The sequence below is a fragment of the Mycobacterium rhizamassiliense genome, from assembly GCF_900157375.1.
In the GTDB taxonomy this organism is placed as follows: domain Bacteria; phylum Actinomycetota; class Actinomycetes; order Mycobacteriales; family Mycobacteriaceae; genus Mycobacterium; species Mycobacterium rhizamassiliense.
In genome coordinates this window covers 1,839,169-1,895,175 of record NZ_LT721901.1, presented here as the reverse complement: position 1 = coordinate 1,895,175, position 56,007 = coordinate 1,839,169, and the positions used below count along the sequence as shown (strand labels likewise).

Sequence of the window (56,007 nt, the reverse complement as noted above, 5' to 3'; positions counted from 1 at the left end):
CCGCGGTGGCGTCGCACCCCGTCGGCATCGATCCAGCCCAGCGGCACGCCGTCGTCGTCGACCACGAGCGTCCAGCCGTCCACAGCAGGTGCACCCGAGCCATCGCCTAAGGCGCCCGCGGCAATTCGGTCGATGTCGCGCAGCGGCAACCCGGCCGCGTCGATGAGTTGAAGCCAGCGGTAGCCGCGGCCGAGGCCGATGAACCTGGCCACGAACTCGTTGGCCGGTCGCGACAGCAGCTGCGCGGGCTCGTCGTACTGCTGCAGCACCCCGCCGCGACCGAACACCGCCACCCGGTCGGCGAGCTTGAGCGCCTCGTCGATATCGTGCGTGACGAAGACGATGGTTTTGTGCAATTCGCTTTGCAGGCGCAGTATTTCGTTCTGCAGCTCGTGGCGGACCACCGGGTCGATCGCCGAAAACGGCTCGTCCATCAACAGAATCGGGGGGTCGGCGGCCAGTGCCCGCGCGACGCCGATGCGCTGTTGTTCGCCGCCGGACAGTTGGGCGGGATACCGGTTGGCGAGTTTGGCGTCCAGGCCGACGCGTTCGAGCACCTCGTAGGCGGCCTTGCGGGCGGCCCGCCGCGGCTGGCCCTTGAGTACCGGCACGGTCGCGACGTTGTCGATCACCCGCTGATGCGGCATCAGCCCGGCATTCTGGATGACGTAACCGATTCCGAGACGCAGCTTTACCGGATCGACGGCGGAAACGTCGGCCCGGTCCACCCGGATGATGCCCGACGTCGGCTCGACCATGCGGTTGATCATGCGCAGCGCCGTGCTCTTGCCGCTGCCCGACGAACCGACGAAGACCGTCAGCTTGCCGTCGGAAACCTCGAGGCTCAGATCGTCGACGGCGGTGTTGCCGCCGGGAAATACCTTACTGACTCGCTCGAAGCTGATCATGGCGCGATGGCGTGATCGAAGCCGTTATCCCGCAACCAGTTCCGTGCTACCTGGCCTGGGTCTTTACCAGAGTTGCCCGCCACCTGAGCGTTGAGCGCCGCCACACCGACAGACGTCAGCTTCGCAGATATCGCGTCCAGCACATCCTTGAGTCGGTCGGACTTCTTCTGCGAATTCACCAGCGGCACAATGTTGCCCGCCAAGAAGTTGTGCTCGGGATCCTCTAATACCACCAAGTGGTTTTGCGGGATGGCCGGCGACGTGCTGAAGACGTTGGCGGCGTTGACCCTTCGCTCCAGCAGCGCGCGCACGGTCACCGCCCCACCACCGTCTTCGATGGCGACGTAGTTGCCCGGGCTGATGGTCAGGCCGTACTTCTGCTTCAGGCCCGGCAGCCCCGACGGGCGGGCCTGGAAGTCCGACGGTGCGCCGAGCTTGATCTCCGCCGAGTGTGCCGCCAGGTCACCGATGGTCTTCAGGTGCCACGCCGCGGCGGTTTCCGCGGTGACGGTGATCGTGTCGGTGTCGGATGCCGGCGACGGCGTCAGGATGGACAGGTCGCCGGGCAGGCGCTTGTAGAGCTCCAGCTCGACGGCATCCAGCATGGTCACTGTCGATTTGGGCTCGAAGTATTGCAGGAGGTTTCCGATGTACTCCGGCACCAAGTCCACGGAATGATCTTTCAACGCGGGGATATACGTCTCGCGGCTGCCTATTCCCATGCGCCGCCCGACGTCAAACCCGTTCACCTCCAATGCCTGTGCGTAGATCTCGGACAGGATCTGCGATTCCGGGAAGTCGCCGGAGCCCACCACGATGGATGTCGTGCTACGGACCTGCTGACCCAGCGGATCGGCGTTGCTGCACGACGCGACCAAGCAGACCGTTGCCACGCACACCGCCGCGGCGACGATCGTGCCGTGCACGCGCCGCGGCATCGTCATATCGCAGACCCTAGTGTCAGAAGCATCCGGACGCCGCGCGATTGCGCAGGCAGAACCGGGTTTACGGCGTTGTTGGTTTCATTCTCTGACGGATGGGGAGAAGATGGAACTATGAGCGGCAAATCCCCTGCCTCACCCACTCCGCCTCCCCCCGTCGGTCCGACAACGAAAGAACCGGCGATCGGGTTCACCCGCGCCGGCGCGTTGTGGTCGGCGTTGATCGCGGGTTTCCTGATCCTGATCCTGTTACTGGTCTTCATTACCCAGAACACGGCCTCGACATCGTTCCAGTTTTTGGGCTGGCGCTGGAGCCTGCCACTGGGCGTGGCCATCCTGCTGGCGGCTGTAGTCGGCGGCCTGCTGACGGTGGCGGTCGGCACCGCGCGAATCATTCAGTTGCGCCGGGTCGCCAAGAGGCAGCACGCGGCGGCGACGTCGATCGACACCGGGATGACCGGGACCGTTTAACCGGGCAGCTTCGCGAGCTCCGCCAGGCCGCGGGAGATCAGCGGCGCCACGACTTCGGGCATGTGTTCGGAGTCTTTGCCCTTGGCCTGATCCGACATCCTCCGGCGGAAATCGATGCCCGCCGCGATGATGGCGAGCTTGAAGTACGCCAGCGCCATGTAGAACTCCCAATGCTCCAGCGACACCCCGGCGGCCAGCGAATAACGATCCGCAAGCTCGTCGGCGGTCGGCAGCAGCGGCGAGGTCCAGGCGGCCTGCGCGTTCACGATCAGGTCCAGCGCGGGGTCGCGGTACACGCACATCAGGGCCGCATCCGACAGCGGGTCCCCCAGCGTCGAGAGCTCCCAGTCGACGACCGCACGCACCCGAGTCGGATCGTCGGCGTCCAGGATCGTGTTGTCGATCCGGTAGTCACCGTGCACGATCGAGACCTTGCTCTGCTGCGGAATCGCTTGGTGCAGACCGGAATGCAGCCGTTCGACGTCGTCGTCGCGGTGGTCGTCGGGCAGCCGCACCAACTCCCATTGCGAACCCCACCGGCGCACCTGGCGTTCCAGATAACCGGTGGGCTTGCCGAAGTCACCCAAGCCGACCGCCTGCGGATCGACGTGGTGCAGATCCACGAGCACCCGGACCAACGAGTTGACGCATTTGTCGATGACGGTGTGGTTGAACGCTTCGAGCTGGGCGCGGCGGCGCACCACCTGCCCGGCAACGAATTCGACGATCTGGAACGGCGCGCCGAGCACCGCGTCGTCCTCGCACAGGGCGATCGCGCGTGCCACCGGGACGGCCGTGTCGTGCAGCGCGGCCACCACCCGGTACTCGCGGGCCATGTCGTGGGCCGACGGGGTCAGCCCGTGCAGCGGCGGGCGGCGCACCAGCCAGTTGGTCTTGTCGTCGTAGACCCGGAACGTCAGATTGGATCGGCCACCGGAAATGAAGTCCCCACGCAATTCGCCGTCGCGCTCGATCCCGAACGAACGCAGATACCGGTCCAGGGCGGGCAGGTCCAGCCCGTCGAGTTGGTCAGCCGAAGTCACCGCACTTGTTTACCATCGCTGGTTGCGCGGTAACAGGTCCCACACGTGTTCGACCCCGTTGACCCCCGAAACGGTTGCCTGACCCGAGCGCGAGTACAGCAGCCGGGTCACCGAGGCGTAGTCGATGGGAAACGACAACAGCCGCTTCGTCCCCAGGATCTCGTGCAGCAGCAGGTTGATCACCCCGCCGTGGCTGAACACCGCGACGGTGTCGTCCGCATCGGCCGAGGCGACGAGATCGTTCAGCGCCGCCAGCACCCGCGCCCGGAACGCGTCTTCGTCGACCGCGCTGGGCAGATGGCCCTGGGCCATCCGCTCCCACTCCTTGGGGTTCTCCGCACGGATCTGCTCGACCGGGATGTACGCCGGCAGGTCGCGGTCGTATTCGGCGAACCGCTCGTCTACCTCCACGGCCAGCTCGCGAGCCGCGGCGACCGGCTGCGCGGTTTGCATCGCGCGCCGCTGCGGGCTGCTGATCACCCGGGAGATCGGAAACCTGGCGAGCGCCTCGGGCAGGCGCGCGATCTGCGCGTTCCCTTCCTCGGAGAGCTCCGGATCCGAACCCTGGCCGTGCTCGGTGCGCATTGGCAACGCGTGGCGGACCAGCAGGACTTGCATGTGTCTCCCAGTGTCTCGGTCGTGAGTGGCGTCGTCGGGCGCGCCGGTTGGCAGTTTCTCATCGCCCACTGCCGCGGCGCGCGGCCGTCTCCTAATCTGCAATGGGGTCTCGACATCAAGGAGGAGGGATGAGCGAGCCGAACCGGGATTGGGACGCCGCCTATCGGGAGGAAGCGCCGCCGCCGTGGAGCATCGGCCGGCCGCAGCCCGAGCTGGCGGAACTGATCGATCAGGGCACGGTCCGTAGCGACGTGCTGGATTCTGGCTGCGGCCATGCCGCGCTGGCGCTGGTTCTCGCCGAGCGTGGCCACACCGTCGTCGGCCTGGACGCCAGCCCCACCGCGATCGAGGCCGCCACCGCGGAAGCCGCCGAACGCGGGCTGACGACGGCGACTTTCGCGCAGGCCGACGTCACCGACTTCGACGGCTATGACGGCCGCTTCTCGACGATCCTGGACAGCGGCCTGTTCCACGCGCTGCCGCCCGAGCGACGACAGGACTATCTTCGGTCGATCTTTCGCGCCGCCGCTCCAGGTGCGTCACTTCACATCCTGGCCTTCGCCGCCGGCGCCCTGGGCGACGGCGGGCCGAGGGGCTTCACCGAAAACGAGTTACGCCAAGAGGTTTCGACGCTGTGGGAAATCGACGAGCTGCGCCCCGCCAAGGTCTACGGCAACTCGAGCGCGCTCGATGCCGACGTGCCGGGCGTCGAACGCGACGACGAGGGCCACTTCATGGCGCCGGGGTTTCTGCTCACCGCACACAAGCCGGAGTTGGCGGCCAAGGTGTTCGACGACGAGAAGGCGCGGCGGCCTGACCCGGCGCCGAGGCGAACCCTGACCATCGTCGCGTGCATCATCTTTGCGATCGCCTCGCTGGGGTTGGCCTTCATGGCGTCGATAGATCTGTATCTGACCGGCTTTCCCGACTCCCACTTCACCGACTACGACAGGGCGGCCAAGGCGCCCAAACGGCTCCTCATGTGGGCGGAGTGGGGCTTCGTCCTGGTCTTCCTGGGCCTGGCCTTCGCGCCGATGCGCACCCGGACGCGCGCGATCCGGTTGATCATCGCCGTGGTCGTCCTGGTCACCGTCGTGGTCGTGCAACGGGTCGGCGTCCCGTGGTATTTCATGACGCATCTCGGTCTCGACAACGGGATCGGCGGCTGAGCGGGCATTCCCGCCGGGCGTGGAGAATGCTATTCTCCGTACGGAGATTGGGGTGTGCGGACAATGACGACTGCTGGCGAAACCCAGCTGGACCAGGGCGTTCTTGGTCGGTGGCTGGATGCGAACGACACTCCGGGTAGCGGGGAAGAACCGAGCCTGGAGCTGCTCAAGGGCGGCTCGCAGAACACGCTGTATCTGATCCAGCGCGGGCCCGAGCGCATGGTGCTGCGAATGCCGGGCGCCCGCGCCGATGCCGCGCGCATCGACGGGCTGCTGCGCGAGATCCGGTTGGTGCGCGCCTTGTCGGGCACCGACGTGCCGCACGCCGAGCTGATCGCCGCCGACGACACCGGCACGGTGCTGGGCCTGCCGTTCTACGTGATGCGGGCGATCGACGGGTGGAGCCCGATGGAGGGCGGCTGGCACGCGCCGTTCGACACCGACCTGGAGGCACGCCGCGGGCTGGCGTTCGAACTCGTCGACGGCGCCGCCAAGCTGGGCCGCGTCGACTGGCGCGGCCAGGGGCTCGAGGGGTTCGGGCGCCCGGACGGATTCCACGAGCGGCAGGTCGATCGCTGGCTGACCTTCCTCGACGCCCACAAGGTCCGCGAACTTCCCGGCCTGGACGAGGCGTCGGAGTGGCTGCGCCGCAATCGGCCCGCGCAGTACCGGCCGGGCATCATGCACGGCGACTACCAGTTCGCCAATGTGATGTTCGCGCACGGTGGTCCGGCCCGGCTGGCCGCGATCGTGGACTGGGAGATGACCACGGTCGGCGATCCGCTACTGGACCTGGCCTGGTGCCTGCTCGGCTACGACGGCGAAAACCCCAGCGAGGATGGGTTTTATCTGGACATGTTGGGTATGCCGACGCGCAGCGAGCTGCTGGAGCACTACGAGAAGGTCAGCGGCCTGTCCACCGAAAACATCGACTACTACCTGGTTTTGGCGAACTGGAAGCTCGGCATCGTGCTGGAGAAGACCTACGCGGCCGGGGTGCGCACCGGCAAGGTCGACCCGCAGATCCAAGACGCCTTCGGGGCGATGATCCCGCGGCTGATCGCCACCGCGGCCGAGCTGGCGCGATCGCTACCTTCCGGACCGCGAGGGGGCCGCTGAAATGGGTTATGCGGATGGTCTTTTCGACCTGACCGACCATGTCATCCTGATCACCGGCGGCAGCCGCGGCCTGGGCCGCGAGATGGCGTTCGCCGCCGCCCGCTGCGGCGCCGACGTGGTGATCGCCAGCCGTAACCTGGACAACTGCGTGTCGACGGCCAACGAGATCGAAGCGCAGACGGGCCGTGCGGCCCTGCCCTATCAGGTGCATGTGGGGCGCTGGGATCAGCTCGACGGCTTGGTCGACGCGACCTACGAACGGTTCGGCAAGATCGACACGTTGATCAACAACGCCGGCATGTCGCCGCTCTACGACAAGCTCAGCAACGTCACCGAGAAGTTGTTCGACGCCGTGCTGAACCTGAACCTCAAGGGGCCCTTCCGGTTATCGGCGTTGGTGGGCGAGCGCATGGTGGCCGCAGGCAGCGGGTCCATCATCAACGTCAGCTCCACCGGGTCGCTGCGCCCCAACGGCGGCATCATTCCCTATGCCGCCGCCAAGGCCGGGCTCAACGCGATGACCGAGGGGCTGGCGCAGGCGTTCGGGCCGACCGTGCGGGTCAACACGCTGATGGCCGGGCCCTTCCTGACCGACGTCAGCAAGGCGTGGGATCTCGGTAACGGCAATAACTTCGGTCACCTGGCGCTGAAGCGCGCCGGCGATCCGCACGAAATCGTCGGCGCCGCACTGTTTTTGGCCTCCAACGCATCCAGCTTTACCACCGGCTCGATCGTGCGCGCCGATGGCGGGATCCCCTGACGAATAGGAGTATCGAATGTCCTGGGACTTCTCCACCGAACCGGAATTCGAAAAGAAGCTCGACTGGATCCGGGGATTCGTGCGCGAGGAAGTGGAACCGCTCGAGGTGCTGTTCCCGGGCTGCGAGTTCCTGCCGCTGAACGACGAGCGACGGCGCATCGTCGATCCGCTCAAGCAGCAGGTTCGCGACAATGGCCTGTGGGCACCGCATTTGGGTCCGGAGCTCGGCGGGCAGGGCTTCGGCGCGGTCAAGCTGACGCTGATCAACGAGATCCTGGGCCGCAGCCCGTGGGCACCGATCGTCTTCGGGACGCAGGCGCCCGACACCGGCAACGCGGAAATCATCGCGCGGTTCGGCACCCAGGACCAAAAGGACCGCTACCTGGCCGGGCTGCTGTCCGGGGAGATCTTCTCCTGCTTCTCGATGACCGAGCCGCAGGGCGGGGCCGACCCGCGGGTCTTCACCACCCGCGCAGTCCGCGACGGTGACGACTGGGTCATCACCGGCCGAAAGTACTTCTCCTCCAATGCTTCCGTCGCATCGTTCTTCATCGTCGTCGCCATCACCGACCCGGACGTCCCGGTCCACACCGGCGCGTCGACATTCCTGATCCCCGCCGGCACCGAGGGCCTGGTCCTGGAGGCCAACCATCACCTGGTGGGCGCGGACCCGCACGAGCCGGGGCACTCGCTGGTGCACTACAACGACGTGCGGGTGCCGGCCGATGCGCTGCTCGGCGAGCCGGGTCAGGGCTTTTTGATCCTGCAGACGCGGCTCGCGGGCGGTCGCCTGCACCACGCGATGCGCGCGATCGGCATGGCGCAGCGCGCGGTCGACATGATGTCGCGGCGCGCGAAAAGCCGGTTCACCCAGGGCAGTCTGCTGGCCGACAAGCAGCTGGTCCAGGAATTCGTCGCCGACTCCTACACCGAGCTGACCCCATTTCGGCTGACGGTGCTGCACGCGGCGTGGCTGATCGACAACGGCGACGAGCGCGCGGCCCGCGCCGAGATCGGCGTCTGCAAGATCCTGGCGTCACAGGTCCTCAAATCCATTGCCCTGCGTGCGATTCAGGTGCACGGCGCGCTGGGGCTCACCGACCAGCTGCCGCTGGTCAACGTGCTGCTCGGCGGGATCGCGCTCGGCCTGGCGGACGGCCCGACCGAGGCGCACAAGGTCAACCTGGCCCGGATGTTGCTCAAGGGTTACGACGCCGAGGACGGCGACTGGCCCAGCGAGATGCTCGACGTGCGCCGCGATGCCGCCCGGGAGAAGTACGGCACGCTGGTGGGTCGCGTTCCGGCGCTTCCTGATTCGCCGTGAGCAATCGAGTCACCGCGGCCGTCGAGCGCGCGCTCGACGATCGCCAGCGGGAGGCCACCGAGGAGGTGGAACGCATTCTGGCGGCGGCGGTGCGGGTGATGGAACGCGTCGCCCCCGAGCCGCCCCGGGTCAGCGACATCGTCGCCGAGGCCGGCTCGTCGAACAAGGCGTTCTACCGGTACTTCGCCGGCAAGGACGAGCTGATCCTGGCCGTGATGGAACGCGGTGTGGCGATCGTCGTGTCCTACCTGCAGCACCAGATGGCCAAGGAGTCCGCGCCGCGGGACAAGATCGCGCGCTGGATCGAGGGCACGCTGGCGCAGGTCGCCGAGCCCGACCTGATCCGGAAGAGCCGCGCCGCGGCCGGTCAGATGTCGGCCGGCACCAATTGGCGTACGGTCGACCAGGAGATGATGTGGCCGCTACGGGATCTGTTAATGGAACCCGTTGCGGCGCTGGGTAGTAGCGATGTGGAGCGCGACGTCGAGGCGGTGTTCTGCTGCACGGCGGCGACGATGCGGCGCTACATGGGTTCGGCGAGCCGACCCGGCTCCGGCGATATCGCACACGTGGTTCGGTTCTGTCTCAACGGTCTGGGAGTCAATTGATGCGCGCTGCTGTCTGTCATGCCTACGGCACTCCGGAAGATCTGGTGATCGAGGACGTCGACCCGCCGGTTCCCGCACCGGGCCAGGTGCTGGTGCGGGTGCACGCCGCGGCGGTCAATTTCCCCGACGTGCTGTTCATTGCGGGCAAGTATCAGGTCAAGATCCCGCCGCCGTTCATACCGGGCAACGAGATCGCCGGCGAGGTGATCGCCGCGGGCGAGGGCGCGCGATTCAGCCCCGGACAGCGCGTCGCCGGTACCACGTTCGGTGCGTTCGCCGAGCAGGCGCTGCTGGACGCGAGCCAGGCCGTGCTCGTGCCCGACGACGCCGACTTCGCCTCGGCCGCGGCCTTCGGCGTGACCTACCGCACCGCGTATTACGCGCTGCGCTCGACCGCCGCTGTCCGAGAAGGTGATTGGGTCGTGGTGCTGGGCGCCGCGGGCGGCGTGGGGCTGGCCGCGGTCGATCTGGCGGTCGCGATGAAGGCCCGGGTCCTGGCGGCGGCGTCGAGCCCGGAGAAGCTCGAGCTGTGCCGGCAGCGGGGCGCCGAGGCCACCGTCGACTACGACCAAGAGGACCTGAAGACCCGCATCCGCGAACTGACCGGCGACGCTGCCCGCGTGGTCCTGGACCCGGTTGGTGGGTCCTACTCGGAGCCCGCCCTGCGCGGGCTCGCGCGCGGTGGAACCTTCGTCACCCTGGGCTATGCGGCGGGCACCATCCCGAAGATCCCGCTCAATCTCGTGATGCTGAAAGATATTCGCGTGCGCGGCATGGAGATCCGCACCTTCGCGACTGACTACCCCGACGAGGCCGTCCGCGACGATGTAGAACTGGCGCGGATGTTCGCCGACGGCATCGTCCGGCCCTACATCGGCGCGCGGTTCCCGTTGGCGGAAACCGCGGCGGCGCTGCGCTATGTGGCCGACCGCAAGGTGCTGGGCAAAGTGGTGATCGACGTCGCGTGATGGCTTACGGCGTCTCGCGTCTCGGCGCCTCGGCAATCTCGGTGCGCCCCGAAACCTACGGCGTGACGATGTCGAAGTCCGGCTTCGGCCGGTCCAGCGCGCCGATCAGCGACTGAAGGGCCGACTCGTCGCCGGAGAGCTCGAGCCCGGGCGAGCTGAAGTCGCCAAAAGCCGCCTGCAGCAGCCGAACCTTGTTGGCCAGCTTGAGCGTAACGCTCGCCGAGGCGAAGTCCGGCGGGAGCTCGCGGTAGACCAGCACGCCGTTGCGCAGGGTGAGCCGGTAGTTCGCGCCCGAATCTTCGAATGAAAAATCGAAGGCAAGGTCGAGGTCCCAGCTGCGGGGCCCGTTGACCGCGATCGCGAGGCTGTCGAAGATCTGCTCCGGTGACAGCTGAGAGATCATGGTCGACGACGTGACCTGCCCCGCGGTGCCGAAGTTGCCCTCGCGCAGTTCGGTCGCCCCGCTCATGAAGAAGTTTCGCCACGTCGCGTTTTCGGCGCCATACGACAGCTGCTCCAGGGTGTCGGCGTAGAGCGCGCGCGCCACCGCATGGTCGCTGTCGGTGAACATCGCGTGATCCAATAGTGTCGCCGCCCAACGGAAATCGCCGGAGTCGAACGCCGACTGGGCCAGCTCGACGACGCGGTCGATGCCGCCCATCGCCTCGACATAGCGGGGGGCCAGGGCCTCTGGGGGATGCGGCCACAGCCGGCCCGGGTTGCCGTCAAACCAGCCCATGTAACGCTGGTAGACGGCCTTGACGTTGTGGCTGACCGAACCGTAATAGCCGCGCGCGTGCCACGCCTGGTCCAGGGCAGGCGGCAGCTGGAACATCTCGGCAATTTCCACACCGGTGTGCCCCTGGTTGAGCAGCCGCAGCGTCTGGTCGTGCAGGTAGGCGTACAGATCCCGTTGCAAACCAAGGAATTCGGCGATGCTGTCGCGGCCCCAGGTCGGCCAGTGGTGGGAGGCGAACACGACGTCGGCGTGTTGGCCGAAGCGGTCGATGGCCTCGGTGAGATAGCCCGACCAGGCGTGCGGGTCGCGAACGAGCGCGCCGCGCAACGTCAGCAGGTTGTGCAGGTTGTGGGTGGCGTTTTCGGCCATGCACAGCGCACGGAAACTCGGGAAATAGAAATGCATTTCGGCGGGCGCTTCGGTTCCCGGCGCCATCTGGAACTCGATCTCCACGCCGTCGATGGTGTGCTTTTCACCGGTTGCCCGGATGTCGATGGTCGGCACGATGATCGCGACCTCGCCGTTGGATGCGGCCTGGCCGAGCCCGCAGCCGACTTGGCCCTGCGGCCCGCGCTCCAACTTGCTGCCGTACATGTACGTCGCGCGGCGGAGCATGGCGGGGCCCGCGTAGACGTTCTCCTGCACGGCGTGTGCGGTGAAGCCTTCCGGCGCAAGCACTGCCACCTTGCCGGCGTCGACGTCGGCCTGCGAGGTGACACCCAGCACGCCGCCGAAATGGTCGACGTGGCTGTGGGTGTAGATCACGGCGACGACGGGACGGTCACCACCACGGTGGGTGCGGTAAAGATCCAGCGCCGCGGCGGCCACCTCGGTGGAGACCAGTGGATCGATGACGATGATCCCGGTGTCGCCCTCGATGAAGCTGATGTTGGAGATGTCGAAGCCGCGGACCTGATAGATGCCGGGCACCACCTCGTAGAGGCCCTGTTTGGCGTTGAGCATCGACTGCCGCCACAGGCTGGGATGCACCGAGGTCGGCGCGGGGCCCTCGAGGAAGGCGTACGAGTCGTTGTCCCACACCACGCTGCCGTCGGCGGCCGTGATGACGCACGGCGAAAGCGCCGCGATGAACCCGCGGTCGGCGTTGTCGAAGTCGGTGGTGTCGTGGAACGGCAGGTCATGGTCACGGTGCGCCGACTCGATGACTGCGGTGGGGGGTTTGTGGTCCACGGCAATACATTGCCATTAACGCACCCTTGCCCGAAAGGACTCGTTGCGAGCGGACCGGTTAACCGGAACGAAACAATTTGCTGCAACCCCTTTTATACGGCCCGGCAAACGCGGCATACTGCCCAGATGGCCCTCCACCCTCGGAGGACCGCTATATCGGGCAAAGGAGCACAGGTGAAGCGTGAACTGACCATCGGGATAGCCGCCGTGGCGATTCTGGCCGCCGGCATTTCCGGCTGTTCGGACAAGAAGTCGAATTCGAGCGGCAACGGGGCTTCGGGCACCACAAGTGCGGCGTCAACCGGAGGTGGCGGGCCGAAGGTGACCATCGACGGCAAGGACCAGAACGTGGCCGGCTCGGTCGTCTGCACAACCGCGGGCGGCAGCGTCAACATCGCGATCGGCGGGGCCGCGACCGGTATCGCCGCCGTCCTGACCGACGCCAACCCGCCCGCGGTGAAGTCCGTGGGGCTGGGCAACGTCAACGGCGTGACACTGGCCTACACCGACGGCACCGGCCAGGGCAATGCCTCGGCGACCAAGAGCGGCAACACCTATAAGATCAGCGGCACGGCCACCGGCGTCGACATGGCCAACCCGATGCAGCCGGTGAACAAGCCGTTCGAAATCAATGTGACCTGCTCTAGCTAACTGATTCAAGAGGTTCCGCGGGCGGTTGCCACCCATTGAGTGGCAACCGCACCGTGAACTCCGTGTGACCCGGTGAGCTGGCCACCGAGATGGTCCCGTTGTGCGCCTTGACAACTGCGGACACGATCGCCAGTCCCAGCCCGGTGCTGCCGCCCTTGCGAGAGCGGGAAGTGTCGCCGCGGGCGAATCGTTCGAATACCTCCGACTGAAGCGCGGTAGGAATGCCCGGGCCGTTGTCGATCACCCGCAACACGCTCTGCGTCGGCTCGGTGCTCAATCTGGTCGTCACGACCGTCCCTGCGCCGGTGTGGATCCGGGCGTTGGCAAGCAGATTGGTCAGCACCTGGTGTAGCCGGGCCGCGTCACCGGTGACCATCACCGGCTCCTCGGGCAGGTCGAGTTCCCACTGGTGATCCGGTCCGGCGACGTGCGCGTCGCTGACGGCGTCCACCGCCAGGCGCGACAGATCGACCGGTTCGCGCTCCAGCGGCTGGGCGGAGTCCAGACGCGCCAGCAGCAGCAGATCTTCGACCAGCCGCGTGATGCGCTCCGTCTCGGAGGCCACCCGGCTCATCGCGTGCGCCACCGCCTCGCGGTCGTCGCCCATGCGCTGGGTGAGTTCGGTGTAGCCGCGGATCGCGGCCAGCGGGGTGCGCAGCTCGTGGCTGGCGTCGGCGACGAACTGGCGCACCCGGGTCTCGCTGGCCTGCCGCGCCTCCAGCGCCGCCGCGACGTGGTCCAGCATCCGGTTGAGCGCCGAGCCGAGCTGGCCCACCTCGGTCGACGGGTTGGCGTCCCCCTCCCGAACCCGCACCGGCAGTTCGACTTCGCCGCGGGATAGCGGCAGGTCGGCGACCTTGCGCGCGGTTGCGGCGACGCGACGCAGCGGGGCCAGCGCCCGTCGGATGATCACCAACCCGGCGATGGTCGCGGCGGCCAGCGCGACGGCCGTCACGATCCCGAAGATCACCAGCATCCGCACCGACGTGGCGTCGACGTCACTCATCGACAGACCGGTCACGATCAGGTCGCCGCCGCGCCGGCTGGGCGCGGCCACCACGCGGTAGCGGCCCAGGCCGTCGAGATCCAGCGTCGTCGGATTGCGGCTGCCCGAGATAGCCGCAAGCTGAGACTGGGCCTTGTCGCTCAACGCGGCCCGGGTGCCGCTACTGGTCAGATAGCCGGCGTCGACCGTCGTGCCCTCGCTGACCACGGCGGCCACCATCCCCGCCGGCTGGCCGGGGGCGTCGAGAAAGCGCGGGCCGGGGCCCGGGCGCGGATAGTTGGAATGCTCGTGATGCCACCCCGGCCGATTCGGTTCGGGATACATCAGCGCCGAGCGATACGAGGCCGCCCCGAGCTGCGTATCGAGCTGCTTCATCAAGTTCTGGTTGAGCGCGAGTTCTGTTGCCGCCGTGATCCCGATGCACACCAGGGCGAGCACGACGAGCTGCCCGACCAGAAGCCGAAGCCGAAGCGACCAGACTCGCCGTGACTTAGCGGGCTGGCTTGAGGACATAGCCCGCACCGCGCAGCGTGTGGATCATGGGCTCGCGACCATTGTCGATCTTCTTGCGAAGGTACGAGATGTACAACTCGACGATGTTGGACCGACCGCCGAAGTCGTAGCTCCACACACGGTCGAGGATCTGCGCCTTGCTCAGCACTCGCTTGGAGTTGCGCATCATGAACCGCAGCAGCTCGAATTCGGTGGAGGTCAACGAGATTGGCTCGCCGGCGCGGGTCACCTCATGGCTGTCCTCATCGAGCACCAGGTCGCCGACGACGAGTTGCGCGCCGCTGTCGACGGTCGTCACGCCGGTGCGGCGCAACAGCGCCCGCAGCCGCAGCACGACTTCTTCGATGCTGAACGGTTTGGTGACGTAGTCGTCGCCGCCCGCGGTCAACCCGGCGATGCGGTCTTCGATCGCATCCTTGGCCGTCAGCAACAGCACGGGCAGCTGGGGATTCTCTTCGCGCAGTTTATGTAAGACGTCGAGGCCGCTCATGTCGGGGAGCATCACGTCGAGCACCACCACGTCGGGCCGCTGAGCGCGGGCCGAGGCGATTGCCGACGATCCGTCGCAGGCGGTCGCGATGTTCCAACCTTCATAGCGCAGTGCCATCGACACCATCTCGGCCAGCACGGACTCGTCATCGACCACAAGCACATTGATCGGGTTGCCGTCCGCGCGGCACATGACAACTCGCTCTACTGAGGTCCGGGGCTGCGTCGTCACACCTTCAAGTATCCGCGCGTTACTGGGCCGCCGCTATGACATTTCTATGCGTGTCCTGTGAAAAAGGTGGCGTGCCTGCTGAGCAGGCACGCCACCTTCATTTCAAGCTGCTGGCGTTAGTACCAGTACCGCCTTCCGCCCACCGGACGGCCCACCGAGCCAAGGATCCACAGGATCGCCCCGATGACGAGCAGGACGATGCCGATCGTCCACAACAGAGGGATCGCGAAGATATATCCGAGGATGAGCAAGACAACGCCTAAGACGACCATGACGCCTTCCTTTACATGAGATGAGCTAGGCCACTGGGCATCGAACTAGGCTGCGGCACATGGCAATCCTTGACTTTCGGGTTGACTCCCCCGTAATTCAAGGGCCCTGCGACCACAGTTAGCGCGATGTTTCCCGCTGTGACGCAATCGGTTTGCCCAGTCTTGAAGTAGTCGCGCTGCCACGCCGCGAAGACTCCAATGAGCAGCCACACCAAGACGATCGCGCCGATCATTCCGCGACCACGCATCGTGACCTCCGTTGTGTTTCGAGAACTGACATTCCCGTGGCCTAGCGATACCCATTGGACTCATGTCTAAACCTCGCTCGCAAACTCCGAGCCGACCGAATCGGCGACCCCTGGTCGCCCTCGTTCCGTTACTGGTCAAGGAGTTTGGCCAGTAGCGCGGTCAGCCGTTTCCGCTCGCTGGAGGTCAGCCGATCGGTCATCGGGGCCAGCAGATCACCGATGTCGACGATGACGCGCGTCTCCATGCGCCGCGCCTCCGCGGTGAGGCTGACCCGCACCGAACGAGCGTCGGCGGTGTCGGGGGTTTTGCGCACCAGCCCACGCTGAACCGCGCGGTCGATCAGCCCGCTGACCGTCGAGCGCTCCAGCCCGAGGTACGCCGCCAGCTCCGCCATCGCCGGTTCGCGATCGCGCAGGATCCCCAGCATCCGGAGCTGCGTCAGCGACATGTCCTGTTCGGCCGCAACGCGACTCAACGCCGCGATCACCGTGAACGACGTCTGCACCAACCCGTCCCTGAGGTCGTCCATCGCATCCATGCTGGAGATCATAGCTTGAAATAGTTCGTAACACCATCTAAATTAGTTCGTGTTACCATCTAAATCCTTAGTCCGAGGAGCCCCGCCATGTACGCCGCCGTCGTCACCAGCTTTGACAGCCCACCCGCCTACCGGGAATTCCCTACCCCCATGCCGCGGACCGGCGACGAGCTGATCCTCGATGTCGTCGCATCCGGCCTGCACCGGCGGGTGCGCTCGCAGGCCGACGGCTCGCACTACACCAGCTCGGGCGAGCTTCCCCTGGTCCCGGGCATCGACGGCGTGGGACGGGGACCCGACGGCACGCTGCGCTACTTCGTGCTGCCCGATACGACGATGGGCGCGATGGCCGAGCAGACCGTGATCGACCAGCGCCGCAGCGTAGTGCTGCCGCAGGGTGCCGACCCCATCCTGGTGGCGGCGGCCATGAATCCGGTGATGTCGTCGTGGATAGCCCTGCGCCGGCGCATCGCCTTCGAGCCGGGCCAGTCCGTCCTGGTCCTGGGCGCCACCGGGAGCTCGGGCCGGATGGCCGTCCAGGTCGCCAAGCGTCTCGGAGCCGGCCAGGTGATCGGCGCCGGGCGCGACGCTCAGCGGCTAGCCGCCGTCGGCGACCTGGGAGCCGACACCACGGTCCGGATCGACAACGCCGCTGCGGTAGGCGAACTCGCCGGAGTGGCGCGCGATGTCGATGTCGTCATCGACTACCTGTGGGGTCCGATCACGGCCGACCTGATGGCCGGTATCGCCCGCAACCGTACCGATCAAGGAAAGCCGCTGGCCTGGATCGAGATCGGCTCGGTCGCCGGCGCGACGGCCGAAATCCCCTCCGCCGCACTGCGAGCCATGCGCCTACAGGTCGTCGGCAGCGGACAAGGATCCGTCCCCACTCGCGACATTCTGGCCGAACTACCCGACCTTGCCACCGAAATCAGCGGCGGCGACTTTCAGCTCGATGCGCGGCCCGTTCCTCTCGCCGATGTCGAATCCGCTTGGGGCGAAACCGAATCAAGCGAGAGGATCGTGTTCACGCCTTAGCGCGTGCGGAGACGAATTGGGTGGGCGGCATCGCGTCCTCGGCCCCCGGCGGGATGGTGCGGTTGTAGCGGGCCATCAGCTCCGGGAAGCTGAGCGACAAGACAGCCCAGCCGCGCTCGCGCAGCCAGCTGTCGACCGGGGTGCGCTTCTCCGGGTACCAGAGTTCGTCGAAATCCGTTATCTCGGTATCAATCAGCTTCGCCGCCGTCGCCCGGATGCGCTGATTGTCCTCGCGCTGTCGCCGCACCTTCTCGGGATCGTTGAATCCCTCACCCGGCACGTTGGAAGCCAGCCAGCTGCCCGGGGCGCTGAGGGAGACGATGCGCTCGAACAACAGGTCCTGGGCCTCGGCCGGCAAATAACGCACCAGCCCCTCGGCCGACCAGGCGCTGGGCGCCGACGGATCAAACCCGGCTTCCTGCAACGCCTTCGGCCAATCCTGGCGCAGGTCTATCGCGATGTTCACCAGCCGCGCCTTCGGGCTGGCGCCGTGCTCACGCAGCGTGGTGCCCTTGAAGTCCAGCACCTTGGGCTGGTCCAGCTCGTAGACCACCGTGCCGTCGGGCCACGGCAACCGCCAGCTACGGGAGTCCAGGCCGGACGCCAGGATCACCACCTGCCGCACCCCCGCGTCGGCCGCGCCGAGGAAGAACTCGTCGAAGAACGCCGTGCGGGTCGCCATGAAGTCGACCATCAGCTGGAGCCGGTTCTGCACGTCCGGTTCGCTCTCGATCAGCTTGGCCTTCAGTGCGGGGTCCGCGTAGACCGTCCACATCCCTTCGCCCACGGCGTCCAGGAACACCCGGGCGAACGGGTCGCTGATGAGCGGGTTCTCGCTCTCGGTTTCCGCGGCTCGGGCCGCGGCGACGCCAAGCGCGGTGGCCCCCACGCTTTGAGTGATGTCCCAGGAATCGTCATCGGTACGCGGCATCGCTACTTACCTCCAGCCTGATAGTCGGTTGCGTTCACTATTCTTCCAGGGCCGAGCTCCAGCGGCTTGCCACGGGCAGGGCTTGGGCGGCGACCTGCTGTTTCCGCCCGCAGAGTAGGTTCACACCACGTGGAGCAGGTGGACTTAGCAGCCGTCGCGGAATGGATGTCTCAGCAGGGGCTGGGCGAGGGACTACTGGAGGACGTCGCCGCCGTCACCGGTGGCACGCAGAACGTCATGCTGCGGTTCACCCGGTCGGGCCGGCCCTACGTGCTGCGGCGCGGGCCGCGCCACCTGCGGCCCCGCAGCAACAGCGTGATCCTGCGGGAGACCAAAGTCCTTGCTGCACTGGCCGGTTCGGACGTGCCACATCCCCGCCTGATCGCCGCGTGCGACGACACGAGCGTGCTCGGTGACGCCGTCTTTTACCTGATGGACCCGGTGGACGGATTCAACGCCGGCGAGGGCCTGCTGCCGCTGCACGCGGGCGACGCCGGTATCCGGCACGGCATGGGCCTGTCGATGGCCGAGTCGCTGGCCAAGCTGGGCGCCATCGACCACGTGGCCGTCGGTCTCGCCGACTTCGGCAAACCGGACGGCTTCCTGGAACGCCAGGTGCCGCGCTGGTTGTCGGAGCTCGAGTCCTACAACGAGTACGAGGGCTATCCCGGGCCGGAGATCCCGGGGATCGAGGAGGTGTCGGCCTGGCTGGAACGCCACCGGCCCACCAGCTGGTTCCCGGGCATCATGCACGGCGACTACCACGCCGCCAACGTGATGTTCTCGCGCACGGGGCCCGACGTCGTCGCCATCGTCGACTGGGAGATGTGCACGATCGGCGACCCGCTGCTGGACCTGGGCTGGCTGCTGGCCACCTGGCGCCAGGCGGACGGGACCGCGGTGTTCAGCCACGCCCTGGGCGGGCAGGAGGGGTTGGCCAGCACCGACGAGCTCTTCGCGCGCTACGCCGAAAACACCACGCGCGACCTGTCCCACATCACCTGGTACACCGTGCTCGCCTGTTTCAAGCTGGGCATCGTGATCGAGGGGACGCTGGCGCGTGCCTGCGCCGGCAAGGCTGAGAAGGAAGTCGGAGATCAGCTGCACGCGGCCACGGTGCACCTGTTCGAGCGGGCGCTGCGCATGATCGACGGCGAGTAATCCCTAACTGCCCGAAGGCACTTCGGCGAAACCGGGTTCGCCCGCGTCCGCCACGGAGTTGAACCGGTAGCGCGTCACCAGACTCTCGTTGATCTCCTGGATCGCGCTGTCGGGCAGCGTGGTCACGTCGAAGTTCTCGCGAATGCGCGCGGGGTTGACCGATCCGGTGAGAACGGCACTGCCGCGCTGGATGCCCCACGCCAAAAGCACTTGCGCGGGGGTCTTTCCGAACCGCTCCGCCATCGACACCACGAGCGGGTCGTCGAGCAGCCGCGGCTCCAGCGCGTGCCCGAGCGACGCGAACGCCAGCAGGACGATGTCCTGTTCGGTCAGGTACTCGTTGAGTTCCCATTGCGGGTGGTAGGGGTGCGACTCGACCTCCACGACCGCCGGCTTGATCCGGGCGGTGTTCACCACGCGGCGGGTGGTATCGACGTCGATGTCGGACAGGCCGATCGCCTTCGTAAGTCCTTCGTCGACAAGGCTTTCCATCGCCGCCCACGTCTCCTCCAGCGTGACCCCGTCGTCGCGGATGACGGCGCCGTGCACGTCGCGCGGGTCCTGGTCGTCGCCCGGCTTGAAGGCGAACGGCGTGTGCACCAGATACAAGTCGACCGCGTCGACCCCGAGCCTGCCGAGGCTGGCCTGCAGCGCGGGGCGAACCCGTTCGGGTCGATGGTTGTTGTTCCACAGCTTCGTGGTCACGAACAGGTCGTCGCGCCGGACCTTGCCTTCGGCGAACAACTCTTTGAGCGCCGCTCCGACCTCCGCCTCGTTACGGTATCGCTCGGCGGCATCGAGATGGCGGAAGCCCTCCTCGACCGCGACCTTGACCGCAGCTCGTGTCTTGGTGTTGTCCGAAAGCGACGTCCCGAAGCCGAGGGCGGGAATCTCACCGCCGCCGTTGTTCAGGGCTAGCTTGCGCTGATTCGGGTTGATGATCTGTGTCATGGCAGCGTCCTTAGGTCGTGATCATAATAGATGACCAGTCGTCTAATTAACAAGTGTGACGGCGGACGAATTCCGGCCCGGTCAGGGTCAGCGCAGCAGGGCCGGGATGGTGACGGCTTCGAACCGGTCGTAAGGCGCGCGGCTGCGGGTCACTTTCCCGCGCAGGGCGGCGCCCTCCCATGCCTCGATCAGCAGGGCGGCGAGCTTCCCGGCGTCGAGGTCGTCGCGGATGCCGTCGGGGCCGCCCTGGCCCGAGCGCACGCACGCCGTCAACGCCTCGTTCCAGCCGTCGAGAATGCTCAGGAGCTCGGCGCGGACCGCCTCGCTCGAGCCGCCGAGTTCGAGGGACAAGTTGCCGATCAGGCAACCGAGCAGAAAGTCGCCGGCCTCATGGTCGTCCGCGAGCGCATGGAAGAAGCGGCCGATCCGCTCGCGCGCCGCGTCGTCATCCCCCAGGATCGGGACGAGCCGGGCCTCGATATCGGACCAATAGTGTTCGAGGATCGCCGCACCGAACGCCTCTTTACTAGGGAAATACGCGTAGAACGATCCCTTGGGCACACCGGCCGCGCCGGTGACGTCCTTGACTCCGGTGGCGGCGAATCCGTGCGCGTGCACCAGGGCGAGGCCCGCGTCGAGCAGGCGGCGGCGCACCTCAGGATTCGGCGGGCGCGGCATGAAATCGATAATAACCGACTGGTCACTTATATGGCCGGTTGACGCCGACCCACTAGCATCGCGGTCGTGCCGTCCAATCCAGAGAATCGCGACTTCTACTCCGAGCACACCCAGCCTGCGAACTACGGCGGGGGCGATTACGACTCCGAACCCCCCGAGCCGGAGACGCCGTGGTACCGGCGCCCGGTGGCGCTGATCGTGGCCGGCGGGGCCGGGGCGGGCCTGCTCGCCCTGCTGGTGGCCGGCGCGTACGTGCTGCTGAGCAAGCCGAGCGAGGGTCCCGCGCCGGCGCCGACAACCACGTCCGCCCCCGCCGCGACGACCACCACCGCGGCGGAGCCCACGCGGCACCACCCGTCAGGAGGCGGCGGTGGCGCGGACACTCCTCCACCCCAAACGGTCACCGAGACGGCCCCGCCGCCGAGCACCGACACCCCCACGACGACGGTCCCGACGACCACCGCTGCCCCGAGCACGGAAACCAGCACGGTGACTCAGACCGTGACGGTGCCGACGCGGCGACCGTTCCAGCCCCGCCCGTAGCCACAGCTCACCCGCGGCGACCCAGGTAAGGTCGAAGCCGTGGCAACGGCGTCGGAGAAAAATCCGGAACCCAAGGGCCTGGTCGACTCGATCGGGCGCGGCCTGGCGCGCCTGCGAGAGACCCGCCTGGATCTGCAGACCACTCCCCTGCGCGAGATGCGGCTGGAGCTGCAGATCGTGTTCTTCGCGATCAAGACGCCGCTGGGCGCGGGCACGACCGTGCGGATCCCCGCGCTGGTGATGCTGCGTCGGGTGGGATCTTCGGACCTCGGCCAGCTCAATGGCGGTCCGGTTCAGGACGACAACTAGCGGACGAGTTCGCTCCGTCGCTCAATTACCTGGCTTGCGAAGTCAAGCATCTGGTCAAGGCTCGAGAACATTGCGAAGGCATCCACGATCGCCTCATCAGCACCGGACCCGGCGAGGCGCTCGAGCCTGTCGGTGACCGACTCGACGGACGTGCCCGGTTCGAGGTTGATCCGCATGGCCGTCTTCAGCGCGTCAGGATCGCGGCCGGCGTCCTGCGCCGCCCGCCGCGCAATCGACCACAAGTGGTCGGTGACGTCAGCCTGCAGCCCCTCGACCCCAAGCCAGCCGACGCCGCTGCGGCCCACCCGGCGCATCGCGGCCTCGCTGGCACCGCCGATCCAGATCGGCGGACCGCCGGGCTGGACTGGGCGCAGGTCGGCATGGACCGGCGGCAGCGAGAAGAACTCGCTGTTCCAGGACACTGGGGTGGTCGTCCACCACTCGCGCAGGAACGCCAGCAGGTCATCGAGCATCCGCCCCCGTCGGCGCCAGTCCGCGCCGCGGGCGATGTCGTGTTCGTCCTTCATCCACCCGACGCCCACGCCGACGTCGAGGCGGCCTTCGCTGAGCACGTCGAGCGTGGTCAGCAGCCGGGCCAGGTGCACCGGCTCGTAGTAGAACGTGCTGAGCGTGCTGGCGTTGAGCCGCATCCGAGTCGTCGCGGTTGCGGCGACCGTCCATAGCAGCACCGGATCGAGGTAGCGGGTCATCTGCGCCGGGTACGGCTGCTCCTTGCCCGGATAGGTGCTGTGCATATCGACCGGTGTGACCAGGCGATCGCCGACCCACAGCGAGTCGTAGCCGAGGTCCTCGAGTGCGCGGCAGAACGCGCTCAGAGCAGTCGCGCTGCTGATAGCGGGCCCGACGATGGGAAGTGCGAAACCAAGCTTCATCGCGAGAATCCTTTCGATGATTCATCAACCATTATTTGGAGCGCACGGCGCCCCTGTCCGTACACGGCCGGGACCGGAAGCGGTGCGGGTCAGGCGGGAACGCTGGCGCCGAGGGCGAAGTCGTAATTGCCCACCCCGTGGCTGGCGAGACCCATCATGACCAGGCCCGTTCCTTCCAGCCAGTGCGCCATGTTCAGGCCCCCGACGTCGAGCGGACGCAGCCCCAGGCTCTCGATGAACTCGGCCACGCTCGCCTTGGCACGCGCGTCGTCGCCGGCCATGAAGACGTCAAGCGGCCGGCCCTGGGACAGCACAGCACCGAAGATGGTGTTGAACGCCTTCACCACGCTGGCGCTGGCCGGTCCGGCCTTCGCGACTTCCTGCGCGACCGAGGTGTCGTCGGGGATGGCCAGCCCGTCGGCCGTGGGATTGAAGGGGTTGCTGATGTCGACGATGACCTTGCCCGCGAGGGCGTCTCCGTACTGGTCGATGACCGGAACGACGTTGGCGTACAACACGGAAACGATGACGATGTCCCCCGTGGGAACGGCGCCGAACTCTCCCGTTGTGGCGCTGCCGCCGAGGGCCTCGGCCAGGTCGGCGGCCTTGGCCGGATCGCGGCCAATGACCTCGACGACGTTGCCGCCCGCTACCGCCAGCGCGCCGATGGTGCGAGCCATGTTCCCGGTGCCGATGATGCTGATGCTGCTCATGAGGTGTCCCGTCTAGGTTGGAAAGGTTGACATCTCAACCGTATGTTGTGTTTGTTGATGCGTCAACCAATCGGGTAGGATGGCAGCTGATGGAACCGAACTGGCTGAGCCCTCCTGAAGACCGCGCCTGGCGGGCCTTCCGGCACGCGCATCATCAGCTCGACGTGCACCTGAGCCGGGGCCTGCAGAAATCGGGCCTGTCCGGCGCCGATTACGAGATCCTGGCGGTGCTCTCGTCTCACGACGGGGACCGCATGCCAGCCCGCGACCTGTGCAACACGCTGGGCTGGGAGAAGAGCCGCGTCTCTCATCAGGTGCGGCGCATGCAGCAGGACGGGCTGATCTGCCGCGAGCCCAACCCCGACGACGCCCGCAGCACGATGGTTTGCCTGCTGCCGGCCGGCCGCGCCGCCATCGAGAAGGCCGCGCCCCGGCACGTGGAGGACGTCCGCCGGAACTTTGTCGACCTACTCTCCCCGGCTGAGCTGGAGATGCTCGCCGCCCTCAACGAACGAGTCCTGCGGCACCTCAGTGAAGACAACGACGCCGAAGGCGAGCCCTCGTCAGCCAGGGGGTCTTGATCGGGCCGTCTGATCCGGGCAACCGACCGGGTGTGCGAAAGTGAGTGCGCCCGAAGGGATTCGAACCCCCAACCTTCTGATCCGTAGTCAGATGCTCTATCCGTTGAGCTACGGGCGCCTAGTTCTTCAGTTGTATCCCCGAAGGGATTTGTGCGCGGAGGCGAGAGGATTTGAACCTCCGGTCCCCTTTAAGGGGGACAACTCATTAGCAGTGAGTCCCATTCGGCCGCTCTGGCACGCCTCCCTTGGACTTCCTGAGGGTACCGGACGCTTGGCGGGCGTCCGGGAACCGCCGGAGGGATAGCGTACACAGCGACGGCATATGCTGTCGAAGTGACTGCCCGCCTACGGCCGGAGCTGGCCGGGCTGCCAGTTTACGTCCCCGGTAAGACGGTGCCCGGCGCGATCAAACTGGCCAGCAACGAAACGGTATTCGGCCCTCTTCCCAGCGTGCGCGCAGCCATCGAGCACGCCACCGACATCGTCAACCGCTACCCCGACAACGGCTGCGTGGCGCTCAAGGCGGCGCTCGCCGAACACATCGATTCGGGCTTCACGCCCGAGAACATCGCCGTCGGCTGCGGGTCGGTCAGCCTGTGCCAGCAGCTCATCCAGATCACCTCCGCGGTGGGCGACGAGGTGATCTTCGGCTGGCGCAGCTTCGAGCTGTACCCACCGCTGACGCAGGTCTCCGGCGCCACCGCGATCAAGGTGCCGCTGACCGCCCACACCTTCGACCTGTACGCGATGCTCGCCGCGGTCACCGAACGGACGCGGCTGATCTTCGTCTGCAACCCCAACAACCCGACCTCGACCGTCGTCGACCCCGACGCGCTGTCCCGCTTCATTCAGGCCGTTCCGTCGCACATCGTGATCGCCATCGACGAGGCCTACGTGGAGTACATCCGCGACGGCCTGGCGCCCGACAGCCTGGGCCTGACCCGGGCGCACCCCAATGTCGTTGTGCTGCGGACATTTTCGAAGGCGTACGGCCTGGCTGGGCTGCGCATCGGCTACGCGATAGGCCACCCCGGGCTGATCACCGCGCTCGATCAGGTCTACGTGCCGTTCACGGTGTCGAGCCTCGCGCAGGTAGCCGCGATCGCGTCGCTGCAGGCCGCCGACGAACTGCTGGCGCGCACGGACGCGCTGGTGGCCGAGCGCACCCGGGTCGCCGACGGGCTGCGCGACGCCGGGTTCACCTTGCCACCGGCGCAGGCCAACTTCGTGTGGCTGCCGCTGGGATCGCGCACACCGGATTTCGTCGCCGCGGCCGCCGATGCTGGAATTGTGGTGCGCCCCTACGGCACCGACGGCGCCCGGGTCAGCATCGGGGCGCCCGACGAGAACGACGTCCTGCTGGAATTCGCCCGTAGCTGGATTGTGAGGAGTAACGAATGAGCCTGGCCCGCAAGCACTTTACTGAATTCAAAGAGCGCGACAGCGTTGCCGATGCCGAGCTCGACGACTACTGGGCGACGCTCGAGCCCGCGACGATCGAAGGCATGATCGGCGAATGGAAGGGCGGGGACTTCGCGACCGGACATCGAGCCACTGGCTTCATGCAAGAGCTTGGCTGGTTCGGCAAGACCTTCAAGAGTGCCCGCGACGCGCAACCGCTGGTGTGCCTCGACGCCGACGGGAACAAGTATTCCAACGTGGAGTACATGAACGGTGAGGCCAGCCTGTGGCTGGAGGACTTCCGCGGCGAGGTCACCGCGACGATGGTCTACGACGGCAGGCCCGTGCACGACCACTTCAAGAAGATCGACGACGACGCCGTGATGGGCATCATGAACGGTAAGGGCGTGCGGGACAAGGGCCGCTACTACTACTTCTACCTGGAGCGGGTCTAGCGCTCAGGCCGGCGAGAATGGCAGCTCGGACTTCGAACATATTGCCCGCGGCTACGTATCTTGATTCCTTTCCGAGCGGCAGCTTTACCGCGCGTAGGGGTCGGTGATCTCGCGGAGTTGAGCCAGAATCTGGCTCAACACCGTGAAGTTGCGGGTGCCCAGGTATGCCTTCCACTCCGAGTGGATCTCGTCGAGTGTCGCCGCGACTACCTCGACCGCCCGCCGGCCGCGTTGCTCGATCACGATCAATCGGGCGCGGCCATCCGCGGGATCGGGCTCCCGACGGACATAGCCCAAACTTTCGAGTTGATCGACCAGCACGCCCGCGCTTTGCTTGCTCATTTGTGCCTGTTCAGCAAGGTCCGTCAGGCGCGAACCATCCGGTGCGATGCGTTGAAACACGCGGCACTGAGCCAGGGTCCAGTCGTCGAATCCGGCATCTCGGAGCGCCCGGAAAATCCGGTCTTCGGTGTACCGGTACGGGATGAACAACAACACCCCTAGATCAATCCGCTGCTCGTCGTCCACGCTGCCCTCGGCTCCATCTGCCCACTTGATCCCACGAGATTGACGCCTCATATCCGCCGTGACATCACCGAACTCGATCGCAGCCGACCCCCGGCGCGCAGAGGGTCACAGTAGTAATCACTTCTGACCAATATACGCGACAGACAGCGTGCTTCCACTGCTACCCATTGACAATAGTCAGTAATATTGACTACAATCGTCAATGATCCTGACGTTCTGCCGGCAACGGCGGGCGGCTTCGCCATGTGTCCGCAAGACGTACCGGTGACCGACCATGTCCTCGTCATTTCTAAAGAAAGCGGAGCTACCGTGAAGTTTCTTGTCCTAGGAGCAACCGGGCGTACCGGTGTCCACTTCGTCAACAAAGCGCTCGACCAAGGCCATCAGGTCACCGCCCTCGTTCGAAGGGCCGACGTGATCCTTGACCCGCGCGCTCAGATCGTCAGCGGTGACGTCACCGAGGCTGCTGTGATCGCCGCGGCAGCCCGAGGGCATGATGCGGTCATCAGCACCCTCGGAGTCGAAAGCATCCGCAATACCCCAACGCTGATCACAGACACCGTTCGGGCCGTCATCGCGTCCGCGAAAACATCGGGTGTTGACCGGTTCGTGATTGTGTCCGCATTCGGAGTCGGAGATTCCCTCGCCAAGGCGTCGTTCCTGGCTAGCCTGATATTTCGCACTGCGCTGCGCAAAAAATATCAAGACAAAGCCGCATCCGAAGTGCTGTTGAAAGCCAGCGGCCTGAAATGGACCCTCGAATATCCCGGGGCGCTGAACGACGGGGTCGGCAGACGTTACGCCGCGGTCGCGCTCGAGGACGTCACGACCCTGCCGATCCTCCCCTCAACCTCTCGCGCAAACGTCGCCGACTTCCTCCTCCACTCCGCCGTGGAAAACAAATTCATCCGTCAAGTAGTCGTCGTCACCGACACCAAATAGGTCACTCCACACGCCCGGCGGCCCCGGCTTAGCCGGCCGGGTTGCGGCCGGTGAACGCGACGAGCTGATCCAGCGCGCGGGCGTCGGCGGGTACGTCGACCGGATCGTCGAACCCGGCACCGCCGCGGAACTCCGGCCTGATGATGTCGCGGGCGAGCGCGAGCACGTACTCCGACAGCGATCGGGGGCATCGACGTCGCGACCGACGGCTTTGCCGTAATCCCAAGCGTGGACCAGTAATTCGATCGAGAAGACGCCGCATGCCGTCCTGGCGGGCATCTGCGTCTTGCCGAACGGCACGCTGCCGTCCAGGCCGTGGCGGTGCCAGGCGTCCAGGGCGGGGCGGGCGGCAGGACAACCTGGCGCTCCACCGAATCGTCCGGATCGCGCTCCGGCAGCTCCGCGCCCACCATGCCGCCGATGGCCGTGATCGAGTTCAGCAGGTGCTCGGTCAATTTCGCCACGTCGAACTCCGAGCACGGCGTCGGGCGGGACTTGTCGTCCTCGGCGATGGTGTGCAGCACATGCTGCAGCACGCCGAGCGAATCCTCGGCGCTGTGCAGCTCGTCGCTGGGCGGTGAATCTGGTCCGGGTCGCAGATCTGAGGGCATATCTGCCACGCTACGGTCTGCGATATGGGCGCAACATACGAATCTGTCTCCGTCGAAATCAAAGACCAGGTTGCCCAGGTGACGTTGATCGGACCGGGCAAGGGCAACGCGATGGGGCCCGCGTTCTGGTCGGAGCTGCCCGCGCTGTTTGAAGAGCTGGACGCCAACCCCGAGGTGCGGGCCATCGTGCTGACGGGGTCGGGCAAGAACTTCAGCTACGGCCTGGACGTGCCGGCGATGGGCGGCTCGTTCACCCCGCTGCTGTCCGGCGACGCGCTGGCCGGTCCGCGCGCGGTCTTCCACCGCGAGGTCAAGCGGATGCAGGGCGCGATCACCGCCGTCGCCGATTGCCGGACCCCGACCATCGCCGCGATCCACGGCTGGTGCATCGGCGGCGGCGTCGACCTGATCTCGGCCGTCGACATCCGCTACGCCAGCGCCGACGCCAAGTTCTCGGTGCGTGAGGTCAAGCTCGCCATCGTCGCCGACGTCGGCAGCCTCGCCCGCCTGCCGCTGATCCTCAACGACGGGCACCTGCGCGAGCTCGCGCTGACCGGCAAGGACATCGACGCCGCCCGCGCCGAGAAGATCGGACTGGTCAACGACGTCTACGCCGACGCCGACGCCACGCTGGCCGCCGCGCACGCAACCGCCGCCGAGATCGCCGCGAACCCGCCGCTGACCGTGCACGGCATCAAGGACGTCCTCGACCAGCAGCGCACCGCCGCCGTCTCGGAAAGCCTGCGCTACGTCGCCGCCTGGAACGCGGCGTTCCTGCCGTCCAAGGACCTGACCGAGGGCATCTCGGCGACGTTCGCCAAGCGTCCGCCGCAGTTCACCGGGGAGTAGTCCGCCGCAACGTACCCTCGCGGAGGTGACGATGACGCCCATGACGACGCCCGACGGCAGGATCCGCGTTCCGGCCGACCTGGACGCCGTGACCGCGATCGGCGACGAGGACCACTCGGAGATCGACAGCGCCGCCGTCGAACGCATCTGGCAGGCCGCCCGCAACTGGTATCGGGGCGGCATGCACCCGGCGATCCAGCTGTGCCTGCGCCACAACGGCCGCGTCGTGCTCAACCGCGGGATCGGTCACGGCTGGGGCAACGCGCCGACCGACGACGCCGACGCCGAGAAGATCCCCGTCACGACCGACACCCCCTTCTGCGTGTACTCGTCGGCCAAGGCGATCACCGCGACCGTGGTCCACATGCTCGTCGAGCGAGGCGTCTTCGCCCTCGATGACCGGGTGTGCGACTACATCCCCACGTTCACCAGCCACGGCAAGGACCGGATCACGATCCGGCACGTGATGACGCACAGCGCCGGCCTGCCCTTCCCCACCGGGCCACGCCCGGACGTCAAGCGCGCCGACGATCACGAGTACGCCCAGCAGATGCTCAGCGAATTGCGCCCGTTGTACCGGCCGGGCCTGGTGCACATCTATCACGCGCTGACCTGGGGTCCGCTGATGCGCGAGATCATCTACGCGGCCGCGGGCAAGGACGTCCGCGAGATCCTGGCCACCGAGATCCTCGAGCCACTCGACTTTCGCTGGACCAACTTCGGCGTCGCCCCGGAGGATCTTCCGTTGGTCGCGCCGAGCCACGCCACCGGCCGGCCGCTGCCGGCGCCCATCGCGCGGATCTTCCGCAAGGCGATCGGCGGAACGGTGCACGAGATCATCCCGTACACCAACGGCCGGCTGTTCCTGACCACCGTGATCCCGTCGTCGAACACCGTGTCGACCGCCAACGAGATGTCCCGCTTTGCCGAAATCTGGCGCCGCGGAGGCGAACTCGACGGCGTGCGGGTGATGCGGCCGGAGACCATGCGGGCCGCGACGAAGGAATCCCGGCGGCTGCGGCCGGACTTCTCGGTGGGCCTGATGCCCGCGCGCTGGGGCACCGGATTCATTCTCGGGACCGACAGGTTCGGCCCGTTCGGGCGCAACGCGCCGGACGCCTTCGGCCACCTGGGCCTGGTCAACATCGCCATCTGGGCCGACCCGGCGCGCGGCCTGTCCGCGGGCCTGATCAGCAGCGGTAAACCCGGCCGGGACCCGCACCCCCGACGGCACTCCGCGCTGATGGACACGATCGCCGCCGAGATCCCGGCGGGTTAAGGACGCCGGGGAGGGGAACACTTCCCGCATGGCCAACTACCGAGTTCTCGATCCGCGAGGAAAGGTTGTCGCGACACAACAGCGAATTCGGCTGGTGAATGGAAGTTGAGCACGGCGGCGACTGGTCGTTCTTCGACGACAGCGAAGGAGACCGCGCCTCAGGCGTAAGTTAGCCGTCGCAAAAGTGGGGGGACCACAACAATCATGAATTCTGATCGTTTCCGTCAGTTGCTAGATGCGCCTGGGCCGTTCGCGTCGGTCTACTTCGACGACTCGCACGACACCCATGACGCCGAGGCCCAATTAGAGCTCAAGTGGCGGGCACTGCGCGAACAGCTCGAGGAGCAGGGCGCCGACGAGGCAGTCACCGATGAGATCGGCCGCGCGGTGCTGGACCTACGCGCGCCGATCGGTCGCAGCGGCCGCGCGGTGGTCGCCAGCGCCGATGGGGTGGTGCTCAACGAACACCTGTTGCGGCCCACCGCCGAAACCGTTGTGCGCGTGTCGGATTTGCCTTACATCGTTCCCATCGTCGAGCTCGGCGTGCCGCATCCGACCTACTTATTGGTGGTGGTCGATCACACCGGGGCCGACCTCACGACCCACATCGACGACACCCTGCATTCGGAAACCGTTGACGGAGGCGGCTATCCGGTGCACAAGGCCGCCGGAGCCGAGACCTCCGGATACGGCGACCCGCAACTGCGGACCCAGGAATCGGCCCGCAAGAACATGCGTGCGGTTGCCGATCGCGTCGGTGAACTGTTCGACCAGAAGAACATTGACACGATCTTCGTCGTGGGCGAGGTGCGGTCCCGCTCGGATCTGATCGCCACGCTGCCGGAACGGCTGCGTGACCGAGCCGTCCCGCTGCAGGCGGGGGCGCGGCACAGCGGTGCCGACTTCGAGGACATTCAGCGGGCGATCGAGGCCGAATCCGCAAAGCAGCGATTGAGCGTGATCGATTCGGCCGCGGAGCGTTTCACCGCCGAAGTCGGCCGGCAATCCGGGTTGGCGGCGGAGGGCCTCGGGGCAGTTTGCTCGGCCCTGCGCCAAGGGGCGGTCGACACGATGATCATCGGTGAAATCGACGACGCAACTGTGGTTGCTGACGAGGGAATGACGGCGGTCGCTCCGAACGCCGACGTGTTGTCGGAGCAGGGCGCCGCACCCGCCAAGACGTTGCGCGCGGACGAGGCGCTGCCTCTGTTGGCGATCTCGGTGGGCGCCTCACTGGTCCGCACCGACGAGCGGATCGACCCGGCCGACGGCATCGGCGCGGTGCTTCGCTACGCGCCCACGCTGCACTGATTCGTTCGCCGCGGCGACACGAATCGTAAGCAAAGTTAAATGTGTTTTGCGTCTCAGGCTTTCGGGCAAACAATGAGCTATGGACCCGGGCAGGTTTCGCCAGATATTCGATGCGCCCGGCCCGTTCGCATCGGTCTACTTCGACGACTTCGGCGATGACGGCGACGCGAGTTTGGCACTCGACCTGAACTGGGACGATCTGCGCGGCCAGCTTGTCGACCAGGGCGCCGACGAATCGGTCACGGCCGAAATCGAATACGCCGTAAAGGATTTGCGCTCGCCGGTGGGCCGCGGCGGTCGCGCCGTAGTCGCCAGTTCGACCGGAATTTTATTCAACGAGTGTCTATTAATGCCGGTCTTCGAACCAATAGTGCGAGTGTCCGACCTGCCGTACATCATTCCAATTCTCGAATACGGCGTCGGGCACTCGAACTATTTGCTGGTAGTGGTCGATCCGGCCGGTGCGTTGATCACCAGCCACGTCGATGCCAACCGGCTTTCGGAGGCGGTGCAAGGCAACGGTCGCCGGCTGGTCGGCGCCCCAGCGCAACGGGCCGCGGAGCCGTGCCCCATCGCCGACCGCGTCAGCGAACTGGCGCACGACACGGCTTATGACGCAGTCTTTTTGGTGGGCGACGCGGAGGTGCGTTCCGATCTGCTGACGGCGCTGCCGCAGCGGGTGCGCGCGCTTGCGACGTCGCTTCCGGTCTCCGTCCGGCGCGGCGGGTACGACTTCGACGAAATCCAGCGCGCCGTCGACACGACGATATTGCGGCAACGGCTCAGCGTGATGGACAACGCGGCGGCCAGATTCACCGCCGAAGTGGATCGGTATTCCGGGCTGGCCGTCGAGGGCCTCGGGCCCGTCTGCTTGGCCTTGAACCAGGGGACCATCGACGTGATGATCATCGGCGACATCGACAACGCCACCGTGGTCTCCGACGAATCCATGAAGAACGTCGCGCCGACCGCCGAGCAGCTCTCGGCGCAGGGCACCTTACCGGCCAAGACGCTGCGGGCCGACGAGGCGCTGCCGCTGCTGGCGGCCGCCGGCGGGGCGTTTTTGGTCCAGACCGACGAGCGAATCACCCCGGCTGACGGCGTCGGCGCGATGCTGCGCAATGGCGCTCCCCGCTGACTTGGCGGTGGCGGAGGGATTTGAACCCCCGGACGGTTTTAGCCGTCTCTCGCTTTCAAGGCGAGTGCATTAGGCCGCTCTGCCACGCCACCGCTGATAAGGGTAACGGTGCTCGCGTTGCCAGCACTGAGGCGGTTTCGGCCGGCTAGTAGCGTGGCCGATATGCGCGCCGTCGTCGCCGAATCCTCCGACCAACTCGTCTGGCAAGAAGTGCCCGATGTCTCAGCGGGCCCGGGCGAGGTCCTGATCAAGGTCGTCGCGGCCGGTGTCAACCGCGCCGACGTGCTGCAGGCCGCCGGCAAGTATCCGCCGCCTCCCGGAGCCAGCGAGATCATCGGCATGGAGGTGTCCGGCGTCATCGCCGAGGTGGGCCCCGACGTATCCGAATGGTCGGTGGGACAAGAGGTTTGCGCGTTGCTGGCCGGCGGCGGGTACGCCGAGCACGTCGCGGTTCCGGCCAGCCAGGTGCTGCCGATTCCAGATGGCATCGACCTGGTCGATGCGGCCGGGCTACCCGAGGTGGCCTGCACCGTGTGGTCCAACCTGGTGCTGGCCGCGCACCTGCACGAGGGCCAGCTGTTGCTGATGCACGGCGGCGGCAGCGGCATCGGCACCCACGCAATCCAGGTTGCCCGCGCGCTGGGCGCCCGGGTGGCGGTCACCGCCGGGTCGGCGGCCAAGCTGGACGTGTGCCGCGAGCTGGGGGCCGAGATCACGATCAACTACCGCGACGAGGACTTCGTCGAACGGCTGCGCGCCGAAACCGGCGGCGCCGACGTGATCTTCGACCTGATGGGCGCCTCGTACCTGGACCGCAATATCGACGCGCTGGCCACCGACGGGCAGTTGGTCATCATCGGCATGCAGGGCGGGGTGAAGGGCGAGCTGAACATCGGCAAGCTGATGGCCAAGCGGGCGCGGGTGATCGGCACGACGCTGCGTGCCCGGCCGGTGAGCGGACCCAACAGCAAGACCGAGATCGTGCAGGCGGTGATCGAGTCGGTGTGGCCGATGATCGCCGACGGCCGCGTGCGCCCGATCATCGGATGCCGCATGCCCATCCAGCGGGCCGGTGACGCGCACAAGCAGCTGGTGGCCGGGGAAGGCCACGGCAAGATCGTGCTGACCGTCTAGCCCAGGGAGGCCAGCGCGCGGACCAGCTGGTCGACCTCGGCGGTCGTCGAGTAGTGCGCGAGGCCGACGGTCACCGCGCCGCCGACGTCGTTGACGCCCAGCACCTCGAGCGCCCGCGACGTCCCGTTGGAGACCGCCAGGATTCCGTTGTCCGCCAGCCGCTGAACCACCCGCTCGGCGGGCACGCCGTTGAGGGCGAAGCTCACCACGGGGATGCGCGCCTCGGGGCGGCCGATCAGCATCATCAGCGGCAGCGACCGCAGCGAGGACATCAGGTAGTCGAAGACGCGGTTCAAATACAGGCCGGCCGACTGCATTGACAGCGACAGGCGTTCGCGCCGGGTGCCGCGCGCGGACTCGTCGAGCGCGGCGAGGTATTCGATGCTGGCGACCATGCCGCCCAGCAGACCGAACTGGTGCGCGCCGATTTCCAGGCGGGCGGCGCCGGTGGCGTTGGAGTCCGTCGAGACCGCACCGAACGAGTTGATGAGCGACGGGTCGCGGAACACGACGGCGCCGACGGGCGGACCGCCCCACGCCAAGGCATTCACCGCGACGATGTCGGCCTCGGCCTCCTTGACGTCGAGCAGCCGGTAGGGCGCGGCCGCGGAGTGGTCGACCACCACCAGCCCGCCGACGTCGTGGATCAGCTTGGTCATCGCCCGCAGGTCGGTGACCGTGCCGAGCGTTCCGGAGGCCGAGGCCACCGCGACCAGCCGGGTCGACTTGCCGATCAGGCCCTCCCACTGCCAGGTCGGCAGCTCGCCCGTCTCGATGTCGATCTCGGCCCACTTCACCTTGGCGCCGTAGCGGTGCGCCGCGCGCAGCCAGGGCGCGATGTTCGCCTCGTCGTCCAGGCGGCTGACGATCACCTCGTAGCCCAGCCCGGCGCGCGACGAGGACGCCTCGGCCAACGACGACAGCAGGATCGCGCGGTCGGCGCCGAGCACGACGCCCGCGGGGTCGGCGTTGAACAGGTCAGCCACCGCGGACCGCGCCGCCTCCAGCACGGCCGCGCTGCGCTGCGCCGACGGGTGTGCGCCGGCCGTAGAGGAACCGGACCTGCGGAAGGCCGTCGACACCGTGGTCGCGACGGAATCGGGGATCAACATGCCGGCCGGGGCATCGAAGTGCACCCACCCGTCACCCAGCGACGGATGCAGTCCGCGCACCCGGGCGACGTCGTAAGCCATGCCAGCCACCTTAGAGCTTCCGCGATAGAGCGAAATTGTGACGGTAACGGGTGCCACAGACGTTCCAGCCAGCCGGTGGCTTCCCGAGCAAGGTCACCCGGCCAGCCATACTAGTCGAGTGGGGCTCTGGTTCGGAACGCTGCTTGCGCTGTTTTTACTGATCGCCCCAGGGACAATCGTCGCCCGTATCGCTCAGCTATCTTGGCCGGCCGCAGTAGCAGTTGGCCCGGCGCTGACCTACGGCGTGGTGGCCCTGGCGATCATTCCCTTTGGTGCCGTTGGCATCCCCTGGAACGGGTGGACCGCGCTGGCCGCGCTGATCGCCGTGTGTGTGGTGGCGACGGCGTTGCAGCTGCTGCTCGCCCGCTACCGCGACACCGAGGCTGAGGCGCGGGCCATCACCGGCCTGCCGGCGCTGGCGGTCGGGGCCGGCGTCGCGCTCGGGGTGCTGCTGATCATGTGGGCGGCCTACCGCGGCCTGGCAGCGCATTGGCAGACGGTCCCCAGCACCTGGGACGCGGTGTGGCACGCCAACGAGGTGCGCTTCATGCTCGACACCGGCCAGGCGTCGTCGACCCACATGGGCGAGCTGCGCAACGTCGAGACACACCAGCCGCTGTACTACCCGTCGGTGTTCCACGCCCTGACCGCCCTCTACTGCCAGCTCACCGGGGCGGCGCCGACCACCGGCTACACCGTGAGCTCGGTGGCGGCCTCGGTCTGGCTGTTCCCGACCAGCGCCGCGATGCTCAGCTGGCATCTGCTGCGCCCCGTGACGACGGTGTGGCGCACCGCGGGCGTGGCGGCCACCGCCGCGGCCCTGTCGGCGTCGTTCACCTCGGTGCCCTACGTCGAGTTCGGCGTCGCCGCGATGCCCAACCTCGCGGCCTACGGCGTCGCGATCCCGACGTTCGTCCTGATCGTCTCGACCCTGCGGCATCGCGACCGCATCCCGGTGGCCGCGCTGGCCCTGATCGGTGTGCTGTCGGTACACCTCACCGGCGGCTTCATCGTCGTGCTGTTCCTGCTGGGCTGGTGGCTCCTGGACGCGCTGTGGCATCCGGTGCGCGGCCGGCTGGCCGACGCGCTCACACTGACGGCCGTCGCGGTGCCGACGGGGCTGATCCTGGCGCCGCAGTTCCTCGGGGTGCTGCGGCAGGCCGACATCATCGCCGGGCACGCCTTCCCCAGCTTCAAGAGCGCCAAGCAGGGCGTCATCGACGCGCTGCTGCTGCACACCCGCCACCTCAACGACTTCCCGACGCAGATAGGCCTGGTCGTGCTGGTCTACGCCGGCATGGCGCTCCTGCTGTACAAGCGGATCTGGTGGCCGCCGGCGGTCTGGCTGGTGCTCACGGTGGCGACGGTCTACTCGGGGGCGCCGTTTCACAACGCGGCGGGCGCGGCGATCGAGAAGTTCAGCCAGTTCTTCTACAACGATCCGCGCCGGCTCACCTCGGTGGTGACGGTGCTGGTGACGCCGATGGCCGCGCTGGCGTTGTTCGCCGCGGTGCTGCTGGCCGTCGCGGTGGCCAAGCGGGTCGTCGGGCGGTTCCGGGAGTTGCCGCCGCGCGTGTGGGTCTCGACGACCGCGGTGCTGCTGGTGCTGAGCACGGTGTTCATCGCGCGGCATTACTTCTATCGGCACCTGGTGCTGTTCGGCGACAAGTACGACTCGGTGATGATCGACCAGCGCGACCTGATGGCCATGGCGTATCTGTCGAAGCTGCCGGGCGCCCACGACACCGTGATCGGCGACGCCAACACCGACGGCACCGCCTGGATGTACGCGGTGGCCGACCTGCACCCGCTGTGGACGCACTACGACTACCCGCAGCAGACCGGGCCGGGGCCGCAGCGCTATATCTTCTGGGCCTCCGCCCGCCGCGGCGAATCCGATCCGAAAGTCGTCGAGGCGATCAAGGCGCTCAACATTCGGTACATCTACACCAGCACGCCCACGGTTCGCGGGTTCGCTGTACCCGACGGACTAGTGTCGCTGGAGAAATCGAAGTCGTGGGCGCTGATCTACGACAACGGCGGCGCAAAAATCTACGAATGGCGCGGAAACGCTGCAGCGCCACGCCCTTAGATGTAATTAGAGGACGGTGACCGAATTGAGTATCGGTAACAACAACGACGACGACGGCGTCGAGATCATCGGCGGCATCGATCCGCGAATCATGGCCCTGAGCGACGGGCCTGACGACCACTCCGACGAACACGCGCTGACCGACCTGGTCGAGCAGCCCGCGAAGGTGATGCGCATCGGCACCATGATCAAGCAGCTGCTCGAAGAGGTGCGGGCCGCACCCCTGGACGACGCCAGCCGCAGGCGGCTGCGCGAGATCCACGCCACCAGCATCCGCGAGCTCGAAGACGGCCTGGCGCCCGAACTGCGCGAGGAACTCGACCGGCTCACCCTGCCGTTCAACGAGGATTCCGAGCCGACGGACGCCGAGCTGCGCATCGCCCAGGCACAGCTGGTCGGGTGGCTGGAGGGGCTGTTCCACGGCATCCAGACCGCGCTGTTCGCCCAGCAGATGGCCGCGCGTGCGCAGCTCGAGCAGATGCGCCAGGGTGCGCTGCCGCCGGGCATCGGACGCTCGGGTCACGGCTCGGGCACCGGGCAGTACCTGTAAGAGTTCCAGTGCCCGACCCCTCCCCTCACATCGAGACCCGCGACGCGTGGGTGGAATTTCCCATCTTCGACGCCAAGTCGCGCTCGCTGAAGAAGGCCTTCCTCGGCAAGGCCGGCGGCACGATCGGCCGCAACAACTCCAACGTCGTCGTCGTAGAGGCGTTGCGCGACATCACGATGTCGCTCGAACTGGGCGACCGCGTGGGACTGGTCGGCCACAACGGGGCCGGGAAATCGACTCTGCTGCGGCTACTTTCGGGCATCTACGAGCCCACCCGTGGCTCGGCGAAGGTCACCGGCCGGGTGGCGCCGGTGTTCGATCTCGGCGTGGGCATGGACCCCGAGATCTCCGGCTACGAAAACATCATCATCCGCGGCCTGTTCCTCGGGCAGACGCGAAAGCAGATGCTGGCCAAGGTAGATGAGATCGCGGAGTTCACCGAACTCGGCGATTATCTGTCGATGCCGCTGCGTACGTACTCCACCGGCATGCGGGTACGCCTGGCGATGGGCGTGGTCACCAGCATCGACCCCGAGATCTTGCTGCTCGACGAGGGCATCGGCGCGGTGGACGCCGACTTCCTCAAGAAGGCCCAGTCGCGGCTGCAGGGTCTGGTCGAGCGGTCTGGGATCCTGGTATTCGCAAGCCATTCCAATGAATTCCTGGCCCGGCTGTGCAAGACCGCGATGTGGATCGACCACGGCGTCATCCGGATGACGGGCGGCATCGAGGACGTGGTGCGCGCCTACGAGGGCGAGGACGCCGCGCGGCACGTCCGCGAGGTGCTCGAAGAGACCGCTCGCGACGAGCCGCTGGCGCAAAGCGCGTCCGGGGATGAGTGAGCTCGTCGTCGCCGTAGTGGTGACGCACCGACGCCCCGACGAGCTGGCCAAGTCGCTGGACATGCTGAGCACGCAAACCCGGCTGCCCGATCACCTGATCGTCGTGGACAACGACGGCGGCGCGGACAGCCGCGTCCGGGATGTGGTTGCGGCCCAACCGATTCCCACCACATATCTGGCGTCCCGCCGAAACCTCGGCGGCGCGGGCGGTTTCGCGCTCGGCATGCTGCACGCCCTGGCCCACGGCGCCGACTGGGTGTGGCTGGCCGACGACGACGGGCGTCCGCAGGACACCCGGGTGCTGGCCACGCTGCTGGCCTGCGCCCAGAAGCACGCCCTGGCCGAGGTGTCGCCGATGGTGTGCAACCTCGACGACCCCGATCGCCTGGCGTTCCCGCTGCGGCGCGGGCTGGTATGGCGCAGGCGCGCAAACGAATTGCGCACCGAGGCCGGGCAGGACCTGCTGCCCGGGATTGCGTCGCTGTTCAACGGCGCGCTGTTTCGCGCCTCCACCATCGACGCGGTCGGCGTCCCGGACCTGCGGCTGTTCCTGCGCGGCGACGAGGTGGAGGTGCATCGCCGGCTGGTGCGCTCGGGCCTGCCGTTCGGCACCTGCCTGGACGCGGTGTACCTGCACCCGTGCGGATCCGAGGAGTTCCGGCCGATCCTGGGCGGCCGCATGCACACCCAGTACCCGGACAATCCGACCAAGCGGTTCTATACCTACCGCAATCGCGGCTACCTGCAGTCACAGCCGGGTCTGCGCAAGCTGGTGGCCCAGGAGTGGCTCCGGTTCGGCTGGTTCTTCCTGATCACCCGTCGCGATCCCCGCGGTCTGGTGGAATGGATTCGGTTGCGCCGCTTAGGACGTCGTGAACAGTTCGGCAAGCCTGGAGGATCTTCGTGACGTTCATCGACGCCGCCGCCCAGTCGCGGACCTTCACCCGCGCGCGCAACGACATGGTGGACGGCTTTCGTCGGCGCGAGCTGTGGCTGCACCTGGGCTGGCAGGACATCAAGCAGCGCTACCGCCGTTCGGTGCTGGGGCCGTTCTGGATCACGATCGCGACGGGTACCACCGCCGTCGCGATGGGCGGCTTGTATTCCAAGCTGTTTCACCTCGACCTCGCGGTGCACCTGCCCTACGTCACGCTCGGGCTGATCATCTGGAACCTGATCAACGCCGCAATTCTGGAGGGCGCGGACGTGTTCGTCTCCAACGAGGGACTGATCAAGCAACTGCCGACGCCGCTGAGCGTGCACGTCTACCGGCTGGTGTGGCGGCAGATGATCCTGTTCGGGCACAACATCGTCATCTACGTCGTCGTCGCGATCATCTTCCCCAAGCCCTGGTCGTGGGCCGACCTGTCGGTGATTCCGGCGCTGGGCCTGATCGTGCTGAATTGCATATGGGTTTCACTGTGTTTCGGCATTCTGGCGACCCGCTACCGCGACATCGGACCGCTGCTGTTTTCCATCGTGCAGCTGCTGTTCTTCATGACGCCGATCATCTGGAACGACGACACGCTGCGCCAGCAGGGGGCCGGGCGCTGGTCGAAAATCGTCGAGCTCAACCCGCTGCTGCACTACCTCGACATCGTGCGGGCGCCGCTGCTGGGCGCCCACCAGGAGCTGCGGCACTGGGCGGTGGTCGTGGTGCTGACCGTCGTCGGCTGGCTGATGGCGGCAATCGCGATGCGGCAATACCGCGCCCGGGTTCCGTACTGGGTCTAGCGGCGTGCGCCGGTGACGACCAACTCGTCGTCGCCGGTGGCCCATGCCTTCGTGAAGAGCTCGATGGACACGATCTTGTCCGCGCCGTCGTCGACCCCGCTGTCGTTGAGGTGCACCGCGCCGTTGACGGTGTCGACCCCGGTCGCGACGACCGCGTGGTTGGGGCCGGGGTCCTTGGGGTCCTCCGGCTGGCCCGCGAGGAGTTCGGCGTTCAACGCGACGATCACCTTGCGGCCGGCGCCCAGGTACTGCTTGAGGGCGGCCATGCCGGTGGGCACACCGGCGTCGTTCTTGTCGATCACCGTGGCGGCCACGCCGTAGTGCGACAGCAGTAGCGGAATGTCGTTGTAGCTGGTGCCCTGCCCGGTGTTCGGGTCGTCCTTGTTCTTGGGCATGGTGTAGATCGACCCCGGGTGCGTCTGGCTGGGGGTCTGCTGGGCCAGCGCGATGATCTCCTGCTCCGAGACGCGGCGCCCCGTCGCCTCGCCGACCACGTCGGCCGCCGCCATCAGGACGCAGTCGTCGTAGGTCTGCGGCTGCCAGAATGCGATGGCCGCGACCGGGTCGCCGTACATCCCGCGCACGGCCGTCTCGTCGGCATGGGCCAAGCCCGTCGCAAAGCCGAGCGAGAGGGAGATGGCGATGACCGCGACACCCGCGGCCTGGGTAGCCTTGCGGGCGGCGACGCCGAGCGTGGCGATCATGACGGGCTCCTCCGCTCATCTCCGCCCGGGGTTCGAGGCGTGTGAGCAAAGGTTCTGACACCGACCTCTATGGATCCTTGGAGCCGCGGCGGACCCGGGCCTATGCAGTCGGCAGCAAACACGACGAAAATCGACGCTGGACCGCCGGATGGGGGAGTATGCGAACGTGAGCGATGCCTCGGCAATCGGTTGTGTGGGGAGGCTGCTCGTGGCGACCCGCGGTGATCGCGGCGCCGGCGAGGTGTTGGTGACCGTGCGGGGATCGAAGGAGACCTTCCTGGCATGGTCGGACGAGCCACTACCGAAGGGCAGCAAGGTTTTGGTGGTGGAAGTTCGCGGTCCGCGGACGGTGGTCGTCGAGCCGTGGAAGAACTTCACAGCATCTGAAGTAGCGACGGAAATTTCCTAATCCAGCGAAACTGCAAGGAGTCCAACGATGCTCGGTTATAGGGTGCCCGCCCCGGACGAGGCGATGCTGATCTCCGGAGGCAAGGCCAAGACCAATGCGCCGTTCCGGGTCGTCACCGGCCACGGCGCGTTTGTCGTCCCGTTCTTCCGCAAGGCCGCATTCCTGACGCTGGCCATGTGCGAGTCCGAGGTCGCCGAAAAGTGCGTCACGCAACAAGGCATCACGCTGAACGTCCGGGCGGTAATCGCCTTCAAGGTCGGCAACGACACCGAGAGCGTCATCAGCGCCGCCCAGCGCTTCCTGTCCGAGCAGGACCAGATGTCCGTCCTCACCGGCCGGATCTTCGCTGGCCACCTGCGCTCGATCATCGGGTCGATGACCGTCGAGCAGATCATCCGGGAACGCCAGAAGCTGGCCACCGAGGTGCTCGACGGCTCCAAGGAGGAGATGGCCCGCATCGGCCTCAGCGTCGACGCGCTGCAGATCCAGTCCATCGACGACGACGGACTGGGGTACATCGCCGCGATGTCCGCGCCGCACAACGCGGCCATTCAGCAGCAGGCGCAGGTCGCCCAGGCGCAGGCCAACCAGAAGGCCGCCGAGGCCGAGCAGGAGTCGCAGCGCAAGCAGGCCGAATTCGCCAGGGAGACAGCGATTGTCAAGGCGCAATACAAGGCCGAGGTCGACAAGGCCCAGGCCGAAGCCGCGCAGGCCGGCCCGCTGGCCGAGGCCGAGGCGCAGCGCGAGGTGCTGCAGATGCGCACGGAATTGGCGCAGCGCGCCGCCGAGTTGCGCCAACAGGAGCTGGTCGCCGAGGTGGTCAAGCCCGCCGAGGCCGAGGCCGAACGCGTCCGGATCATGGCGGTGGCCGATGCCGAGAAGATGAAGATCCAGGCCGAGGCTGCGGCCTCGCACAATCGCGTCGCGCTGGACAAGGCGCTGATCGACCAGCTGCCGCTGATCGTTGAGAAGGCCGCGCTGGGGTTGTCGAGCGCGAACCTGACCGTGCTCAACGGCGCCGAGGGGCTCGGCCAGGTGGCCGCGGGGCTGGTGTCACAGGGCGTGGCGATCTTCGACGCGCTGCGCGGCGAGGTCATCGACTACGAGGACGACGCGACGTTCACTGGAACCGCGGGCACCGATTCGATGTCAGGGTGAATTGGCATGTCCCGCAACGCTAGTCGGCGGCGAAGTACAGCTCATCCCACAGTGCCTGCGAGTCGCGCAGGGCATCCAAATCCATCTGCGGCTGGATTCCCGAGGTTCCCGCCAGGCCCGGCGTAGCCGCCGCGCTAAGGGGCACCGGCGGGGTCGCGGGGCTCGGTACCGCCGGCGATACAACGGCAACGCCGACAAGCCCGTTTGGCCCGGACGAGCCGCCTGGGCCGAGGGTGATTGCCTCACCCGGACCGATGGTCAGGGCGCCACCGTGCTGGATGGGGACGGTGGTGCCAGCATTTGCGATCAGGTACGCGCCGTTGTTCACCGTCAGGGTGGAGCCGTTGCCGACGGTCAAAACGCCGGTGTCGTTGAGGACCACCGTGCCACCGCCGTTGACCGTCAAGGTGCCGCCGGTGTTCAAGGTCCAGGTCGCGTCGCCGTTGAGGATGATCGTGCCGCCGGTGTTGACGGTAGCGGCACCGGCGTCGTTGACGGAGCCGCCGGCGTCGACGGTCACCGTGCCGCCGGTGTTGACGGCCAGGGGACCGGCCTCGTTGAGCGTGCCGCCGCTGTCGATGGTCACCGCGCCGGCGTCGGTCAGGGTGCCGTCGACATTGACACTCAGCGTGCCTGCGTTGGTCAGGGTGCCGCCGGTCTGGACGGTGATGGTCCCGTCGGTGGACATCACGCCGCCGGTCGGGATGCTCAGGGTTCCGGCGTCGTTGAGGGTGCCGCCGGAATCGACGGTCAACACGCAATCATCGATCAATGTGCCGCCGTGGCCGACGGTCACAAGCCCTCCGCTTTCGACGTTGAGAGCGCCGCCGTCGGTCAGGGTGGCACCCGTGTTGATGGTGATCGCGCCGCTGTCGTAGACGGTGCCGCCGAAGTCGACGGTCATGCTGCCGCCGGTGTCGACGGTCAGGGTGCCGGTGGGGTCCACAGTCAAGGTGCCGGAACCGTCGAGCGTCAGCGTGCCGGAGTCGGCGAGGGTGCCGCTATCGGTGAGGGCGCCGTTGACGATCATGCTGCCGCTATCGGTGAGGGCGCCGCCATTGTCGACGGCGAGGTCGCCATTGACGATCATGCTGCCGCCGTCGGTAAAGAGGCCGCCATTGCTGACGGTGACGGTGCCGTTGTCGAGGACGCTGCCACCGGTGTTGATTGTGATGGTGCCGCCGTCAGTGAGGGTGCCGCCACCGGTCACGGTCAGGCCGCCGGTATCAGTGCCACCCGTACTCACGGTCAGCGCGCCGCCGCTGTTAACCGTCAGCGTGCCGCCGTCGGACAAGGTGCCACCACTGGTCACGGTCAAGGCCCCGGTATCGGTGCCCCCCGTACTCACGGTCAGCATGCCGCCATGGCCGACCGTGACGGCCCCGCCGTCGGACAGGGTGCCGCCACCGGTCACCGTCAGGCCGCCGGTGTCGGTGCCCACCCCCGTGCTCACGGTCAGCGTGCCGCCGTGGCCGACTGTCACCGTCCCGCCGTCGGACAGGGTGCCGCCACCGGTCACGGTCAGGCTGTTGCCGATGTCGCCGACAGTGGTGGTGCCGACGGTGAGGGTGCTGTTGTGGCCGACCGTCACCGTGCCGCCGTCGGACAAAGTGCCGCCACCGGTCACCGTGAGGCTGCCGGGCTGACCACTGATGGGGGGGCTGCCGACGGTGAGGGTGCCACCAGAGTTGACCGTGAGCGTCCCGCTGTCGGTCAACGAACCACCGACGGGGGAGATGGAGACCGTGCCGCTGTCGGACAGGACGCCGCCATGGGCGACATTCACAGCGATGCCTACGTCCAGTTGGCCGCCAGAATCGACAACCAACGTGCCGGAGTCGGTGAAAGTGGTGCCGACGCCTATGTCGTTGAGAAGGCCACCGTTTTCGACCGTGACGATGGCCCCAGGGTCGATATTCAGCGTGCTATAGGCGCCGACGGCAAAGGAGCCGGTGACGTTGATCTGCCCGCCGTTATTTACGGTCACCGTGCCGAATTCGACCAGACTGCTGCCACTGGCGACGTTAAGGGTGCCGGTATCGGTGCCCCCCGTACTCACCGTCAGCGTGCCCCCGTGCCCGACCGTCAGCAGCCCGCCGTCCGACAACGTGCCACCACCGGTCACGGTCAAGCCGCCGGTATCGGTGCCGACCCCCGTGCTCACCGTCAGCGCGCCGCCATGGCCCACCGTCAGCGTTCCGCCGTCCGACAACGTGCCACCACCGGTCACCGTCAAACCGCCGGTATCAGTGCCACCCGTACTCACCGTCAGCGCGCCGCCATGGCCCACCGTGACCGTCCCGCCGTCCGACAACGTGCCACCACCGGTCACCGTCAAACCGCCGGTATCAGTGCCACCCGTACTCACCGTCAGCGCGCCGCCATGGCCGACCGTCAACGTCCCGCCATCGGACAAAGTGCCGCCACCGGTCACGGTCAAGCCGCCGGTATCGCCGGTGGTGGTAGTGCTGACGGTGAGGGTGCCGCCGCTGTTAACCGTGACCGTCCCACTGTCGGACAAAGTGCCGCCACCGGTCATGGTCAAGCTGCCGGTATCACCGGTAGTGGTAGTGCTGATGCTGAGCGTCGCGCCGTGCTCGACGGTGATCGGGCCGGAGTCGATCACCGTGCCCCCAGAGCTCACCAACATGGTGCCGTTGTCGATGAACGTGCCGCCGGACTGAATCGTCATCGCGCCGCCATCGGTGACGTTAAAGCTGCCGTTAAAGACCACGGTGCCGCCATTGTCGACAACCAGCGTGCCGGAGTCGGTGATCGTGCCCTGGCTGCTGAGAAGGAAGCCAGCGTTGTCGACGGTGAAGGTGCCGCCAGGGTCGATGGTCAGGGTGCCATTGAGACCGACCGAGACTGTGTTGGCGTCGTTGACAACCCCGCCGCTGTCCACGTTCACCGCGCCGAAGTCCGACAGGACATAATTGATGTCGAGGGTGCCGGGGTCGGTGAGGGTGCCGCCGACGTTGAGGGTGCCGCCGGCGTTGACGAAAAAGCTGCCGTTATCGGTGAGGGTGCCGCCGGCGTTGACGTTGATCGTGCCCGCGTCGGACAAAATGTTGCTCACGGTAAGGCTGCCCGTGTCGGTGCCACCCTGGCTCACGGTGAGCGTGCCGCCACTGCTGACGGCTACGTGGCCAGCGTCGGACAAGGTGCCGCCGCCGGTCACCGTGAGGCTGCCGGTGTCACCGGTGATGCTGGCATTGCTGACGGTGAGGGTGCCACCGCTGTTGACCGTGACGGTCCCGCCGTCGGACAGGGAGCCGCCGCCGGTCACGGTGAGACTGCCGGTGTCTGTCAAGGTAGTGGTGCTGACCGTGAGGGTGCCCCCGTGGCCGACCGTGAGCACCCCGCCGTCGGACAGGGTGCCGCCCCCGGTCACGGTGAGGAAGCCGGTGTCGGTGCCGCCCGTACTCACCGTGAGCACGCCGCCGCTGTTGACCGTGACCGTCCCACCGTCGCCGAGCATGCCGCCGCCGGTCACGGTGACGAAGCCGGTGTCGGTGCCGCCCGCACTCACCGTGAGCATGCCGCCGCTGTTGACCGTCATAACGCCGGAATCGGTCAGCGTTCCCCCGGCGGTGACGGTCAGGCTGCCGCTATCGGACAGGGTGGAGCCGACCGTAAGACTGCCGCTGTCGGTCACGGTGGCGTTGGCGTCGATGGTCAGCGCGTTGTCGACGGTGAGCAGGCCGCCCTGCTGGACGATAATCGAGCCACCGCTTTGGACCTCGGTTCCGCCGACGGGGACCGTGTAGTCAAAGCCGGACCCGATGGTGATGGTTTGGCCGTTAGAGATCGTGGACGGCAGTTCGGGGTCAATGTAGGTGACGCCGTTGACGGTGACGGTGGGCTCGGAAGCCGCGGCCGACTGCTGGGACGCGGCGCTCGCGCTGAGCTGCTGAGAGGCCGCAGGCGCGGCCGACTGCGGCGAGGTCGCCGTCGGTGTGGCCGACTGCGTGGAGGCGGAAGGCGCGGCCGACTGCGGCGAGCTGGCCGTCGGCGCAGTCGATTTTGGGGAGGCGGTAGGCGTGACCGACTGCTGCGAGGCCGTCGGGGTCATCGGGCGCGAGCCGGCCTGAGCGGCCGTGTGGGAGGCCGCGGTCGTCGCCGGCTGATGCGAGGCCGCCGGCGCAGCCGAATGCGAGATAGCGGGCGCGGCCGGCTGATGCAATGCGGTCGACCCGGCCAACTGCTGGGAACTAACAGGCGCACTCAACGGCTGGGAAACCACCGGCGAACTCAACTGATGCACCGCCGCACTCGAACCCAGCTGCTCGCTCTGGACCGTCGCACCCAGCTGCTGGACGGCCATAGGCATACCCAGCTGCTGGCTCTCCTCGGCCGAACCCAACTGCTGAGCCGCGACCGAAGTCAGCTGCTGCGTCTCGGTGGCCGAAACCAACTGCTGCTGGCCCGCGGCAGTGGAGGTCAGCTGCTGCTGGATCACCGACTGGGTCTGCGCGCCAACGGAATTGGCGGCGCTTTGCGCTACCGCACCACTCTGCGCGTTCTGGCCGGCCGGGTTGGTGGTCTGCGGCGGCTCGGTATACGTCTGTAAGACGCTGGCGGCCGCGGCATCGACGGCATACCCATACATCGCGACCGCGTCTTGGGCCCACATCGCCAGGTACTGGGCCTCGGTCGCCGCGATCGCCGGGGTGTTCTGCCCAAAGAAATTCGTAGCGATCAACGCCATCAACTGCGCCCGATTGGCCGCAATCAATGGCGGCGGCACCGTCATCAAATAGGCGGCCTCATAGGCCGCCGCCGCCGCGTAGGCCTGTATGGCGGTCACCCCGGCTTGGGTTGCCGCGGCCAGTAACCACGCCACATAGGGTGCGGCCGCGGCGGACATCGCCATCGACGACGGCCCGAACCACGCCAGGCCAGTCAGGCCCGTCAGTTCCGAGGAATAACCCCCGGCCGCCGATTCCAGCTGGGTGGCGACCACCTCCCACGCCGCCGCGGCGGCCAGCAGGGGTCCCGATCCGGGGCCCGCATACATCAGCCCGGAGTTGACCTCCGGGGGCAATAGCCCAAAATCCATGGCCCCTGCTCTCTCGGAACAGTTCGGCGAACCCCCGTAACGAACCGGAGCCTAGCTCCAATCGGACGGCATTCACATAAAACGCATAAAAAAATGCTCTGGGTATGGAATTTCATTTAACTGACACACACGGCAATTGAAGGGGCTTGCGCCGCGCCAATTCTCAACAAGCCCTGGCCGGCCCGCCCGACGCCGCGTTAGAGCGGCGGCCCTATCGAATTCGTCTGTGTCGCAAGGCTAGTCGGCGGGCAAGCAAAGCTCCCCCCATAGCGTCAGCGGGCCACGCACCGCGTCCCCCCCGAGCGGCCACCGCCGCCCACGCCGCCGCGGCGGCCAGGGGTCCAGATCCGGGACCGGCCGGGGCCTCGGTGATCGGCTCGAAAGCCGCCGAAACCGGAGCCCAACGAAGTTCAGGTATAACGCAGAAAACTCCCGCCCTGGGTAGCAAAACCGTTTTGACCAGCACCGAGACAACACACCGACGCGCGCCGCCGTGGCCAAAAAAGCGAATGCGCTGTTTTGCGGCGTATGAATGAATAATTGGCGAAACCAAGTGGACGCATGCGAAAGGTCGGCGACGTGCGCAAAAAAGTCCAATCTGTGGCGGACGCGGCGAAAGAGAGCCTGGCCGCGGAGCTCGACCGGCTGCGACAGCGGCGCGAACAGCTGGAACTCGAGGTCAGAAACGACCGCGGCATGACCGGCGATCACGGCGACGCGGCCGAGGCCATCCAGCGCGCCGAGGAGCTCGTCGTCCTCGCCGACCGGATCAACGAACTGGACCGCCGCCTGCGCACCGATCCGTCGCACGACGAGGGATCCGAACTTCTGCCGGGCGGCACCGAGGTCAAGCTCAAGTTCTCCGACGGTGAGGTTGTCACCATGCACGTCATCTCCATCGTCGAGGAAACGCCCGTCGGACGCGAGGCCGAGACGTTGACCGCGCGCAGCCCGTTGGCGCTGGCCCTGGTCGGCCACAAGGCCGGCGACACGGTGACCTACACGACGCCGCAAGGGGAGAACCAGGTCGAGCTGATCTCGATGAAGTTGCCCAAGTAGGCACGCCCCCTCCCCCGTTAGACTTCCCGCGATGCTTCCGCCAGAGCCCGGGATCGCGACGCCGTCCCCGCCCTTGAGCCTGACCACACAGGTCACGCGTTTCGTCATCACCGGCGGGCTGGCCGCCGTCGTCGACTTCGGCCTGTACGCGGCGCTATACAAAGGCGTCGGGCTGCAGGTCGACCTGTCCAAGGCCATCAGCTTCGTCGTCGGGACCATCACCGCCTACCTGATCAACCGCCGCTGGACCTTCCAGGCCTCGCCGAGCACGGCGCGGTTCATCGCGGTCATGGTTCTGTACGCCATCACGTTCGCCGTACAGGTCGGGCTCAACCACTTCTGCCTGGTGTTGATGCACTACCAGGGCCTGGCGATGCCCATCGCGTTCGTGATCGCGCAGGGCACCGCGACGGTCATCAACTTCATCGTGCAGCGAGCCGTTATCTTCCGCATCCGCTGACCGACCTGGCGAGATTCGATTGTCCGCCTCCTGAGCGGGACACAAGCGTCCCGCATCGTCACCGAACCAAGCGGTACCCTCTTTGACGATGTTGAGCGCTGATTTTCCGACCACCACCACCCGGCTGATGGGCTTTGGCCGCACCGCGCCGTCCGTGGCCCAGGTGCTGTCGACCCCAGACCCCGAGGTGATCGCCAAGGCGGTGGCCCAGGTCGCCGACTCGGGCGGACGCGGCCTTATCGCCCGCGGGCTGGGCCGTTCCTACGGCGACAACGCCCAGAACGGCGGCGGCGTGGTGGTGGACATGACGTTGCTCAACCGCATCCATTCGATCGACGCCGACACCCGGCTGGTCGATGTCGACGCCGGCGTCAGCCTGGATCAGCTGATGAAGGCGGCGCTGCCGTTCGGGCTGTGGGTTCCGGTGCTGCCGGGTACCCGGCAGGTCACCGTCGGCGGCGCGATCGCCTGCGACATCCACGGCAAGAACCATCACAGCGCGGGCAGCTTCGGCAACCATGTGCGGTCTATGGACCTGCTGATGGCCGACGGCACCCTGCGCACGCTCACTCCCGAGGGCGAGGACGCCGAGCTGTTCTGGGCCACGGTCGGGGGCAACGGGCTGACGGGGATCGTCTTGCGCGCCGCTATCGCGATGACGCCGACCGAAACGGCGTACTTCATCGCCGACGGCATCGCGACCAAGGACCTCGACGAGACGGTCGCGGTGCACGTCGACGGCAGCGAAGCCAACTACACCTACTCCAGCGCCTGGTTCGATCTGATCAATCCCCCGCCGAAGCTCGGCCGGGCCTCGGTCAGCCGGGGCAGCCTGGCGCGACTGGATCAGCTGCCCAAGAAGCTCGCCAGGAATCCGCTGAAATTCGATGCGCCGCAGCTGCTGACGGTGCCCAACGTCTTTCCCATCAGCGCCATGAACAAGCTGTCTTTCATGGCGATCGGTGAGGTGTACTACCGGCTGGGCGGAACCTATACCGCCAAGATCCAGAATCTGTCGCAGTTCTACCACATGCTCGATCTGGTCAGTGGTTGGAATAATGCTTATGGCCCAACGGGTTTCGCACAACACCAGTTCCTGGTCCCGCCGGATGCGATGGACGAATTCAAGGACATCATCCGCTGGATCCAAACCACCGGTCACTATTCGGCGCTGAACGTGTTCAAGCTGTTCGGTCCGGGCAACCGCGCGCCGCTGAGTTTCCCGATGGCCGGGTGGAACGTCGCGATGGACTTCCCCAACAAGCCCGGAGTCAACGAGTTCCTCAACGAACTCGACCGTCGCGCGTTGGAATTCGGCGGTCGCGTGTACACCGCAAAGGACTCTCGAGTGAATGCCGAAACCTTTCACGCCATGTATCCGCGCATCAACGAATGGATTGCGGTGCGCCGCAAGGTGGATCCGACGGGGGTCTTCGCCTCCGACATGGCCCGACGTTTGGAGCTTTTGTAAATGGTGCTCGACGCCGTAGGAAACCCGCAGACCATCCTGCTGCTCGGCGGCACGTCCGAGATCGGGCTGGCGATCTGTGAGCGCTACCTGCAGAACGCGCACGCGCGAATCATCCTGGCCGCCATGCCCGATGACCCGGGCCGCAACGCCGCGGTCGCGCAGATGCAGGCGTCCGGGGCGCGCTCGGTCGAGCTGATCGACTTCGAGGCCACCGCCCCCGACACTCACCCGAAGATGATCGAGCAGGCGTTCGCCGGCGGCGACGTCGACGTGGCGATCGTGGCGTTCGGCATCCTCGGCGACGCCGAGGAGCTGTGGCAGGACCAGCGCAAGGCCGTGCTGGCCGCCGAGATCAATTACACGGCAGCGGTTTCGGTGGGCGTGCTGCTGGGCGAGAAGATGCGCGCCCAGGGCTTCGGCCAGATCATCGCGATGAGCTCGGCGGCCGGCGAGCGGGTGCGGCGGTCCAACTTCGTCTACGGCTCCACCAAGGCCGGGCTGGACGGCTTCTACCTCGGGCTCGGGGAAGCCCTGCGGGAGTATGGCGTTCGCGTCCTGGTGATCCGTCCGGGCCAGGTCCGAACCCGGATGAGCGCGCACGTCAAGGAAGCGCCGCTGACCGTCGACAAGGAGTACGTCGCCAACCTCGCGGTGACCGCGTCCGCAAAAGGTAAGGAATTGGTTTGGGCGCCAGGAGCATTCAAGTACGTGATGATGGTGTTGCGGCACATCCCGCGGCCCATCTTCCGCAAGCTGCCCATCTGAGCATGCGCAACGCGCTGGCCACCGTCGGCCAGATGGCCCTCGGCGTCGCGGTGTCCGTCGTCGTCTCGGTGGTGTCGCTGATCGCGATCTCCCGCGTGCAGTGGCCCGCGTTCCCGTCGTCGAACCAGCTGCACGCGCTGACCACCGTCGGCCAAGTCGGTTGCGTGGCCGGGCTTTTGGCGGTCGGCTGGCTGTGGCGGCACGGCGGCCGCTTCTCGCGGCTGCTGGCCCGGCTGGGCGGGCTGGCGTTCGTCTCCGCGTTCAGCGTCGTGACGCTGGGCATGCCGTTGGGGGCCAGCAAGCTCTACTTGTTCGGCATCTCCGTCGACCAGCAGTTCCGCACCGAGTATCTGACCCGCTTCGCCGACAGTCCCGCCCTGCACGACATGACCTACCTGGGACTGCCGCCCTTCTATCCCCCGGGCTGGTTCTGGATCGGCGGGCGCATCGCCACCCTGACCGGCATGCCGGCGTGGGAGATCTACAAGCCGTGGGCCATCACCTCGATCACCATCGCGATCACCGTCGCGCTGGTGCTGTGGTGGCGGATGATCCGCTTCGAGTACGCGCTGATCGTCACGACCGCGACCGCGGCGGTGACGCTGGCCTACGGCTCGCCGGAGCCGTACTCGGCGATGATCACAATGCTGCTGCCGCCGGTGCTGGTGCTGACGTGGTCGGGCCTGCGCGCCGGCGCCCCAAGCGCCCAGCGTGACGGCACAGTCACGCTCGAGGCACGAAGCGGTTGGGCCGCCGTCGTCGGCGCCGGGCTGTTCCTCGGCTTCACCGCCAACTGGTACACGCTGCTGTTCGGCTTCACCGCGTTCGCTTTTGGGCTGATGGCGCTGCTGCTGATGGTGTCGCGCTGGCGGGCCGGCGGCTTCAAGGCGGCGCTCGACCCGCTGCGCCGGGTGGCCGTCATCGGCGTTATCGCCGCGGTCAGCTGGGCGCCCACCTTCCTGCCGTTCTTCCTGCGGACGCTGCACAACCCGGTCAGCGACTCCGGCAGCGCGCTGCACTACCTGCCGGCCGACGGCGCCGAGCTGACGTTCCCGATGCTGCAGTTCTCGCTGCTGGGCTCGATCTGCCTGCTGGGCACGCTGTGGCTGGTGATCCGCGCCCGCGTCTCGGTGCGGGCCGCCGGCCTGGGCCTCGGCGTGCTGGCCGTCTACCTGTGGTCGCTGCTGTCGATGCTGACCACGCTGGCGCGCATGACGCTGCTGTCGTTCCGCCTGCAGCCGACCCTGAGCGTGCTACTGGTCGCCGCGGGCGCGTTCGGCTTCGTCGAGGCCACGCTCGCCCTGAAGAGCAGGAGCCGCGCCATCGCCCCCATCGCCACCGCGATCGGGCTGGCCGCGGCCGTCGCCTTCAGCCAGGACATCCCCGACGTGCTGCGGCCCGACCTCACCATCGCCTACACCGACACCGACGGCCACGGCCAGCGCGGCGACCGGCGCCCGCCCGGCTCGGAGAAGTACTACTCCGTCATCGACGACACCATCCGGCACGTCACCGGCAAGGAGCCCGACCAGACCGTCGTGCTCACCGCCGACTACAGCTTCCTGTCCTACTACCCGTACTGGGGCTTCCAGGGCCTGACGTCGCACTACGCGAACCCGCTGGCCCAGTTCGACCTGCGGGCCGCGCAGATCAAGAAGTGGTCCAAGCTCAAGACCGCCGACGAGCTGATCCACGCGCTGGACGCGTCGCCGTGGCCGCCGCCGACGGTGTTCCTGCTGCGCCACGGCGCGAACGGCAACTACACCCTGCGGCTGGCCGAGGACGTCTACCCCAACCAGCCCAACGTCCGCCGCTACACCGTGGACCTGCGGGCGGCGCTGTTCGAGGACCCGCATTTCGTGGTCCGCAGCATCGGCCCCTTTGTGCTGGCAATCCGCACGCCGGGGGCATAGCGGGCGATGGCGACCGACACCTCAGCCGGCTTGGCCGAAGAACTACCATCTACCTCCGTGAGCGACACGGGATCGAACCACCGAATCGCTCGGCTCGTCGCCATCGTCGCCGGCCTGCTCGGAGCCCTGCTGGCGATCGCCACCCCGGTGCTGCCGGTCGAGCAGACCACCGCCCGGCTGAACTGGCCGCAGAACGGCGCCTACTCCAGCGTCGACGCCCCGCTGATCGGCTATGTGGCGACCGACCTGAACATCACGATCCCCTGCGAGGCGGCCGCCGCGCTGCAGAACACCGGCAGGACGGTGCTGCTGTCGACGGTGCCCAAGCAGGCCTCCAAGGCCGTCGACCGTGGTCTGCTGATCCAGCGCTCCAACGACAACCTGGTGCTGATCGTCCGCAACGTCCCCGTCGTCTCGGCGCCGTTGAGCCAGGTGCTCAGCCCGGCCTGCCAGCGCCTGACGTTCACCGCGCACGCCGACCGGGTGACCGCCGAATTCGTCGGGTTGACGCAGGGCCCCAACGCCGAGCACCCAGGCGCGCCGCTGCGCGGTGAGAAGAGCGGCTACGACTTCCGGCCCCAAATCGTCGGCGTCTTCACCGATCTGGGCGGGCCCGCGCCGCCGGGGCTGAGCCTCTCGGCGACCATCGACACGCGCTACAGCAGCCACCCGACCCCGCTCAAGATGGCCGCGATGATCCTCGGCGTGGTCTTGACCGTCGTCGCGCTGGTCGCGCTGCACTTCCTGGACACCGCCGACGGCACCCGGCACCGCCGCTTCCTGCCTTCGCGCTGGTGGTCGATGGGCCCGTTAGACGCCTTGGTCACGGCCGTGCTGGTGTGGTGGCATTTCGTCGGCGCCAACACCTCCGACGACGGCTACATCCTGACCATGGCCCGGGTGTCCGAGCACGCCGGCTACATGGCCAACTACTACCGCTGGTTCGGCACGCCCGAGGCGCCGTTCGGCTGGTATTACGACCTGCTCGCGCTGTGGGCACACGTCAGCACGACCAGCATCTGGATGCGGCTGCCCACGCTGGTGATGGCGCTGACGTGCTGGTGGGTGATCAGCCGTGAGGTCATCCCCCGGCTGGGCCACGCCGTCAAGATCAGCAAGGCCGCGGCGTGGACGGCGGCGGGCATGTTCCTGGCGACGTGGCTGCCGCTCGACAACGGCCTGCGGCCCGAGCCGATCATCGCGCTGGGCATCCTGTTGACCTGGTGCTCGGTGGAACGCGCGGTGGCCACCAGCCGGCTGCTGCCGGTCGCGACGGCGTGCATCATCGGCGCGCTGACGCTGTTCTCGGGCCCGACAGGCATCGCGTCGATCGGCGCGCTGCTGGTCGCGATCGGGCCGCTGCGCACCATCCTGCATCGCCGGTCGCGACAGTTCGGCGTGCTGCCGCTGCTGGCTCCGCTGCTGGCGGCGGTCACCGTCACGATCATCCTGATCTTCCGCGACCAGACCCTGGCCGGCGAGTTGCAGGCGACCGCCTTGAAGCGCGCGGTCGGCCCGAGCCTCAGCTGGTTCGACGAGCACATCCGCTACGAGCGGCTGTTCATGGCCAGCCCCGACGGGTCGGTCGCCCGGCGCTTCGCCGTGCTGGCGCTGATCCTCGCGCTCGGCATCACGATCGCAATGTCGTTGCGCAAGGGGCGAATTCCCGGCACGGCCGGCGGGCCGAGCCGCCGCATCGTCGGTATCACCATCATCTCGTTCGTCGCGATCATGTTCACCCCGACCAAGTGGACGCACCACTTCGGCGTGTTCGCCGGGCTGGCCGGATCACTGGGGGCGCTGGCCGCGGTGGCCGTCATGTCCGCGGCAATGCGCTCTAGACGCAACCGAACCATGTACGCGGCCGTGGTGCTGTTCCTGGTGGCGTACTCGTTCGCCAGCGTCAACGGCTGGTGGTATGTCTCCAATTTCGGTGTGCCGTGGTCGAATTCGTTCCCGGCATGGAAGTATGGCTTTTGCACCGTGCTGCTGGGGCTGACGCTGCTGGTGCTGCTGCTCGCCGCGTGGTTCCACTTCGTCTCCCCCGACAACGGTGGCCCGCGGACGCGGCGCGGCGCGCAGGTAGCCGGAATCGTCCAGTCCCCGTTGGCAATTGCGGCATGGGCGCTGGTGGTCTTCGAGGTGATGTCGCTGACCCTGGCGATGACGGACCAGTACCCGGCGTGGTCGGTGGGCCGCTCCAACCTGCAGGCTGTTGCTGGTTTCAAGGCCGGCTGGACCTGCGGCCTCGCCGAGGACGTGCTGGTGGAACAGGACCCCAACGCCGGCATGCTTCCCCCGATGACGGGCTCGCCGGGCGACGCCCTCGGTGCCGGGCTGTCGGAAGCGTTCACGCCCAACGGGATTCCGTCCGACGTCAGCGCCGACCCGGTGATGGAACGGCCCGGCGACCGCAGCTTCGTCGACGACCGCGGAACCATCACCGGCGGGCAGGCCGGTAACGAGGGCGGCACCAGCGCCGCGCCCGGCATCAACGGCTCGCACACCCAGCTGCCCTACGAACTGGATCCGGCCCGCACGCCGGTGCTGGGCAGCTGGCGCTCGGGCATTCAGGTGGCCGCCCGGATGCGGTCGGGCTGGTACCGGCTGCCGCCACGCGACAAGGCGGGGCCGCTGCTGGTGGTCAGCGCGGCCGGCCGCTTCGACCCCCGCGAGGTGCAGCTGCAGTGGGCGACCGACGCCTCGGCGGCCGCCGGGCATCCGGACGGGTCGTTCCAATTCTTCGACGTGGGGGCCTCACCGGCCTGGCGCAATCTGCGGCTGCCGCTGTCGGCGATCCCGCAGGCCGCCACCCAGGTTCGGCTGATCGCCGACGATGAGGACCTGGCGCCGCAGCACTGGATCGCGGTGACGCCGCCGCGCATTCCGCAACTGCGCACGCTGCAGGACGTGGTGGGCTCGCAGGACCCGGTGTTCTTGGACTGGCTGGTCGGCCTGGCCTTCCCGTGCCAGCGGCCGTTCGGTCATCAGAACGGTGTGGACGAGACGCCCAGATGGCGCATCCTGCCGGATCGCTTTGGCGCCGAAGCAAACTCGCCGGTGATGGACAACAACGGCGGCGGCCCGCTGGGCGTCACCGAGCTGCTGGTGAAGGCGACGACGGTTTCGAGCTACCTCAGGGACGACTGGTCGCGCGACTGGGGCAGCCTGCAGCGGTTGACGCCCTACTACCCCGACGCCCAGCCGGCCGATCTGCAGCTAGGGACGGCCACCCGCAGCGGACTCTGGGACCCCGCACCGCTAAGGCGCTGAGCCACAAGGACTTTAGAGACGGGGCTGCCCCGCTCCCGGACGATGAGGGATTCACTCCGGAAGCGGG

General features: G+C 67.2%; 51 protein-coding genes, 3 tRNA genes and 3 pseudogenes (1 of these 57 only partly in view). 34 read left to right on the top strand and 23 right to left on the bottom strand.

The genetic code is table 11. The features are described 5' to 3' along the window. Positions 1-908: the 5' portion of an ABC transporter ATP-binding protein gene (locus MRAB57_RS09130; protein ID WP_077087276.1), read on the bottom strand. It extends 196 nt beyond the left edge of the window; 908 of the gene's 1,104 nt are visible here — the first part of the coding sequence; its start codon is at positions 906-908; the stop codon falls past the left edge of the window. Further along, on the bottom strand, positions 905-1,852 hold the full coding sequence (locus MRAB57_RS09125) for an ABC transporter substrate-binding protein (RefSeq protein WP_077087275.1): 948 nt from the start codon (positions 1,850-1,852) through the stop codon (positions 905-907). Before MRAB57_RS09125 ends, MRAB57_RS09130 begins: the two co-directional genes overlap by 4 nt. A gap of 111 nt (positions 1,853-1,963) precedes the next feature. On the opposite strand from MRAB57_RS09125, the gene MRAB57_RS09120 reads away from it, so the two are divergent. Continuing rightward, positions 1,964-2,320: a LapA family protein gene (locus MRAB57_RS09120; protein WP_077087274.1), complete on the top strand. Its 357-nt coding sequence runs from the start codon at positions 1,964-1,966 to the stop codon at positions 2,318-2,320. Here the strand turns inward: MRAB57_RS09120 and MRAB57_RS09115 are convergent. Then, on the bottom strand, positions 2,317-3,363 hold the full coding sequence (locus tag MRAB57_RS09115) for a phosphotransferase family protein (protein ID WP_077087273.1): 1,047 nt from the start codon (positions 3,361-3,363) through the stop codon (positions 2,317-2,319). The two genes, MRAB57_RS09120 and MRAB57_RS09115, sit on opposite strands and share 4 nt — an antisense overlap. A 9-nt stretch (positions 3,364-3,372) precedes the next feature. After that, entirely contained in the window at positions 3,373-3,981 is a 609-nt protein-coding gene (locus MRAB57_RS09110) for a histidine phosphatase family protein (RefSeq protein WP_077087272.1), read from the bottom strand. 128 nt (positions 3,982-4,109) lie between these two features. On the opposite strand from MRAB57_RS09110, the pseudogene MRAB57_RS29130 reads away from it, so the two are divergent. From MRAB57_RS29130 to MRAB57_RS09080, 6 genes and pseudogenes are all read left to right on the top strand, one after another. Next, a pseudogene (locus MRAB57_RS29130) lies at positions 4,110-4,754 on the top strand (class I SAM-dependent methyltransferase); the annotation flags it as partial. 459 nt (positions 4,755-5,213) lie between these two features. Further along, positions 5,214-6,269, top strand: a complete 1,056-nt coding sequence (locus tag MRAB57_RS09100; protein WP_077087271.1) for a phosphotransferase family protein — start codon at positions 5,214-5,216, stop codon at positions 6,267-6,269. Position 6,270: 1 nt separating this feature from the next. Continuing rightward, positions 6,271-7,029 (top strand): SDR family NAD(P)-dependent oxidoreductase, encoded by a 759-nt coding sequence (locus MRAB57_RS09095; RefSeq protein ID WP_077087270.1) that lies wholly within the window; start codon positions 6,271-6,273, stop codon positions 7,027-7,029. A gap of 16 nt (positions 7,030-7,045) precedes the next feature. Further along, positions 7,046-8,353, top strand: coding sequence for an acyl-CoA dehydrogenase family protein (locus MRAB57_RS09090; RefSeq protein ID WP_077087269.1), 1,308 nt, complete (start codon positions 7,046-7,048; stop codon positions 8,351-8,353). Further along, entirely contained in the window at positions 8,350-8,961 is a 612-nt protein-coding gene (locus MRAB57_RS09085) for a TetR/AcrR family transcriptional regulator (protein WP_077087268.1), read from the top strand. Before MRAB57_RS09090 ends, MRAB57_RS09085 begins: the two co-directional genes overlap by 4 nt. Further along, complete coding sequence (locus MRAB57_RS09080; protein ID WP_077087267.1) at positions 8,961-9,929, top strand: NADPH:quinone oxidoreductase family protein; 969 nt, start codon at positions 8,961-8,963, stop codon at positions 9,927-9,929. Before MRAB57_RS09085 ends, MRAB57_RS09080 begins: the two co-directional genes overlap by 1 nt. A gap of 55 nt (positions 9,930-9,984) precedes the next feature. On the opposite strand, the gene MRAB57_RS09075 is transcribed toward MRAB57_RS09080, so the two are convergent. Beyond that, positions 9,985-11,865 carry an alkyl/aryl-sulfatase gene (locus MRAB57_RS09075; protein ID WP_173814010.1) on the bottom strand — a complete coding sequence of 627 codons (1,881 nt, stop codon included), beginning with the start codon at positions 11,863-11,865 and terminating at the stop codon, positions 9,985-9,987. Between the two features lie 168 nt (positions 11,866-12,033). Here MRAB57_RS09075 and MRAB57_RS09070 point away from each other — a divergent pair, with 168 nt between their 5' ends. Beyond that, positions 12,034-12,510 carry a lipoprotein LpqH gene (locus tag MRAB57_RS09070; protein ID WP_077087265.1) on the top strand — a complete coding sequence of 159 codons (477 nt, stop codon included), beginning with the start codon at positions 12,034-12,036 and terminating at the stop codon, positions 12,508-12,510. Here the strand turns inward: MRAB57_RS09070 and MRAB57_RS09065 are convergent. The 5 genes from MRAB57_RS09065 to MRAB57_RS09050 all read right to left on the bottom strand — a co-directional run bounded on the left by MRAB57_RS09065 (position 12,503) and on the right by MRAB57_RS09050 (position 15,809). Then, positions 12,503-14,029 (bottom strand): sensor histidine kinase, encoded by a 1,527-nt coding sequence (locus MRAB57_RS09065; RefSeq protein WP_077087264.1) that lies wholly within the window; start codon positions 14,027-14,029, stop codon positions 12,503-12,505. The genes MRAB57_RS09070 and MRAB57_RS09065 overlap by 8 nt on opposite strands. Continuing rightward, entirely contained in the window at positions 14,007-14,711 is a 705-nt protein-coding gene (locus MRAB57_RS09060; RefSeq protein WP_077087263.1) for a response regulator transcription factor, read from the bottom strand. Before MRAB57_RS09060 ends, MRAB57_RS09065 begins: the two co-directional genes overlap by 23 nt. Positions 14,712-14,866: 155 nt before the next feature. Continuing rightward, on the bottom strand, positions 14,867-15,022 hold the full coding sequence (locus MRAB57_RS28775) for a DUF6131 family protein (protein ID WP_173813922.1): 156 nt from the start codon (positions 15,020-15,022) through the stop codon (positions 14,867-14,869). A gap of 11 nt (positions 15,023-15,033) precedes the next feature. Further along, on the bottom strand, positions 15,034-15,270 hold the full coding sequence (locus MRAB57_RS29125; RefSeq protein ID WP_077087262.1) for a hypothetical protein: 237 nt from the start codon (positions 15,268-15,270) through the stop codon (positions 15,034-15,036). A gap of 128 nt (positions 15,271-15,398) precedes the next feature. Beyond that, on the bottom strand, positions 15,399-15,809 hold the full coding sequence (locus MRAB57_RS09050) for a MarR family winged helix-turn-helix transcriptional regulator (protein WP_245835883.1): 411 nt from the start codon (positions 15,807-15,809) through the stop codon (positions 15,399-15,401). Between the two features lie 87 nt (positions 15,810-15,896). Between MRAB57_RS09050 and MRAB57_RS09045 the strand changes: the two genes are divergently transcribed. Continuing rightward, positions 15,897-16,847 carry a quinone oxidoreductase family protein gene (locus MRAB57_RS09045; RefSeq protein ID WP_077087260.1) on the top strand — a complete coding sequence of 317 codons (951 nt, stop codon included), beginning with the start codon at positions 15,897-15,899 and terminating at the stop codon, positions 16,845-16,847. On the opposite strand, the gene MRAB57_RS09040 is transcribed toward MRAB57_RS09045, so the two are convergent. After that, a complete protein-coding gene (locus MRAB57_RS09040) occupies positions 16,837-17,778 on the bottom strand; it encodes a class I SAM-dependent methyltransferase (RefSeq protein WP_077087259.1) in 942 nt (313 codons plus the stop codon). The genes MRAB57_RS09045 and MRAB57_RS09040 overlap by 11 nt on opposite strands. A 165-nt stretch (positions 17,779-17,943) precedes the next feature. Between MRAB57_RS09040 and MRAB57_RS09035 the strand changes: the two genes are divergently transcribed. Beyond that, positions 17,944-18,939 (top strand): phosphotransferase family protein, encoded by a 996-nt coding sequence (locus MRAB57_RS09035; RefSeq protein WP_245836079.1) that lies wholly within the window; start codon positions 17,944-17,946, stop codon positions 18,937-18,939. A gap of 3 nt (positions 18,940-18,942) precedes the next feature. Here the strand turns inward: MRAB57_RS09035 and MRAB57_RS09030 are convergent, their stop codons facing one another. Beyond that, positions 18,943-19,890, bottom strand: a complete 948-nt coding sequence (locus MRAB57_RS09030) for an aldo/keto reductase (RefSeq protein WP_077087257.1) — start codon at positions 19,888-19,890, stop codon at positions 18,943-18,945. Between the two features lie 87 nt (positions 19,891-19,977). Next, a complete protein-coding gene (locus MRAB57_RS09025) occupies positions 19,978-20,568 on the bottom strand; it encodes a TetR/AcrR family transcriptional regulator (protein WP_077087256.1) in 591 nt (196 codons plus the stop codon). A gap of 66 nt (positions 20,569-20,634) precedes the next feature. Between MRAB57_RS09025 and MRAB57_RS09020 the strand changes: the two genes are divergently transcribed. Together MRAB57_RS09020 and MRAB57_RS09015 are read left to right on the top strand one after the other, a co-directional pair. After that, positions 20,635-21,111: a hypothetical protein gene (locus MRAB57_RS09020; protein ID WP_077087255.1), complete on the top strand. Its 477-nt coding sequence runs from the start codon at positions 20,635-20,637 to the stop codon at positions 21,109-21,111. 39 nt (positions 21,112-21,150) lie between these two features. Next, positions 21,151-21,420 carry a hypothetical protein gene (locus MRAB57_RS09015; RefSeq protein ID WP_245835882.1) on the top strand — a complete coding sequence of 90 codons (270 nt, stop codon included), beginning with the start codon at positions 21,151-21,153 and terminating at the stop codon, positions 21,418-21,420. On the opposite strand, the gene MRAB57_RS09010 is transcribed toward MRAB57_RS09015, so the two are convergent. Next, a complete protein-coding gene (locus tag MRAB57_RS09010; protein WP_077087254.1) occupies positions 21,417-22,313 on the bottom strand; it encodes a TIGR03619 family F420-dependent LLM class oxidoreductase in 897 nt (298 codons plus the stop codon). The genes MRAB57_RS09015 and MRAB57_RS09010 overlap by 4 nt on opposite strands. An 89-nt stretch (positions 22,314-22,402) precedes the next feature. Next, complete coding sequence (locus MRAB57_RS09005) at positions 22,403-23,026, bottom strand: NADPH-dependent F420 reductase (protein WP_077087253.1); 624 nt, start codon at positions 23,024-23,026, stop codon at positions 22,403-22,405. Positions 23,027-23,115: 89 nt separating this feature from the next. Between MRAB57_RS09005 and MRAB57_RS09000 the strand changes: the two genes are divergently transcribed. Continuing rightward, positions 23,116-23,607: a MarR family winged helix-turn-helix transcriptional regulator gene (locus tag MRAB57_RS09000; RefSeq protein WP_077087252.1), complete on the top strand. Its 492-nt coding sequence runs from the start codon at positions 23,116-23,118 to the stop codon at positions 23,605-23,607. Positions 23,608-23,652: 45 nt separating this feature from the next. On the opposite strand, the gene MRAB57_RS08995 is transcribed toward MRAB57_RS09000, so the two are convergent. Beyond that, positions 23,653-23,725, bottom strand: a tRNA-Arg gene (locus MRAB57_RS08995). Positions 23,726-23,762: 37 nt separating this feature from the next. Further along, a tRNA-Ser gene (locus MRAB57_RS08990) sits at positions 23,763-23,851 on the bottom strand. A gap of 89 nt (positions 23,852-23,940) precedes the next feature. Between MRAB57_RS08990 and MRAB57_RS08985 the strand changes: the two genes are divergently transcribed. Together MRAB57_RS08985 and MRAB57_RS08980 are read left to right on the top strand one after the other, a co-directional pair. After that, positions 23,941-25,008, top strand: coding sequence for a pyridoxal phosphate-dependent aminotransferase (locus MRAB57_RS08985; protein ID WP_077087251.1), 1,068 nt, complete (start codon positions 23,941-23,943; stop codon positions 25,006-25,008). Next, on the top strand, positions 25,005-25,463 hold the full coding sequence (locus MRAB57_RS08980; RefSeq protein ID WP_077087250.1) for a DUF4334 domain-containing protein: 459 nt from the start codon (positions 25,005-25,007) through the stop codon (positions 25,461-25,463). The genes MRAB57_RS08985 and MRAB57_RS08980 overlap by 4 nt, the downstream gene beginning before the upstream one ends. Before the next feature lie 84 nt (positions 25,464-25,547). On the opposite strand, the gene MRAB57_RS08975 is transcribed toward MRAB57_RS08980, so the two are convergent. Beyond that, the gene (locus tag MRAB57_RS08975) at positions 25,548-25,991 is read right to left on the bottom strand and encodes a MarR family winged helix-turn-helix transcriptional regulator (RefSeq protein WP_077087249.1); all 444 of its coding nucleotides are present in this window, start codon (positions 25,989-25,991) and stop codon (positions 25,548-25,550) included. Positions 25,992-26,177: 186 nt separating this feature from the next. Between MRAB57_RS08975 and MRAB57_RS08970 the strand changes: the two genes are divergently transcribed. Beyond that, entirely contained in the window at positions 26,178-26,933 is a 756-nt protein-coding gene (locus MRAB57_RS08970; RefSeq protein ID WP_245835881.1) for an NAD(P)-dependent oxidoreductase, read from the top strand. A gap of 28 nt (positions 26,934-26,961) precedes the next feature. Here the strand turns inward: MRAB57_RS08970 and MRAB57_RS08965 are convergent. Further along, positions 26,962-27,544 (bottom strand): annotated as a pseudogene (locus MRAB57_RS08965) (TIGR03086 family metal-binding protein). A 24-nt stretch (positions 27,545-27,568) separates the two neighbouring features. Between MRAB57_RS08965 and MRAB57_RS08960 the strand changes: the two are divergent. From MRAB57_RS08960 to MRAB57_RS08945, 4 genes are all read left to right on the top strand, one after another. Continuing rightward, complete coding sequence (locus tag MRAB57_RS08960) at positions 27,569-28,393, top strand: crotonase/enoyl-CoA hydratase family protein (RefSeq protein WP_077087247.1); 825 nt, start codon at positions 27,569-27,571, stop codon at positions 28,391-28,393. Between the two features lie 40 nt (positions 28,394-28,433). Further along, on the top strand, positions 28,434-29,672 hold the full coding sequence (gene lipE, locus MRAB57_RS08955; RefSeq protein ID WP_077087246.1) for a lipase LipE: 1,239 nt from the start codon (positions 28,434-28,436) through the stop codon (positions 29,670-29,672). A 204-nt stretch (positions 29,673-29,876) separates the two neighbouring features. Continuing rightward, positions 29,877-30,983 (top strand): Rv2629 family ribosome hibernation factor, encoded by a 1,107-nt coding sequence (locus tag MRAB57_RS08950; protein ID WP_077087245.1) that lies wholly within the window; start codon positions 29,877-29,879, stop codon positions 30,981-30,983. A 79-nt stretch (positions 30,984-31,062) separates the two neighbouring features. After that, positions 31,063-32,121 carry an Rv2629 family ribosome hibernation factor gene (locus MRAB57_RS08945; RefSeq protein WP_077087244.1) on the top strand — a complete coding sequence of 353 codons (1,059 nt, stop codon included), beginning with the start codon at positions 31,063-31,065 and terminating at the stop codon, positions 32,119-32,121. A gap of 2 nt (positions 32,122-32,123) precedes the next feature. On the opposite strand, the gene MRAB57_RS08940 is transcribed toward MRAB57_RS08945, so the two are convergent. Beyond that, positions 32,124-32,213: transfer RNA gene (locus MRAB57_RS08940), tRNA-Ser, on the bottom strand. Positions 32,214-32,283: 70 nt separating this feature from the next. On the opposite strand from MRAB57_RS08940, the gene MRAB57_RS08935 reads away from it, so the two are divergent. After that, complete coding sequence (locus MRAB57_RS08935) at positions 32,284-33,255, top strand: NAD(P)H-quinone oxidoreductase (RefSeq protein WP_077087243.1); 972 nt, start codon at positions 32,284-32,286, stop codon at positions 33,253-33,255. On the opposite strand, the gene MRAB57_RS08930 is transcribed toward MRAB57_RS08935, so the two are convergent. Continuing rightward, the gene (locus tag MRAB57_RS08930) at positions 33,252-34,448 is read right to left on the bottom strand and encodes a cysteine desulfurase-like protein (RefSeq protein ID WP_077087242.1); all 1,197 of its coding nucleotides are present in this window, start codon (positions 34,446-34,448) and stop codon (positions 33,252-33,254) included. The genes MRAB57_RS08935 and MRAB57_RS08930 overlap by 4 nt on opposite strands. Positions 34,449-34,566: 118 nt before the next feature. On the opposite strand from MRAB57_RS08930, the gene MRAB57_RS08925 reads away from it, so the two are divergent. The 5 genes from MRAB57_RS08925 to wzm all read left to right on the top strand — a co-directional run bounded on the left by MRAB57_RS08925 (position 34,567) and on the right by wzm (position 39,666). After that, a complete protein-coding gene (locus MRAB57_RS08925) occupies positions 34,567-36,540 on the top strand; it encodes a DUF6541 family protein (RefSeq protein ID WP_077087241.1) in 1,974 nt (657 codons plus the stop codon). Between the two features lie 91 nt (positions 36,541-36,631). Beyond that, positions 36,632-37,090 carry a bacterial proteasome activator family protein gene (locus MRAB57_RS08920; RefSeq protein ID WP_077090491.1) on the top strand — a complete coding sequence of 153 codons (459 nt, stop codon included), beginning with the start codon at positions 36,632-36,634 and terminating at the stop codon, positions 37,088-37,090. An 8-nt stretch (positions 37,091-37,098) separates the two neighbouring features. Further along, positions 37,099-37,932, top strand: coding sequence for a galactan export ABC transporter ATP-binding subunit Wzt/RfbE (gene wzt / locus MRAB57_RS08915; RefSeq protein ID WP_077087240.1), 834 nt, complete (start codon positions 37,099-37,101; stop codon positions 37,930-37,932). Further along, positions 37,925-38,839 (top strand): galactofuranosyltransferase GlfT1, encoded by a 915-nt coding sequence (glfT1, locus tag MRAB57_RS08910; RefSeq protein ID WP_077087239.1) that lies wholly within the window; start codon positions 37,925-37,927, stop codon positions 38,837-38,839. Before wzt ends, glfT1 begins: the two co-directional genes overlap by 8 nt. Then, entirely contained in the window at positions 38,836-39,666 is an 831-nt protein-coding gene (wzm, locus tag MRAB57_RS08905; RefSeq protein WP_077087238.1) for a galactan export ABC transporter permease subunit Wzm/RfbD, read from the top strand. Before glfT1 ends, wzm begins: the two co-directional genes overlap by 4 nt. On the opposite strand, the gene MRAB57_RS08900 is transcribed toward wzm, so the two are convergent. Beyond that, positions 39,663-40,370, bottom strand: coding sequence for a C39 family peptidase (locus tag MRAB57_RS08900; RefSeq protein ID WP_077087237.1), 708 nt, complete (start codon positions 40,368-40,370; stop codon positions 39,663-39,665). The two genes, wzm and MRAB57_RS08900, sit on opposite strands and share 4 nt — an antisense overlap. Before the next feature lie 166 nt (positions 40,371-40,536). Here MRAB57_RS08900 and MRAB57_RS08895 point away from each other — a divergent pair, with 166 nt between their 5' ends. Further along, positions 40,537-40,779 carry a hypothetical protein gene (locus MRAB57_RS08895; RefSeq protein ID WP_077090490.1) on the top strand — a complete coding sequence of 81 codons (243 nt, stop codon included), beginning with the start codon at positions 40,537-40,539 and terminating at the stop codon, positions 40,777-40,779. Between the two features lie 27 nt (positions 40,780-40,806). Continuing rightward, entirely contained in the window at positions 40,807-41,937 is a 1,131-nt protein-coding gene (locus MRAB57_RS08890) for an SPFH domain-containing protein (protein WP_077087236.1), read from the top strand. Between the two features lie 4,381 nt (positions 41,938-46,318). Here MRAB57_RS08890 and MRAB57_RS28925 read toward each other — a convergent pair. Beyond that, positions 46,319-46,999: pseudogene (locus MRAB57_RS28925) on the bottom strand (PPE family protein); the annotation flags it as partial. 579 nt (positions 47,000-47,578) lie between these two features. Here MRAB57_RS28925 and MRAB57_RS08880 point away from each other — a divergent pair. From MRAB57_RS08880 to MRAB57_RS08855, 6 genes are all read left to right on the top strand, one after another. Then, on the top strand, positions 47,579-48,058 hold the full coding sequence (locus MRAB57_RS08880; RefSeq protein WP_077090489.1) for a GreA/GreB family elongation factor: 480 nt from the start codon (positions 47,579-47,581) through the stop codon (positions 48,056-48,058). Positions 48,059-48,089: 31 nt separating this feature from the next. Further along, on the top strand, positions 48,090-48,518 hold the full coding sequence (locus MRAB57_RS08875; protein ID WP_077087234.1) for a GtrA family protein: 429 nt from the start codon (positions 48,090-48,092) through the stop codon (positions 48,516-48,518). An 88-nt stretch (positions 48,519-48,606) separates the two neighbouring features. Further along, entirely contained in the window at positions 48,607-49,989 is a 1,383-nt protein-coding gene (gene dprE1 / locus MRAB57_RS08870; protein WP_077087233.1) for a decaprenylphosphoryl-beta-D-ribose oxidase, read from the top strand. Next, the gene (gene dprE2, locus MRAB57_RS08865; RefSeq protein WP_077087232.1) at positions 49,990-50,754 is read left to right on the top strand and encodes a decaprenylphospho-beta-D-erythro-pentofuranosid-2-ulose 2-reductase; all 765 of its coding nucleotides are present in this window, start codon (positions 49,990-49,992) and stop codon (positions 50,752-50,754) included. It begins immediately after the preceding gene. A gap of 2 nt (positions 50,755-50,756) precedes the next feature. Beyond that, a complete protein-coding gene (locus MRAB57_RS08860; RefSeq protein WP_077087231.1) occupies positions 50,757-52,667 on the top strand; it encodes a galactan 5-O-arabinofuranosyltransferase in 1,911 nt (636 codons plus the stop codon). Positions 52,668-52,673: 6 nt separating this feature from the next. Next, a complete protein-coding gene (locus tag MRAB57_RS08855) occupies positions 52,674-55,940 on the top strand; it encodes an arabinosyltransferase domain-containing protein (protein ID WP_077087230.1) in 3,267 nt (1,088 codons plus the stop codon). The last annotated feature ends 67 nt before the right edge of the window (positions 55,941-56,007 follow it).

Excerpts from the sequence above, each read along its gene's own strand:
- MRAB57_RS09125 (WP_077087275.1), bottom strand. The coding sequence starts at position 1,852 with ATGACGATGCCGCGGCGCGTGCACGGCACGATCGTCGCCGCGGCGGTG.
- MRAB57_RS09120 (WP_077087274.1), top strand. The coding sequence starts at position 1,964 with ATGAGCGGCAAATCCCCTGCCTCACCCACTCCGCCTCCCCCCGTCGGT.
- MRAB57_RS09110 (WP_077087272.1), bottom strand. The coding sequence starts at position 3,981 with ATGCAAGTCCTGCTGGTCCGCCACGCGTTGCCAATGCGCACCGAGCAC.
- MRAB57_RS09100 (WP_077087271.1), top strand. The coding sequence starts at position 5,214 with ATGACGACTGCTGGCGAAACCCAGCTGGACCAGGGCGTTCTTGGTCGG.
- MRAB57_RS09095 (WP_077087270.1), top strand. The coding sequence starts at position 6,271 with ATGGGTTATGCGGATGGTCTTTTCGACCTGACCGACCATGTCATCCTG.
- MRAB57_RS09090 (WP_077087269.1), top strand. The coding sequence starts at position 7,046 with ATGTCCTGGGACTTCTCCACCGAACCGGAATTCGAAAAGAAGCTCGAC.
- MRAB57_RS09080 (WP_077087267.1), top strand. The coding sequence starts at position 8,961 with ATGCGCGCTGCTGTCTGTCATGCCTACGGCACTCCGGAAGATCTGGTG.
- MRAB57_RS09065 (WP_077087264.1), bottom strand. The coding sequence starts at position 14,029 with ATGTCCTCAAGCCAGCCCGCTAAGTCACGGCGAGTCTGGTCGCTTCGG.
- MRAB57_RS09060 (WP_077087263.1), bottom strand. The coding sequence starts at position 14,711 with ATGTGCCGCGCGGACGGCAACCCGATCAATGTGCTTGTGGTCGATGAC.
- MRAB57_RS28775 (WP_173813922.1), bottom strand. The coding sequence starts at position 15,022 with ATGGTCGTCTTAGGCGTTGTCTTGCTCATCCTCGGATATATCTTCGCG.
- MRAB57_RS29125 (WP_077087262.1), bottom strand. The coding sequence starts at position 15,270 with ATGCGTGGTCGCGGAATGATCGGCGCGATCGTCTTGGTGTGGCTGCTC.
- MRAB57_RS09050 (WP_245835883.1), bottom strand. The coding sequence starts at position 15,809 with ATGGATGCGATGGACGACCTCAGGGACGGGTTGGTGCAGACGTCGTTC.
- MRAB57_RS09045 (WP_077087260.1), top strand. The coding sequence starts at position 15,897 with ATGTACGCCGCCGTCGTCACCAGCTTTGACAGCCCACCCGCCTACCGG.
- MRAB57_RS09040 (WP_077087259.1), bottom strand. The coding sequence starts at position 17,778 with ATGCCGCGTACCGATGACGATTCCTGGGACATCACTCAAAGCGTGGGG.
- MRAB57_RS09035 (WP_245836079.1), top strand. The coding sequence starts at position 17,944 with ATGTCTCAGCAGGGGCTGGGCGAGGGACTACTGGAGGACGTCGCCGCC.
- MRAB57_RS09030 (WP_077087257.1), bottom strand. The coding sequence starts at position 19,890 with ATGACACAGATCATCAACCCGAATCAGCGCAAGCTAGCCCTGAACAAC.
- MRAB57_RS09025 (WP_077087256.1), bottom strand. The coding sequence starts at position 20,568 with ATGCCGCGCCCGCCGAATCCTGAGGTGCGCCGCCGCCTGCTCGACGCG.
- MRAB57_RS09010 (WP_077087254.1), bottom strand. The coding sequence starts at position 22,313 with ATGAAGCTTGGTTTCGCACTTCCCATCGTCGGGCCCGCTATCAGCAGC.
- MRAB57_RS09005 (WP_077087253.1), bottom strand. The coding sequence starts at position 23,026 with ATGAGCAGCATCAGCATCATCGGCACCGGGAACATGGCTCGCACCATC.
- MRAB57_RS09000 (WP_077087252.1), top strand. The coding sequence starts at position 23,116 with ATGGAACCGAACTGGCTGAGCCCTCCTGAAGACCGCGCCTGGCGGGCC.
- MRAB57_RS08980 (WP_077087250.1), top strand. The coding sequence starts at position 25,005 with ATGAGCCTGGCCCGCAAGCACTTTACTGAATTCAAAGAGCGCGACAGC.
- MRAB57_RS08960 (WP_077087247.1), top strand. The coding sequence starts at position 27,569 with ATGGGCGCAACATACGAATCTGTCTCCGTCGAAATCAAAGACCAGGTT.
- lipE (WP_077087246.1), top strand. The coding sequence starts at position 28,434 with ATGACGACGCCCGACGGCAGGATCCGCGTTCCGGCCGACCTGGACGCC.
- MRAB57_RS08950 (WP_077087245.1), top strand. The coding sequence starts at position 29,877 with ATGAATTCTGATCGTTTCCGTCAGTTGCTAGATGCGCCTGGGCCGTTC.
- MRAB57_RS08945 (WP_077087244.1), top strand. The coding sequence starts at position 31,063 with ATGGACCCGGGCAGGTTTCGCCAGATATTCGATGCGCCCGGCCCGTTC.
- MRAB57_RS08935 (WP_077087243.1), top strand. The coding sequence starts at position 32,284 with ATGCGCGCCGTCGTCGCCGAATCCTCCGACCAACTCGTCTGGCAAGAA.
- MRAB57_RS08930 (WP_077087242.1), bottom strand. The coding sequence starts at position 34,448 with ATGGCTTACGACGTCGCCCGGGTGCGCGGACTGCATCCGTCGCTGGGT.
- MRAB57_RS08920 (WP_077090491.1), top strand. The coding sequence starts at position 36,632 with ATGGCCCTGAGCGACGGGCCTGACGACCACTCCGACGAACACGCGCTG.
- glfT1 (WP_077087239.1), top strand. The coding sequence starts at position 37,925 with ATGAGTGAGCTCGTCGTCGCCGTAGTGGTGACGCACCGACGCCCCGAC.
- MRAB57_RS08900 (WP_077087237.1), bottom strand. The coding sequence starts at position 40,370 with ATGATCGCCACGCTCGGCGTCGCCGCCCGCAAGGCTACCCAGGCCGCG.
- MRAB57_RS08890 (WP_077087236.1), top strand. The coding sequence starts at position 40,807 with ATGCTCGGTTATAGGGTGCCCGCCCCGGACGAGGCGATGCTGATCTCC.
- MRAB57_RS08875 (WP_077087234.1), top strand. The coding sequence starts at position 48,090 with ATGCTTCCGCCAGAGCCCGGGATCGCGACGCCGTCCCCGCCCTTGAGC.
- dprE1 (WP_077087233.1), top strand. The coding sequence starts at position 48,607 with ATGTTGAGCGCTGATTTTCCGACCACCACCACCCGGCTGATGGGCTTT.
- dprE2 (WP_077087232.1), top strand. The coding sequence starts at position 49,990 with ATGGTGCTCGACGCCGTAGGAAACCCGCAGACCATCCTGCTGCTCGGC.
- MRAB57_RS08860 (WP_077087231.1), top strand. The coding sequence starts at position 50,757 with ATGCGCAACGCGCTGGCCACCGTCGGCCAGATGGCCCTCGGCGTCGCG.
- MRAB57_RS08855 (WP_077087230.1), top strand. The coding sequence starts at position 52,674 with ATGGCGACCGACACCTCAGCCGGCTTGGCCGAAGAACTACCATCTACC.